Origin of the sequence: Exiguobacterium sp. J17977, assembly GCF_018616375.1 — a bacterium.
In the GTDB taxonomy this organism is placed as follows: domain Bacteria; phylum Bacillota; class Bacilli; order Exiguobacteriales; family Exiguobacteriaceae; genus Exiguobacterium; species Exiguobacterium mexicanum.
In genome coordinates this window covers 573,961-631,019 of record NZ_JAEQBB010000001.1, presented here as the reverse complement: position 1 = coordinate 631,019, position 57,059 = coordinate 573,961, and the positions used below count along the sequence as shown (strand labels likewise).

Below are 57,059 nucleotides of genomic sequence, written 5' to 3'. Positions count from 1 at the left end.
ATCCAGAAATTGAAGGCCGAGCACGCGTTCGTAAACGTTGGCGAGCGCGGTCGACGTCTCCGTGATGTAACTCGAGAGCTTGACGTTATCAATCATCATAATGACGAAAATCGGATAAATGAACACGAGCGTCCATGTTTTTTTAAGCAGCATGTTCAAAATGAAGCCGATGCTGAAGAAGATGACCAAATAAAGAATCGCCCCAATGACAGCCTGGATAATATGCATGCGATTGCCCCCTTTTCCCGTTGTCTATTATACCGAATCGTCTGCGCTTAGGTCAAAGGTGAACCGTAGGGCGCGTACAATAAAAAAGTGACCCGCTCATAGAAGCGGGCCACTCATATATATGGCTTAGAATTTACCTTTTTTGAGGACAAGACCGTACTTCTTCAATTCGAGGAAGTGTTTGTTGTCGATCACTTTCTTCATGAATGAAGCGTTGCGACCGAAAATCTTTTTGCCCATGACGATGCCGATGCCGTCGTTATGGCCAAGTGATGCGACTGTCCCTTTGCTCTCATACGTGAATTTCGAAGTCGATTTCCCGTTGATGAGGGCCGCGATGTTTTTCGCCACGTTGTGCGCTTGTTGTGTCGCGATTTGAGCAGTCGGCGGGTATGGACGGTTCGAGACCGGATCCATGACAGCCGAGCAGTCACCGATGATGAAGACGTTGTCGTGACCAGGGGCACGGTTGTCCGCCTCGACCATGACGCGGTTACGGACCGCTTCAAAGCCAGACTTCTCAACGATCGGGCTACCGCTGACGCCACCTGTCCAGAGAATCGTGTTCGCTTCAATCGTCTCCGTCGTGTCGCCTTGGAGTGGACCGAACGTGACGACACCAGGCTCAACGCCTTTGATGCCGTTTCCGAGTTTCATCTCGACGCCGTTGCGCTCGAGCCATTTTTGCGCGTACGTCGTGAGTTCTGGGTCGAAACCAGGAAGTACAGTCGGAGCCGCTTCGATGTTCACGATGCGAACCGCTTCACGTGGCACGTCATACTGTTTGCAAAGCTCAGGCACACGGTTGACGAGCTCACCGAGGAATTCGATTCCTGTGAAGCCGGCACCGCCGACAACGATCGTCACGTACGATCGGTCAGCTGAGCCGTTCGTTTTATATTGAGCGAACGAGTACTCGATATGTTCTTTGATTTTACGGACGCTGTTCAATGAACTGATTGTCATGGCATGCTCTTTAAGGCCAGGGATACCGAATGTTTCCGGTACGCCGCCAAGTGCGAACACGACATAATCATATTCAACTGCTGAACCGTCTACGAGCAAGACTTGTTTTGCCGTAGTATCGACGCGATCGACGATCCCTTTGACAAATTTCACACGTGACGGGTTCACGACGTCGTTGATGTAGATGCGAGCTTGATCCGGTTTCATCGTTCCGGCCGCTGGCTCATGAAGCCACGTCGTCTGGTAATGGTAATCATGCTTGTTGATGAGCGTGATGTTCGCGTCGCCAGCTGAGAGCGTCTTCTGGAGGTTGACCGCTGTGATGAGTCCACCGAAACCTGCGCCAAGAATAACAATGTTAGGTCGTTTCATGTTCATTTCCACCTTGTTTTGATAGTTTTGTTTTCTTGAACAATCATGTTGTGTGTTTTTTCACATGAGTGTTCACAATAAAGCCTAAACCTTGTTCAACCAATGTTCACAATTGCTTCTCGTTCATTGTACGCTGTTTGTTTTGTTTTCTCAATGGAAAAGCATATCTTCTTGAAATTTTTTTGAATGTGTAGCATGTTTGTACAGAATGGATTTAATTCACGATTGTCACTATAATAGATGTATACGTTTTGAGGAGGAATTCGATGAAATCGACGAAAGATGTGATCATCATCGGTGGCGGACCGGTCGGACTGTTCACCGCATTTTATGCAGGTATGCGCCAACTTGATACGGCGTTGATTGAAAGTTTGCCACAACTCGGCGGACAATTGTCGACACTGTATCCAGAAAAATATATTTACGACATCGCGGGCTTCCCGAAAGTGAAGGCCCAAGATTTGATTGACCAATTGAAAGCCCAGGCCGATCAGTTCGAACAGGACTACCGTCTCGGGGAGACCGTCGAAACGGTCGAGCGTCTTGAGGACGGCACGTTCCAGATTACGACGAATAAAGATGAGTACCATACGAAAGCCATCATCATCACGGCTGGGAACGGGGCATTCGCCGCACGACCGCTCGGCCTCGATGGTTGCGAAGACTATGCGAACCTTCATTACTTCGTCGATAACATGGAGAAGTTCCGTGACCGTCGCGTCATGATCGCCGGTGGCGGCGACTCTGCCGTCGACTGGGCACTCATGCTCGAAGGCATCGCCAAAGAAGTTCATATCGTCCATCGCCGTGACCGCTTCCGGGCCCACGAGCATACGGTCGAACAGATGAAAGCTTCGACGATTAACGTCTGGACGCCATATAACATCGAATCACTCTCAGGTGAGACGCACATCGAGTCGGTCGAATTGACGGACAAAGACGGTGAATCGAAATTCGTCGAAATCGATGACCTCATCTGTAACTACGGTTTCGTCTCGTCACTCGGCCCAATCAAAAACTGGGGCATGGAGTTCGAGAAGAACACAATCCGCGTCGACTCACGCATGGAGACGACGGTCGCCGGCATCTTCGCTTGCGGTGACATCGCCACGTATGAAGGAAAAGTGAAATTGATTGCGACCGGCTTCGGAGAAGCCCCAATCGCCATCAACCAAGTGAAGCAGCTCGTCGACCCGACAGCGCGTCACCCGCAACACTCAACTTCGGTATTTGCCGGGAAATAAAGATATGGCCCTCACCATCGCGATGAGGGCCATTTTCATTTACGGATGGTTTGGAGGATGACCCGATCGAGCCAGTCATCGAGTTGGGTAAAGACGAAGCCGGCCTTTTTCGCCTCGGCAATCGACATGTAATAGTCGACGTCCGTATCATATGGCGACGACTCGCCGTCTTTGATGATTTGGACCGGTTTATTTAAATGATGGCCAATCCGCTCCATGAGTGCACCGAGTGAGATGATGCCCTCACTCGCCGCATTGAACGGACCGGTCACATTGGCCCGACCGACCCATTCTAAAAACGACGCCGCCTCAAAACTTGAGATAAAGCCCATCTTTGCTTCGGGATGATGCAGGACGATCGGCTCTTCTCGACGGACGGCATCGATATAAAACTTGAGACGATCCGTATAGTCGTCTGGACCTAAGACGATCGGCAGACGGACGGTCGCGACCGGGAACGAGGCGCGGTGAAAGAAGTAGGACTCGGCTTCTCGTTTACCTTGTCCATAGTCGTGATCGGACTCGAGATGATAGTCATGATGAAGCGGATTGAAGTCACTTTCTTTCAAATCGGCGCCCGGTGCATAGACCGACATCGTCGACGTAAGCACATATTTGCCAACTTGATCCATGAACGCGTCCGATGCGATTTTCGCCTGATATGGATTGAAACAAATATTGTCATAGACGAGGTCGTAACGGTCGCGCGATAAATCTTTCATCGTCGCCACCGACTGTCGGTCCCCTTTGATGGAACGAATGCCTTCCGCCTCTGGCACTTGGAGCTGTCCACGCGTCACAATCGTCACATCATCACCGGCCTCCGCCAAGCGAAGCGCCAACCGCTTTCCAAAATAGCGTGACCCACCGAATATCAATACTTTTCTCATCGTCCCTACCCCTCCTACATAAAAATGACATCTCTTTTCATTTTCCCTTGGTTCCTCTCGACTAATCTTCCACATCCTTGAATTTTTTTGTTATTCTTATATATATGATAGAAGAAAGAGGCGAGACCCATGCATCAAATCATGTTAGAAAAAGGATGGACGTGTGAGTTACCGAAACAATACGCCATCTACCAAAGCTTATCCGATTTCAGCCGCTACTCAGTGCTTGACCAAGAGGAAGAGAGCATCTGTTCGTTCCAAATCACGACCGACACATGCAAAATCACGGCGTTCCGCCCTTGGCAACATCACATCGAATTGAATGCGACATCAAAAGTGATTCGCTTGATTTTGATGGAAGAAACCGACTGAATCGAAAAAAGGCCAATCGTCCACACGATTGGCCTTTCGTTTAGCAATCTCCAGGTGTCCCGGCGTTCGACGCCGTCCGGAAACTCGAACCGCATCCACACGTGGCGATGGCGTTCGGATTTTTAATCGTGAACCCTCCTCCGAGCATCGACTGCTTGTAGTCGATTTCGAGTCCGTCGACGACCCCATGGTCGGCTTCGGCGACGATGACGCGGACGCCGTGATGATCGAACTGGATATCTCGATCGGTCTTATCTTCATCGAACCCCATCCCGTACGAGAGACCGGTGCAGCCTCCGCCTTGCACCTTGATGCGCAAGTACTGATTCTCGGGGTGTTCTGTCTGTTTCATCATATCGATGACTTGTAATGCAGCTGACTCTGTCAAATGAATCATCTGAACTCCTCCTTCATTATCTTAACTTCAAGTCAACTGACTTGAGATTTTGTGAAATATCTTGTATAACTAAACTGTAACAAAAAAAATTAAATCGTTCCATCTTCGGGGCAGGGTGAAATTCCCGACCGGCGGTATTGAAGACATGATCTTCTCAGCCCGTGAGCGAGCAAGGCGTTGCTTGCTGATTTCGTGAGATTCGAAAGCCGACAGTAAAGTCTGGATGGGAGAAGATGGCGGCATCCGACCGATATCCGGATGTTTTCTTTGACGTGGTCTTTTCCGCGACGGAAAACATCTATTTCGTATGCGCGTAACCTCTCCCGATTGTATGATGCAATCGGGATTTTTTATGCGACGGGTGCCATTCATCAAGGAGCGACAAAAGGAGAGATTTTGATGAAAACAACGCGCAACAAACGATTGACAACACTGGTGACGCTATCGATGCTCGGGGCCATTTCTTTTGTCCTCATGCTCTTTAACTTCCCGCTGCCTTTCCTACCACCATTCCTAAAAGTGGACTTTAGTGACATTCCCGCGCTCGTCGCCGGAATCGTGTTCTCCCCACTCGCAGGCGTCGTGGTCGTCGCTCTAAAAAACGTCCTCTACTATGTCTTTAATGGTGGCGGCGTTCCGGTCGGTGAAGTCGCAAACTTCTTTGCAGGAGTCGCCTTCATGTATCCGGTCGCATGGTTCTACCATAAACGTAAAACGAATAAAGCGCTCGCTTCAGGTCTCGTGGCCGGTACGATCACGATGGCACTCAGCTTGGCGATTTTGAACTATTTACTCATCTTACCAGCCTACGCGTTCTTCTTCGGCATGACCGAGATGGCGCAACCGGCAGTTAAAACGGACCTCGTCCTCTACGGCATCTTGCCGTTCAACCTCATCAAAGCGTTGTTGATTAGCGCCTTGTTCGTCCCCCTCTTCCTCAAGTTGAAGCCGTGGATCGAACGCCAGCGGATGCAACTCCAGGCTTAATGCGAAAAGCACCTAGAAATAGGTGCTTTTTTGTATGGTTGCGTTATGCTTGAGGAAGAATAGGAGGGAATCACTTGAAAACGATTGAAGAGGTCACTCACTTTTTAGAGAATGATTCGGAATTGATGGGTCTCTTGAAAGACGTCGCTTCCCTCGAGCTACCCGACTGGTGGATCTGTGCCGGATACGTGCGGGCGAAGATATGGGATGACGTGCATGGCTATCCAACACCAACGCCGACCGAGGACGTCGATGTCATCTACTTTGACCGGTCTCAAATTGACGAGGCGATTGAAAAAGAATATGAGGCACAATTACACGTCCTGTCCCCGACCGTCCCGTGGTCGGTCAAAAATCAAGCGCGGATGCATCTGGTTAATCAATTGCCGCCCTATCAGTCGGCAGTCGACGCCTTGGCCCATTTCCCTGAGACCGTCACCGCCATCGGCGTCAGCCTCGATGCGAACGGACGCTTGAAGCTCTCCGCCCCTTACGGTGTTGAAGACATCGTCGGACTGAAGCTACGACCGACCCCAGCGTTCGCGGACGACTCTCCGCATCATCATATCTATCTCGCTCGAATCACTAAAAAGAATTGGCAAGCCACGTGGCCGAGAGTTCAGGAGTGAATGGCCCTCATCACCGACATGACCCGACCGTCTGTTTACGGTCGGGTTTTGCTGTGCGTTCATAAACGTCTTCACAAAAAAGAGTGACCACCGAAGTGATCACTCTGGGTATATCGGATTTGATTAGAGAAGCAGACCAGCAAGCGTGGCTGACATCAAGTTGGCAAGCGTACCTGCGAGAATCGCGAGGACACCCATACGTGCGATGTCGTTCCGACGGTTCGGTGCCATTCCACCGAGACCACCGAGAAGGATTGCAAGTGACGAGATGTTGGCGAATCCACAAAGTGCGAAGGCGATCATCGCTTCCGTACGTGCTGAAAGTTCACCCGTTCCAATTACAGGTGCGAACTCTGAGAACGCAACGAATTCGTTCAAGACGAGTTTTTGACCGAGGAAGCTACCGAACTGAACCGCATCTGCCCACGGTACACCAATCACGAATGCGAGTGGTGCGAACACATAACCAAGAATCAATTCAAGTGAGAGGCTGTCGAAACCGAACAAGCCACCGATCCCACCAAGAATCAAGTTGACGAGCGCAATCAATGAAACGAACGCGAGAAGCATCGCACCGACGTTCAATGCAAGGAAGAGACCGTCAGAGGCTCCGCGAGCGGCTGCATCGACGAAGTTCGCTGCTTTGTCCTCTTCATCTTCAGCAATTTCGATGTCATCATTATACTCTTCTGTTTCAGGAACGATGATTTTTGCGAACAAGAGACCAGCAGGTGCAGCCATGAAACTCGCTGCGAGCAAGTACTCGAGCGGTACACCAAGGGCAGCGTATCCAGCGAGAACCGAACCGGCAACCGATGCGAGACCACCGACCATAACGGCGAAGAGCTCCGATTGTGTCATCGTCGGAAGGTAAGGCTTGATGACAAGCGGCGCTTCCGTTTGACCGACGAAGATGTTCGCTGTCGCCGAGAGTGACTCTTTACGTGACGTCCCGAGTGCTTTCGCGAGGGCTGTCCCGAGAATACGGATGACCCATTGCATGACACCGAGGTAGTAAAGCAAAGCGATCAAAGAAGACATAAAGATGATAATCGGCAACACTTGGAACGCGAAGACAAAGTTGTCGCCTCCTACGGCTGTACCGAAAACGAAGGCGATTCCGTCATTCGCCGTGTTCAAGACGTTCTGAACGCCTCCTGAAATCCATTGTAACGCACTGCGTCCTGCTGATGTGAAGAGGACGAGGAAAGCGAACGTGAACTGTACCGCGAAAGCGGCAAGCACGGTACGCCATTTGATGGCTTTACGGTTGGTCGAGAAGATGTAAGCGATTCCAATTAGTGCCAAAATACCAACCACGCTCATGATATTCATTGGTGTTGTGCTCCTTTCATATTGGGAAAACCTGATATTGTGATATACCCGAATCGAGATGTGTCCTACCGTTTGAAACGCTTTCTTTTTATGTTGTTAAACGTCAGACAACCTACATTCGAACCTCTTTGAATATAACAGACCCTTTTTAAAAATGCAACGGGTCAAAACAGTCAAAATAAAAAAAGTTTGAAGTTGCTTCAAACTTTTTCACCACGCCATTTCTTCAATTTTTTCATATACATTCGTCACGAGTTGCTCTGGCGTATCTCCCGTCACGACCTCGCCGTCGACTAGACAAAACAAGTCGAGCGAACAGACGCCACAGTAGCCTGTACAGCCGTATTCAACGACATCTAGGTCTGGATCGGACTCTAGTTTGGCCCGGGCGATTTGCGAACCCATGGCCAAATTGGAGGCACAGAACTCAATGATTGGATTCATCATGTCATTCACCCTTCCCCTTTCCCACAAAACAGGAAAATGGTTCTTCTACGGCGTATTATAACATGATACAGTTGAAGTGTAACAAAGGGGGATTTTTATGCGCAAATTAGTCGTCTTGGGAGGCGGTTACGGGGGTATGCGTGTAATCGAACGCGTCCTCGGCCATCAGCTGAAGGATGTATCGATCACACTCATCGATCGTCTACCTTACCATGGGTTAAAAACAGAGTATTATGCACTTGCGGCGGGGACCGTATCGGATCGTGATATCCGTATCGATTTTCCAGAAGAGATCGATTACATATACGGTCAAGTCACCGATATCGATGCAGGCGACAAGATGGTTTTGCTTGCGAGCGGTGAAAAAGTTCCGTATGACGACCTTGTCATCGGACTCGGTTGCGAGGACAAGTATCACAACGTGCCCGGCGCCGCCGAGTTCACGTATAGCATCCAAACGCTTGAAGAATCACGCAAGACCCAACAAGCCATCAATGGCCTGTCACCGGGCTCAATCGTCTCAATCGTCGGTGCAGGGTTATCGGGCGTCGAACTCGCCAGTGAGTTACGTGAGAGCCGTCCCGATTTGACGGTCCGATTGTTCGACCGTGGCCCGTCCGTCTTATCGTTCCTCTCGAACCGCGTCTCGATGTACGTCCAGTCTTGGTTTGAAGAGCACGGCGTCGAGGTCATCAACCAGTCGAATATCGTCCGAGTCGACGCCGATGGCCTATGGAATCACGAGCAACACTTCCCGTCCGATTTGACGGTCTGGACGGCCGGGATTCAGCCGGTCGCCGTCGTCCGCAATCAAGGGTGGGAACTCGATGGCGGCGGCCGCGTCAAATTGACACCGCATCATTACGTCCCGGAACAGCCGGACATCTTCGTCGTCGGCGACAACGCCAGTCTTCCATATGCGCCTTCCGGCCAGCTCGCGGAAGCGCAGGCCGAACAGATCGTCCAAGTGCTGCTCTGTAAGTGGAAAGGTGTCAGTTATCCGGATCTGCCGGATATCAAACTCCGTGGGACGCTCGGCTCACTCGGCAAGAAGGCCGGATTCGGCGTCTTCATGGGCAAACAGTCGCTCACCGGTAAAGTCGCTCGATTGCTCAAGTCCGGGATTCTTTGGAAGCATAAAGTCATTAAATAACATGAACGGGTGACCATCACGGTCACCTGTTTTTTTGTGTAACGTGCTCGATTTGTCGTTCTGCCGCCATCTCCTTGAGACAAAAGTCTTGTATCTGAATCCCCTGTATCCTTATCTAAATATTCAGATTTTTAATTCCATTGACATATTCTACCCGATGGGAAAACTTGTTACTCTATGGGCACGGCAGTTCGACATCGCGTCACCTCGCCTACATACCCCAAAGGAGGAAACAAGTTGAAAAAAGTTTGCAGCACCGTCCTCGCTTCATTGCTCGTACTGTCAACCGTTCCAGGAGGCGCAGAAGCCGCCCCGAACAAAGAGAAAGAACGCGTCATCGTCGTCTTCAAAGAATCAGCGAAGAATATCCCGCTCTCGATTGAAGGCATGGAAGTTCGCCAACAGTACAAAAACATTCCTGCCGCTGCCCTCGAAGTACCGAAAGCTGCCTTGAATGGCTTGAAGAACAACCCGAACGTCGCCCACGTGGAAGTCGACCAAACGGTACAAATCGAAAACCAGACACAAGATTGGGGTATTCCGAAGTTGAAAGCTCCATCGGCTTGGCAGAGTGGATACACCGGGAAAGGCGTGAAAGTATCGGTCGTCGATACGGGAATCTCGGCGCACCCCGATTTGACGATCGCCGGTGGCGCCTCGTTCAGTACGGTCACGAGCTCATACGCGGATGACAACGGTCACGGGACGCACGTCGCCGGGATTATCGGTGCCCGCAACAATAGCATCGGTACCGTCGGGATTGCCCACGAAGCGAGCATTTACGCGGTCAAGGCACTCGAGGCAAACGGTAGCGGTAGCCTCTCGAGCATCATCGCCGGGATTGACTGGTCGATCACGAACCAAATGGACGTCATCAACTTGAGTCTCGGGACGACAAGTCCATCGACGACACTTCAACAAGTTGTCGATCGCGCCAATAACGCTGGTATCCTCGTCGTCGCGGCAGCCGGTAACAACGGACGCGCTGACGGTACGGGCGACCTCGTCAACTACCCGGCCCGTTACAGCTCGGCGATCGCCGTCGCAGCGACGGACATCAACAACAACCGCGCCTCGTTCTCGGCGACAGGTAGCACGGTCGAAGTCGCGGCACCAGGTGTGGGCATCAACTCGACGCTCTCAAATGGCGGCTACGGCCAAATGAGCGGGACATCGATGGCGACACCTTACGTCGCCGGTAACCTCGCGCTTATGAAACAAGCGTTCCCGACGTTGTCGAGCTCGCAACTCCGCACGAAACTGTCACAAGATTCAATCGACCTCGGAACGGCTGGCCGTGACACATGGTTCGGGAACGGACTCGTGCAGGCACCGACGTCTGGCGGCACGACGCAACCTGTCCAAGCGCTCTCGACGACGGTATCGACATCGAAGTCAACGTATTACGCTGGTGAAGTCGTCTCGATCTCATCGACGGTCCGGAACTCGAACGGCCAAGCGGTCGCGAACGCCGACGTCCGTGTGACGGTCACACAGCCGAATGGCGCGACGCTCGTCGGCACTGGCAAAACGAGTTCGACAGGTGCCATCACGTTCACACTCTCGACAACCTCTTCATCACAGCGTGGGACGTATCAAGTAAAATCTGATGCGACGCTCACTGGTTACACGGCAGGTTCGGCGACATCGTCGTTCCAGCTTCTCTAAACAAAAAGTCGAGCGATCACATCGCTCGACTTTTTTATGCTGTCGTCTGTTCGATGGCCGAATAGACTTTCCGAAGCTGGACGACCCCTTCGTCCACGACTTCCCCGTCAATCAGCACGAGCGGATAGAACCACTCGTCCTGCTTGATCGCTTCGGCGATGTCATCGTTCGCCGTCTCAAAATCGATATACTCAAACTCGAACGCCTGATTCGGATATTTCCGCGCCAATGCACTTTGTAGCCACTCATACGTCTCGATTGAACTCGGTGCCCCGACACAGCTCGCACACTGTACTTCGGCCCCATATACCGTGATTTTCATATCGATTCCCCCTCTTGTTTCCTATTATACAAAAATGAAGAAGCCGCATCGCCACAAAACGCTCAGCGTTAATGATTGAGAAACAATCTCAAACTTGCTAGAATGAAAGGGAACCAGAAAGGGGTAGATACCATGGAAATGTTTGATCAAGTCCAAGAAGTACTCGATAAATTACGCCCGTTCTTGCTTCGCGACGGCGGTGACGTCGAACTCGTTGATGTAGAAGAAGGCATCGTCAAACTTCGTTTGATGGGTGCATGCGGCAGCTGCCCATCTTCAACCATTACATTGAAAGCCGGGATTGAGCGCGCGCTCATCGAAGAAGTACCTGGCATCGTTGAAGTCGAACAAGTATTCTAAACAAAAAGGGAGACAATCATGTCATCCCTTTTTTTCATGCATGCGTCCATTCGTCCAAGCTCTCGACCATATAGGTTGGGAGCTTTTCTTGTTCCTGGATGAAAGCCGGACCGTGCACCCCTGAGTTGACGTGGAGCGTTCGAATCCCACCGTTGATGCCGAACAAGATGTCGGTATGATAGTTGTCCCCGACCATGACGACTTCCTCTTTTGTGAGGCCGATCATCTCAAGCGCGATGTCGACCATGACCGGTTCCGGTTTGCCGATAAAGAACGGATCTTTTTCCGTCGTCACCGTCAAGACGGACGTGAGCGCCCCGTTCCCCGGTAAAAAGCCGCGTTCGGTCGGAATGGCGATGTCGCCGTTCGTCGAGATGAAGCGAGCACCGGCCCGAATCGCGAGCGCACCTTTCGCCAACTTTTCGTACGTGATGTGGCGGTCGAGCCCGACGACGACGTAGTCTGCCTTCGCCTCTTCCGTCACATGGAAGCCCCGTTCTTCGAGCGCCAGGCGCAAGCCGTCTTCCCCGATCATGTAAATCGTCGCTCCCGGCGTCATCTTCTCGATGTAACGAGCCGTCGCCATCGCACTCGTCAAGACGTGCTCAGGCGTCACGTGCACCCCCATCGAGACAAGTTTATCCGCCACCTGTTCCGGCGTCATCGACGCGTTGTTCGTAACAAATAAGTACGGAAAGCCGGTTGCCTCGAGTCGATTCACGAAATCAACCGCTGCTTGAATCGGGGCCGTCCCCGCATACATCGTGCCATCTAAGTCAAATAAATATCCTTTAATCGGATTCATCCAATCACTCGCTTTCTGGTAAAAATGCTGATACAGGACCGAGCTCCACTTCGAGATAGCGTCGGACCTGCTCTGGGAATGCCTCGAACGTCGGTCGATTCCGCTCGACCCAGGCGTCGAACCGGGTTGAATCGGCCGTGACAAACTCCCTGACGTAATGGGCCCGTAGTCCGACGAGCGCTCTCGTCGCTTCCGCCGTTTCGGCATCGAGCACACGCTCGTCAAGCAAGATGTCGACAATATCCTCATAGCTGCCCGGGTCACGCATGATGAACCCGTCAATCATCGAGTTGCCGACGTCAATCACGCCTTCCATCAAATGAACGGCCAACCGTTGTTTCGCCAGCTCGATGGTGAACGCGTCCCCCTCCAATTGGTCGAGCCGACTGAGCATCGTCTCCATATGGACCAACGTCTCGTTAATCTTTTCTCTGTTCACAAAATACATCGCAATCCCCCCTGCCTCCTATAGTAATCCTTTTTCTCGTTCGAGAAAAGAATCTCTCCTATTTACATCATTTACGCAATTGTGATACACTAATCCACGGATTAACACAACTATTAGTATGTCACATTAAATAGATATCACGTGGAGGGTACAACACTATGGAACGAGAATTAGCGTTAGAGATCGTACGAGCAACCGAGGCAGCAGCACTGGCCTCATCGAAATGGATTGGTCGTGGTCAGAAGAACGAAGCGGATGACGCAGCGACATCGGCCATGCGTGAAGTGCTTGGCACCATCAATATGGATGCAACTGTCGTCATTGGTGAGGGTGAACTCGATGAGGCCCCGATGCTTTATATCGGGGAACGCCTCGGGACGACGTTCGGACCAGAAGTCGATATCGCCGTCGACCCGCTCGAAGGAACGTCCATCGTCGCCAAAGGTCTCGGGGACGCCATGGTCGTCATCGCGGTCGCGGATAAAGGCGCCCTCCTCCACGCACCAGATATGTATATGGATAAGCTCGTCGTCGGCCCGAACTTGAAAGGGAAAGTCTCACTCGACGAACCGCTCGAGTCGATTATCGAGAAGGCCGCCCTTTATAACGGCAAACGCATCGAGGAAGTGACCGTCATCATGCAAGACCGTGATCGTCATGAACATTTCCGTCAAGCGGCGATGAACATGGGCGCACGCGTCAAACTATTTGAAGACGGAGATGTCTCGGCCGGAATCGCGGCGGCCGTCAAGTCGAACCCGATCGATATCTTCATCAGTACGGGTGGCGCACCAGAAGGCGTCATCACGGCAGCGGCCGTCAAGGCGCTCGGCGGTGACATGCAGGCCCGCCTCCACCCGATGAACGAGGAAGAGACGGCACGCGTCATCTCGATGGGCATCGAGGACCCGCTTCAATTGCTCACGCTTGACGACCTCGTCAAGAGCGACGACTGCATCTTCGCAGCGACAGGCGTCACATCAGGTGAATTGCTCGATGGCGTCAAATTCTTGACGGACGATATCGTCGAGACGACGTCACTCGTCATGCGCTCGAAGACGAAGACGATTCGTAAAGTCGTCGCCGAGCACACGTTATCGCTCAAGCCATACCTTCAAAAACAAGAAGTCAACGCCTAAAAAAACCTCTGCTCATCGAGAGCGGAGGTTTTCGTTTAGAATCCTTGTTCAAAATCGGTGCCGACATGGTTCGTCTGCGGTTGTTCCGCTTTCCGAAGTGAATCGTAGAACGTCGCGTACGTCGTCGTGAAGTACGGGTAGACGTACAAGAAACCGATCCCGAGTGTAATGATTCCGAGAAGGAACCAACCGATGAACGAGAGGACGAGTTTGAACGCGTCCATCTTGTGCCCGTCCATCATCCGGCGTGATTCAGTAATCGCCTCGAGGGCCGATAGTTCCGGTTGGTCACGCAAGATGTAATACGTGAGCGAATACGAGAAACTTTTAATGATTCCCGGAATCACGAGGAGCAACGACCATAGGAAGATAAACAGTCCCATGAAGAACGGAGCGAGCACGTGCTTGACGTATCCCGTTTTGAAAGGCTCGAACAATGTCGAGACGGCCGGCTTATCGCCGCGTGACACGGACAAGACGAGCCAAGACCAACCGATTGCGAGCGGTGCGATCAATAACGTGAGGAGGAGCGACAAGAACGTAAGTCCCGTGTCCGCTGCCGTCGGAACCGCTTCCGGGTCTACCGTCGGTGCGAACGATTGTGGAATTCCGTTCAAGACGACGAACAAAATCAAAAGTCCGGCGAGTAACCAACGCTTTCCAGTTAACATTTGTTGTGCATGTTGCTTGAGTTGTGCAGTCATTTTCATCATCCTTTTTTGAGTTCTCTCCTAAGTGTACGTCATCACTTGATGAAAAGTTTCAAAAAAACACGAAAAAAGGGAAAAGGTTTTTCCCTTCCCTTCAATACATGACATTGCCCATGAAAAACTGGGACATCGATACAATAAATAAGAGCACACCTGTAGCCACTGCCGCCAATGAAATGATTTTAAAGAGACGGCCTCTCAAGAACGCCTGACGATATTCAAAGCGACGGATCAGCAAGACGTGGACAACCTCATAAATCAGGACTGCGGCGGTGAAGTAAAACGTCATGATACTCCCAAACGCGAAGAACAACATCGCCATTAGGCCCAAGCCGAAGTTATGAATTCGATTATGGACGTCATCGCGGTCACCGACGGTCGCCGTTTGTACGTGTTGCATACTTCCACCTCACTTCCAAAGCCCACAAAAACCCGAACAGAAACAATAGCCTTAAATATAAGTTATCACAATTTTCCTATGCCTAAACCTGTCACACCGTCTTTTCACCTAAAAGAAACATTTGGAAAATAAATGTAACAAAAAAGCGCTGATGTCATCAGCGCGTCATGTACCGGTCGAAGGCTCGGCTTCTTCCGATTTATTAAATTTGCGTTTCAGTTTGAGCGGTTGTTTCGTGCCACCGAAGACTGGACCGTCTTCCGCCTCATCGATTTCCGTCTCTTTTTTGAGTACAAAGAACGGGCATCCAAAGTTACAGTATTCATACACGTAATCCATCACGTGATCGATTCGATTATCATACGTCGCGAACTTGGACTTCGTCTCATAGAACCCTTTCAACCGAAGTTGTCCGTGGCCCCAATCCCCGACGATATAATCGTATTTATCGAGCACGTCGCTATAGCGTGCGATGAACGCTTCCTCGTCAAAACCGTCACGTTTCTCTTCGATGACGGTATAGCCGTGGCGATTCACTCTAATCATGTTTCACACCTCCACTGTTCTATCATAGCATGCCGACCGCTCCCGCCCCTATCCTTTTCGGATGGCGTTATGGCGGGTCACGATCGTCTCGCGTAACACGTCACGCAGCAGTTCCGGCATAAAGTAACGTTTCGGCTGATCGGCCAAATACGGAAGGAGCGGTCCGAACGTGAACATGTCGACCGTGGCGACACGATACGTCCCGTCTAGCCTGATGTCCTCACCTTTGATCGAATAGCGACCGCGTTGCGTGTCGATCCCATGGAGGATCGGGCTACCGAGCACCGTCCCGCGAAAACCGAGGCCACGGACATGCATCGTCGTGAACGCATCTTCTTGGACGTCGTTCAAAAATCGGACGAGGGTCGCTCCGTCAAGCGTCAAGACACAAGGGTTGATCGGATGCGGACAAATCCGATGCAACATATTGAGCGTGACGTGGCCCGGGTTCAAGCCTTCCAATAACACACCGGACGGAATGATGCTCAGTTCGGCGTCACACCAGTCCGCGAGTCCGCTCGCCAACAAGTCGCCGATTGCCGACGGACCAAACCAGTCACTCGCATAACCTGGCGTCTCGGCGATGGTCACATCGAGCAGACGCTCGGCCTGACCATACTCTTCCGCCAACACCGCGACCGTCGCCGCGTCCGGGTCACGCTCCGATAAATTGTGGAGACAAGCCCGTTTCTCGACGACTCGGGTCCCTTCGAACGTCAGCTCGACTTGCCCGACGTACTGCCCGTACTTGCCGGCCTGTGCGATGAGGACCCCGTTCGTGACGACCCCGTCATCGAGAACATGATGGGTATGAGCCCCGAGGATGACATCGATTTCCGGGAACGCCTCGGCGAGCCGCTCGTCGGCGTAAAACCCGAGATGGCTGAGCGCGATGATGACGTCGCAGTCTCGAAGTGTCTCAAGGGCACGCGTCGTTGTCGCATGCGGCGCTTCGATGGTCCAACCGAGTTCAGGGTAAAGCTCTTCATACGGTGCGGTCACCCCGAACAACCCGATTTTGATACCGTCTCGTTCGACGATGAGCGTTTCCGACGCCCAGTCCGGTCGTTCTCCGGACGCTTGATAGACATTGCCTAACAAAACCGGGAATGCGGCCACGTCATACAGATGGGCGAGCCAATCGTGCGGGAACGTGATGCCTTCGTTATTGCCGATGGTGACGGCGGTCGGTTGAATCCGATTGAGCAGGCGCACGTTCACTTGTCCGCGGGTCACTTCCGTCGCCGGATGGGTCCGGTCGGCATGGTCGCCGAGATCGAAAACGAGCGTATCGTCCGTTCGATGCTCATTCAAAAACGAGACGAGCCGCGGCCAGTTATGAAATTTAGAATGTAAGTCATTATAATGGAACATCGTAATCGTTCTCAAGACGATCCCCCTTCCTAGAACAGGCTGATTTGGCTCGGTGCGAGTTCATATTCGGCGCCGAGAATCTCAATCAACCGTTTGGCGTTCGGTACCGCGTCTCCGGCCGAGTTGTTGTTGAAGTAGACGTACACCGACTTCGCCTTCTCGTCGACTTGTTTGAGCGCCGCAGCGAGCTCCTGCAGTTCATCTTCACTATAACGGTACAGGCAGCGGACGTGCCGCCACTCTTGACTCGTCATGCCCGGCTTTCGGAGCCAGCCGGCGGTATTACGGCCGTGCAAGCGCACGACCGCCACGTCAGGATTGGTCACGACCGGGACGAACGGAATGCTGCTTTCCTTCGTTTGCGGTTCATCACAAATCGTATTGATGAAGCGATGCTCTGCTAAAAACGCGAGCGTCCGCTCCCGAAACGCCTCTGAGAACCACGTCGGGTTCCGGAACTCGATAGCGATGTCATAGTCGCGCAACTCGTCACGGATCGTCCGTAAATAATCGAGATGCGGCTTCGAGACATCGAACCAAGGCGGGAGCTGGACGAGTACGGCCCGCAGCTTCCCGGCCTGTTTCAGCGGTTCGACGGACGTCCTGTATCGCTCGAACAGCTCGGCGAGAGGCAGTTTCGGTTCCCGGTCATGCCCGCTCATTTCCCTGGAAACTTTGACGATGAATTGGAACGTTTCCGGCGTTTCCTGGTTCCATTTCTCGTAATTTTTTACCGGTTGAATCGCATAAAACGAGGAATCGATTTCAACGGTCGGGAAATGCCCCGCATAGGTCGACAGTTTATGTTTTCGTTCTTCGGGGGTCGTATACAATAAATCATGGTCCCCCCACCCCGTCACACCGACATAAATCATCACATTCCCTCCTCAACTTATTGTTCGAACGTGGCCGTCGCGTTCCGTTTCGACCAATTCAACGTCCCTGCGAACGTCACGAGCAATAGGACGAGACCCATCACGAACGGATAGCGCATATCGATATCGAACGCGATGCCGGCCAGTGTCGGTCCGACGATATTCCCGATGCTCATATAGGCATTGTTCATCCCCATGGCAAATCCTTGCTCTTTATCCGCCATTTTCGATACAAGCGTATTTAATACCGGACGTAAAATCGACGTCGACAAGAAGATAATCAACGTGACGACGAAGAAAATCGTATAAGACCCGGCGAACAGCGAGAACAAGAAGCCGAACGCGGCGAGCATGATAAAGATGAGCACGACTTTAATCTCACCGAACAGCGATACGAGACGGTCGACCGCGAACAATTGCACGATGACACTGACGATGCCCGTCCCGGTGATCATGACCGCAATCTGTTGTGGCGTCGCGCTGAACGTCTCACTGACGAACAGACCGAGGACCGACTCGTACGCCATCAAACCGAACGCCATGACCAAGTTGATGACGAGCACGAAGAAATACGGTTTCCGTGTCGACGACACGAGTTGACGCGGTAACGATTCGCTCTCACCCGTTTGGACATACGGCTCACGATCCGGTTCTTTCAATAGAATGATTGACGAGATGACGGCGACGAACGAGACGATCGCTGACAACAGGAGCGGTGCCTTCAATCCGAACTCGGCGAAGAAACCACCGATCCCCGGTCCGATGACAATCCCGAGCGACATTGCCGCGGAAATATAACTGTTCCCTTTCGCCCGTTGCTTGAGCGTCGTGATATCGGCCACATAAGCAAAGATGGCAGGAATCAATAGGGCGGCCCCGACGCCACCGATGGCTCTTGAGATGAGCAAAACCGTCAAGTTATCGGATAAGTAAAAGACGCCCATCGATACGGTGAAACCGATCAGTCCGAGGATAATCATGAGCCTGCGGCCGTAAACGTCCGCCCATTTCCCGGCAATCGGTGACATGAGCAACTGGGCCCCCGCGAAGACAGAAATCATGAGTCCGGCAGCGGTCCCACCTTCTCCAATCATCTTTAAATAATCCGGAATAATCGGAATGATAATCCCGAATCCTGCTACGGCGATGAACATGTTCAACATGAGAATCGCCAATTGTTTCTTTTGTTTAGTCGTCAATGTATGTCACTTCCTTTTCATCTCTCCATTTTACTTGTTGATGAACGGAATGAGCAAACGATAAGACAGCAAAAACACCCATCCTTGACCAGAGGATGGGTGTCATGTTCACTCGCTTATGAAATGCGTGATTGAGCGAGCGATTGATTTGAACGATGTTTCGGTAAGAACAGCGTGATTACATACACGATCAATGTTGGAACTGCCCAAGCGAGCCCGATCTCAGCCATCGGCAAGTTCGTGATCCATGCTGTTGCTGCTGATGGCGCCAATCCGTGTGTCGTCTCGAAGAGCGAGAGCACGAGGGCCGTATACACAGTCGCTTTCATGGCGACGTGCGGGTTGCGTTGAATCCGCTCCGTGATCGAGACGAGTACGAGTGCGATCATGACCGGATACAAGAGCGTGAGAAGCGGTACCGCGATTTGAATCAACGTACCGAGTCCGACGAGTGAAATCAAGTAGCCGAACAACGTCGTCGCGATGACGACTTGATAATACTTGAGCGATTCGAACGTGTTGCTGATGAAGCGTGAGAACTCAGTGATGAGTCCGACCGCCGTCGTCAAACAAGCGAGGAAGACCGCAGCCCCGAGCGCGAGCATTCCGACTTGTCCGAATGACGTACCAGCGAACGCTTGAAGCAAGCTGGCTCCGTCTGTCGTACCTGTTTGACCGGTCATATTCGCACCGATTGAACCGAGCGAGATATAGACGAGCATCAAACACGTGACAGCGAGCATGCCAGACGTGCGAAGAAGTGAAGATGCTTCTTTCTGGTCTGTCATCCCGTTCGCTTTAAGCGTAACGAGCACGATGGCACCGAAGACGAGAGCGCCGAAGACGTCCATCGTCAAGTAGCCTTGTTTGAAGCCTTCCCCGAGGGCACCGACCCACGTCTCATAGCCTTCTGCTGGTGCGGTTGGCTGCCCGAGTGGAGCCACGAGGTTCGTGATTCCGATTGCCGCAAGCAAGAGCAAGAGGATTGGCGTGATGATGCGTCCGATGACTTCAATCAATTTTTGTGCGCGTAACGTCAAGAAGAACGTCAAACCGAAGAAGACAGTTGAACTGATTGCGAGCGTGAGCGTCGATGGTGCACCGAGGAACGGTACGACTCCCATCTCATACGTGACGGCTGCCGTCCGAGGAATCCCGAAGAACGGCCCGATTGCCACGTACATTAATCCCGTCAAGACGAGCGCAAGTCGCTTCGGAATGTACCGAGCGATCTGGTCAGATCCACCGCCGACCCGCGCGACTGCGAAGAGCGCGAGTAATGGCAGCCCGACGCCGGTAATGACGAAGCCGACTAGGGCTGGGACGAGGTTCTCACCTGCCATCGCACCTAGCATCGGTGGGAACAGCAAGTTCCCGGCCCCGAAGAATAATGCGAAAATCGTGAATGCTAACGGGAATAATGTCGATTTTTTCATACAACTACCTCCACATACGTGTAATACCTTCCGTGTTACCAATGAATCAAATGACTAAATTTTCTGACAATAAACCGCTTGGTCTATTTCATTATACACACTTTCATTTTTTTGGCCACCCTATCGTCAAAAATGATGTTTATTTTTTTAAAATGTGGATTTATTGTATGGAACCGTTCCCTCACTTTACAAATTATCGGCGAGTTTCACTGATTGACTTGCTGTTTATGAAAAATATGGTCAATAACGGATATCAAACTTGTGGAACGATTCGACTGTCGTCTCTTCGGTTTCAATACGTTCGACCCCGACAAAACGATTGCCGTCGTAAAGGGCGCGCTTATAAGATTCCAATCGCTCTTCTCCCCCTTCCACGTGAAGTTCGACCGTCCCATCATTCAAGTTTCGGACCCAACCCGTGATGCCGTATTCAATGGCTGTAGCTTGCGCGAAATAACGGAACCCGACTCCTTGGACCCGGCCCGATACGATGAGATGTTGTGCTTGTTTCATGCGTGTCTCCTCCTCTAATTTGAAAGAATGAGTTTAGCTCCGGCCTCGTTAGGCAACAGTATATAAGTAAAATACTGGATAGGAGTGGTGATGTGGAACAACTTGTGACTGTGGTGACGACGATTTCAGACTGGCTATGGGGAGTGCCAATCATCTCGTTACTCGTGTTATCTGGACTCTATTTGACGGTTCGCTTAGGATTCTTTCAATTCCGATACCCCATCTACATACTGCAACAAACGTTAGGCAGTGTCTTTAAAAAACCAAAAGGCGAAGGTGACATCAGCCCACGCCAGGCGCTGACGTCGGCCTTATCTTCGACGATCGGCGCCGCCAATATCATCGGGGTCCCGGCCGCCATCATGTTCGGGGGACCGGGCGCCATCTTTTGGATGTGGGTCATCGCCGTCGTCGGCATGGCCATCAAGTTCTCAGAGAGCGTCCTCGCCGTCCGTTACCGCGAAAAGAACGAGGCCGGGGAATATGTCGGCGGACCCGTCTACTATATGGCGAAAGGATTGAAGTTCAAATGGCTCGCCTCTTGGTTCGCCTTCGCCCTCATGATCGAGCTCATCCCGAGCATCATGGTTCAAGGTAACGCTGTCAGCTCGGCCGTCAGGGAGACGTTCAACGGCAACACGCTCGTGACCGGCATCATCGTCGCCGGACTCGTCGCCCTCGTCGTCTTCGGCGGCATGAAACGGATCGCGAAAGTGACGGAAGTCATCGTCCCGGCGATGGCACTCGTCTATGTTGGTGCCGGCTTCGTCATCGTCTTGATGAACTTCTCGCAAATCCCGGAAGTGCTCGGGCTCATCTTCTCATACGCATTCCAACCGATGGCCGCGCTCGGTGGTTTCGCCGGTGCCGCGATTGCCGAGACGATTCGTTGGGGCTTCGCCCGTGGTCTGTATTCGAACGAGGCAGGACTCGGGACGGCCCCGATTGCCCACGCCGCTGCGCAGACCGATCATCCGGTCCGGCAAGGCTTTTGGGCCGTTATCGGCATTGTCATCGATACGCTCATTATCTGTAGCACGACGGCGTTCGTCGTCCTGTCGTCGGGTGTGTGGACACGGTCCGATGCGATGAACGATCCGGCTGCCTTGACGACGATCGCATTCCAAGAGTACTTCGGCTACACGGGTAGTCTGCTCGTCACAATCTCGCTCATCTTCTTCGTCTTGTCGACGATTATCGTCATCATCTTTTACGGGTCGCGTCAAGCCGAGTACTTGTTCGGCTTGAAGGCCGGCTTTCTGATGAAAGTCGTCTATATCGCCTCGATTGTCATCGGTGCGATCGGTGGAGCCCAGATGATTTGGAACTTCCTTGATTTGATGCTCGCGATGATTCTCATTCCGAACATGATTGCCGTCTTATTGCTCAGCGGTGAAGTGAAGCGCTTGACGACCGAGTTCTTCACGTCCGAGAAATACTATAAGAAAGACGTCGCCGAGAAGAAGGCGTCGTAACGACAAACCCGGCTGCATGAGCAGCCGGGTCCTTTTTCATGTTACTGATTCGATTTTGTCGATTGCTTGGCGAATCCGTCCGACCGAGGCATCGAACTGTCTTTGTTCCTCGTCCGTCAATTCGATTTCGACGATTTGGCGGATGCCGGTCCGGTCAATCAAGGCCGGCACACCGATATGGAGGCCAGATGCCCCGTATTCGCCGTCAAGATGGGCACCAATCGTCACGACCGAGTTCTCGTTCCGGACGATGGCGCGGACGATGCGAAGCAAACCGAGCCCGATGGCGTAATACGCGGCACTCTTATACTCGATGATTTGGTTGGCCGCATCACGGACACGTTGGTAAATCGCGTCCAAATCTTCTTGGCGATACGACTCATTCTCCGCGAGCAGCTGCTGGACCAATTTCCCATAAATCCGGGCGTTGTCCCAAGCGACGAATCCTCCGGCACCGTGTTCGCCCATATAGTAGACGTGGCAGTTCCGTGCCGACAAGTCGAAATACTCGCCGACCTTATAACGGAGACGGGCCGTGTCGAGCACCGTCCCCGATCCGATGACGCGATGCTTCGGCAAACCGGACGCCTTCCAGACGACGTGTGCCATGACGTTGACCGGGTTCGTCGCGACGACGAGGATGCCGTCGAATCCGCTCGCCATGATTTGCTCCGTCACATGTTTCATAACGACCGCATTTTGTTCAGCTAGATCCATCTGGGTCTGACCGAGCTTTTGCGCGGCACCGGCCGTGATGACGACGATATCGGCGTCGCGGCAGTCCGAGTAGTCGCCCGCCCAAATCCGGACCGGGCTCGGGGCGAACGAAATGCCGTGATTGAGGTCCATCGCCTCCCCTTCAGCCTTGGCGTGGTTCGAATCGATTAAAACGAGTTCTTCACAGAGCGCGGCCATCGACAGTTGATAGGCGAAACTGACACCGACCCATCCGGCGCCGACGACGGCGATGCGGATGATGTCTTCTGGGTCAATCGTGTTCAAGTGATCCATCTGCTTCATCCCTTTCTAAACGTGTTCTCTTTCTTAGCATACCCGACTCGTCTCCGTTTCACGACAAAAACTAAACGATCAGTGTTTACAAGATAAAAATAGAATTATGCTACACATCATGTTTCGGTTCAAATATCCCCGTATCTCGAACGTAGCCAAAAATTTGAAGCGTTGCGTTGTCCTGTACGAATGGGATTCGTTCCCTTGTTAAAATAGATATTAATTCATCGGTCAGATCATATACGTCTGGTTCGACGAGTGTTCCCTTGTAAACTAATACTTTTGGTCGCAATCGAATCCATTCGATTGATGAGGTAGGATAAGGAAAGCCATCTTCCCAATCACCTGACTGATCAGCTAAAAATTCAGGATTAGGAGTGTCTTCTAATACATATTTGATTTGATAAGGAAGTTCAAATGGAAACGTTGTCGCTACCGCTCGCCTCAGTTCCTCCCACTTTGTGTTGTTCATCACCGATGTCAATTGACGCCGCTCGATTTCATGCAGTTCTTTTCGTCGGTCCATTTTACTCACCCTCTCTCCCACACTAATTCTAATCGTTCAATCGCCCGTAACACTTCATCCCGATTCTGCTTTCGTTTCATCCATTCAGGCAATCGACTTTCGAGACTTCGATTTGTGCCTTTGCTCGTCCGAATCATCGCCTCGATGTAGCGCTTCATGTAGTCGAGATGTTCTCGATTGTAAGCCCACAATACATGGCCACAACAACTTATTTGTAAATAGAGCGGCAATCCGAAATGCACATCGAAAGCTCCACCGATATATTTTGTACCGGTCTGCTTCATTTGCAGATGACCGCATTTTAGACAACTTAGGCGCACTTCATCACCCTTCTCCATGACATCCGCTCGGCCCCCACAATGTGGACAAATCACGAACATCTGACCCATAAACGTCTCCAGTTCTCGGCTCTGTAATGCAAATCGATTGGTCACGTCATCGCCTCCTCATTTGATTATACAAAAAACCAGCAAAGTCGAGCTTCGCTGGTTGTCGAGAAATCCTTACTTATTGTTTTTTTGTAGCACTTTCAAGCCTGTGCCCATGTCAGACGCGAGCACATAGTTTTGATCGACGTAGACGCCCCAGATGTTCGCATCGGCCGGAACGTATTTTCCGATTTGTACCGGTTTACTCGGATTCGAAATATCAACCGCTCGCACCCCGCCCGCGTAGTGAGACAGGTACAACGTGTTCCCATGTACTTTTGGATCGTGTACCGTTTTTCCGAACGTGACTTGTTCAGCCGGATTCTCAGAGATATCTTCTGTCAAATCCGTCTTGAATTCGCTCAATAGTTTCGGATTCGTTTTGTTTTTAATGTCGAAGATTCGAGTGTATCCGTACGCTTGTTCGTAGCCTGATTTAACCGGCGCATACACTTCTCTCGTTTCGACGAGTACCGTGCCGCCTTTTGCAAGTGCCGCCGAGTGCGCCGATCCTTGTTGATCTGACGCGAATGTCGTCCGTCCTTCGTATGTCACGTTGTCTGGGTCTGAGATGTCCAGGATGATCGTCCCAAGATCCCAGAACGAGAGAAACGCTGTTTTCCCGTTCTCATCCGCATAGGCGCTATGGTTGAAGACTGGTCTCTTCTTGCCATCAGGCGCGTTCCACGTGTATCCGTCAAAGCTTTCATCCACTTCCGGCAAAGAACGTGGATCGAACTCGTATAGCTTCTTCGGTTCCGCTGGGTTGGTCACATCTACGAGTTGGAAGTCCTTCTCTTTCCCGTGCGAATAGTAGTCTGCATAAGGGTTCGAGGCAAGGACCAATACCCGGTCCCCTTGTGTCGTCAAGTAAAGCTCATGTGTCCCTCTCGTCTTTTTCGTGACCTCATAGAAGCCTAACTTCTTCGGCTCATACGGGTTGGTCACATCATAGATGAGGAACCCGCCTTTCGAATTCGGATTTTTAGAGTCGAGTTGCTGAACCGAGACAACGGCCAAATCACCTTTAAACGATTTGGTGTTCACCGTCTTCACGATGACTTTTTCCTGCCACGTACCAGGAATGTCTTGATCGGCAAATACTGCGACTTCTTTCGGGTTAGATGGGTCTTTCAAATCAAATACGCGAACCCCGCCGTTGCCTCCACCTGAAGTATGTGTCCCTGTATACGCGAATCCTTTATGAGCATACACATCAGCCGTACTGTTTTTCACGCCTTCTCTGATTTCTTTCAGTGGTACCGCTGCAGTCTCATGTAGATACTTGACGTTCTTGCTTCCTTCCGTCACGGAAACCGAACTGATTTCATCCGGGTTACGTTCCCCTTTCTCGATGTTGATGTCTCCTAGCTCGTCATGCGCATATGTAACCGGTAAAGCTGACGAGACCGTTAATCCTGTGACGAGCGCTGCACTTAATAAGAACTTTCCTTTCAAAATAAATTCCCCCTTTATGTTTTTGATAGAAACTCTGTTAGAGGCAGAATGCAAAAAATCCTCCTGCACTCATGAACGAGACAGAAGGATTCAGAAAATTCCGATTTCCTCTCATCTCTCAGCATTCGCTGTTAGATTTAGCACCGTTTCCATACTGGCGATTCAGTAAGGATGGTTGCCGGGCTTCATAGGGCTAATTCCCTCCACCTGCTCTTAATAAGAGTATTCATATCAAATTACTTTGTATTATGACGACGTTTCCATAGAATGTCAATATATTTTTTTGCATAATCTTTACAGGTGAAGTTGTGGTTCATTCTTGCTCCCGATAATAGTGCACTGGCCGAATCTCGAGCCTCCATCCTAACGATTCCGCTTCAGGGACTTGGGTCGTCGGATGGATGGAAGCGATTCTGACCGCATCTTCCATATCCAACGCTTCAATCACGAACGCACTTCCCATCACTTCCTTCGATTCGGTAACAGGCCCATCCGAAATCGAAATCTGATGTGACTCCCGCTTGAGCTGTTTCATGTTCGCTTCAAGCCCCATATCCATCAGCACTCGTTCACTTGCATACAGCTCCTGTAAGTGTGGTTCACACGTCGCCATAATTTGATCGATTTCTAGGTCGGTCTTTGCGTTCATTTTGTCAGCGTCGAAATATCCCGTTACTAAGAACATCATGTGATTTTCTCCTCTCGAATCTACAGGCACGCATCCTCTTGTCCCATTCCCTATTCCCTGTTTACAGGCATTGCCTACACAAAAAGACGGTCGACATGAAATCATGTCAACCGTCTTTCAGTATCTATGCAGGATTATCCGATCGATCCTTCCATCTCAAACTTGATGAGACGGTTCATTTCGACGGCATATTCCATTGGCAATTCTTTCGTGAACGGCTCGATGAAGCCCATGACGATCATTTCAGTCGCTTCTTCTTCCGAGATTCCGCGGCTCATGAGGTAGAAGAGTTGCTCTTCTGACACTTTAGAGACTTTCGCTTCGTGCTCGAGTGAGACTTGGTCGTTTAAGATCTCGTTGTACGGGATCGTGTCCGACGTCGACTGGTTATCCATGATGAGCGTGTCACATTCGATGTTCGAACGTGCGCCTTTCGCTTTACGACCGAAGTGGACGATTCCGCGATACGAGACTTTTCCGCCTTGTTTCGAGATCGACTTCGAGACGATTGACGACGACGTGTTCGGTGCGAGGTGAATCATTTTTGCCCCCGCGTCTTGGTGCTGCCCTTTACCGCCGAGAGCGATCGAGAGCGTCATACCGCGTGAACCTTCACCTTTCAAGATGACGGCCGGGTATTTCATCGTGAGTTTCGAACCGATGTTACCATCGATCCACTCCATCGATCCACCCGCTTCACAGACGGCACGCTTCGTGACCAAGTTGTAGACGTTGTTCGCCCAGTTCTGGATCGTCGTATAGCGGCAGTATGCGTCCTTGTTGACGAAAATCTCAACGACCGCTGAGTGGAGTGAGTTCGTCGTGTAGACCGGTGCTGTACACCCTTCGACGTAATGGACAGAAGCGCCCTCGTCGACGATGATGAGCGTCCGCTCGAACTGACCCATGTTCTCCGAGTTGATGCGGAAGTAAGCCTGGAGCGGTTGCTCGAGCTTCACGCCTTTTGGTACGTAGATGAACGAGCCACCTGACCAAACAGCCGAGTTGAGCGCCGAGAACTTGTTATCCGTCGGCGGAATCAATTTTCCGAAGTACTCACGGAAGAGGTCTTCGTTTTCTTTGAGCGCCGTGTCTGTATCTTTAAAGACGACACCTTTCGCTTCAAAGTCTTCTTGCATGCTGTGATAGACGACTTCTGACTCGTACTGAGCCGAGACGCCTGCCAAATATTTTTGCTCTGCTTCCGGGATTCCGAGCTTGTCAAACGTACGCTTGATTTCTTCAGGAACCTCGTCCCACGAGTGCTCTGTCTTTTCAGACGGTTTGACATAGTACGTGATCTCATCGAAATCGAGTGCCGTGAGATCGCCGCCCCATGTCGGCATCGGCATTTTGCGGAACTGTTCGAGTGATTTCAAACGGAACTCGAGCATCCATGCCGGTTCTTCTTTCATGCGCGAGATCGTCTCTACGATTTCATTCGTCAAGCCGCGGCCTGAACGGAAAATCGAGATGTCTCGGTCATGGAAGCCATATTTATAATCGCCAATGTCAGGCATGTTTTTCGCCATATCGGTCTCCTCCTTCTACTTACGCTTCCTCGTCGACTCCCTTTTCAAGCGCTTTCCACGCGAGCGTGGCGCACTTGATGCGAGCCGGAAACTTTGAGACGCCAGACAACGCTTCGATGTCGCCTAGGTCGAACGTGTCTGTATCGTAGTCTTTCCCTTGGACCATCTCCGAGAAGATAGTGGCCAACTGGAGTGCCTCGTCTACAGACTTGCCCTTCACGATTTGAGTCATCATCGATGCCGATGCGAGACTGATTGAACAGCCTTCACCTTCGAACTTGGCATCTTTCACGATTCCGTCCTCGACTTGGAGTTGGAGTCGGAGTGAATCCCCGCATGTCGGGTTGTTCAAGTCGACCGTCACGCCATCTTCGATGACGCCACGGTTTCTTGGGTTTTTATAATGATCCATGATGACCTGTCGGTACAACATGTCGAGATTGTTAAAACTCATAATTGAAATACTCCTTCGTTTGACGTAGCCCTTCGATGAAGCGGTCGACTTCTTCTTTCGTATTGTACAAGTAGAAGCTCGCGCGGGCTGTCGATGATTGCTTCAGGAGACGCATGAGCGGCTGGGCACAGTGGTGCCCGGCCCGGACCGCGATGCCTTGCATATCCAATACGGTCGCAAGGTCGTGGGCGTGTACGTCACCTAAGTTGAACGTGACGAGTCCGACACGTTCCTCTGGTCCGTAAATCTCAATGCCTTCAATCGTCCGCATCTGTTCGATGGCGTACGTCGCGAGCGCCCGTTCGTGGGCTTCGACGTTCTCGAGACCGAGGTCTTCTAAAAAGTCGATGGCCGCTGCCAAACCGACGGCGCCGGCGATAATCGGTGTCCCCGCTTCGAACCGGTACGGGATGTCTTTCCATGTCGACTCATACAAGTCGACGTAATCGATCATCTCGCCACCGAATTCGACCGGTTCCATGTGCTTGAGCAACTGCTTCTTCCCGTATAAGACGCCGATTCCGGTCGGACCGAGCATCTTATGGCCTGAGAAGGCGAGGAAGTCGCAATCGAGTGTTTGTACGTCAAGTTTCCGGTGCGGTGCGCTTTGCGCCGCATCGACGACCATGACCGCGCCTTTTTCATGGGCGAGCTTCGCCACATCGGCGATCGGGTTGATCGTGCCGAGTACGTTCGAGACGTGACTCATGGCGACGATTTTCGTCCGGTCCGACAAGACGGCACGGACCGCGTCGAGCGTGACCCGCCCGTCCGGCGTCAATTCGACGTAGCGGAGCGTGGCTCCTTTACGCTTGGCGAGCTGTTGCCACGGAATCAAGTTCGCGTGGTGCTCCATCGGCGTGAGGACGATTTCGTCCCCCGCTCCGACGTTGGCATCCCCGTAGCTTGACGCGACGAGGTTAATCGCCGTCGTCGTCCCGCGTGTGAAGATGATCTCTTCTGGGACGGCGGCGTTGATGAATGAACGGACGCGCTCCCGCGCCCCTTCATACGCATCCGTCGCGTGCGTGCCGAGCGTATGGACGCCCCGATGCACGTTCGAGTGGATGCGGCGATAGTAATCCTCGATCGCCTCGATGACAGCCAGCGGTTTTTGGGAGCTCGCCGCGCTGTCGAGATAGACGAGCGGATGACCGTTGATTTCCTGATCTAAAATCGGGAACTGTTTACGAATCGAGGCATCAATCATCTTAACGTACTTTCCCTTCGATGACTTCACGGAGACGGTCTTTGACCGACTCGATCGCAAGTTGCTCGACGACCGGGTTCAAGAATCCGTGAATGATCAACCGTTCAGCCTCTTTACGTGACAGACCGCGGCTCATCAAGTAGTAGAGCTGCACGTCGTCGACGCGACCGACTGAAGCGGCGTGACCTGCCATGACGTCGTCCTCGTCGATGAGGAGAATCGGGTTCGCATCCCCACGTGCCTTTTCAGACAACATGAGCACACGTTCCGTTTGAACGCCGTTCGATTTTGAAGCGCCATGGTGAATCATCGATGTCCCGCTGAAGATGGCCGTGGCCGAATCTTTTTGGACACCGTGAATCAAGATGAACCCTTCTGAAGACTTCCCGAAATGGTCCGTCCGGATGTTAAAGTTTTGTTTCTGTGCGCCACGACCGATCGTGACCGCTTTCGTGTCTGAGAACGTGTTGTCTCCGACGAGGTGCGTCTTCGTCTCGACGACCGAGTTGCCGTCGTTCATGTGACCGAGCGCCCATTCGAGGCGTGCGTTCTCATAGACGACACCGCGGCGGTTCATGAACGAGAGGGCCGATTCAGCGAGCTGATCGACACCACCGAAGACGACTTTCGCGTTCGCGCCAGCGAACACTTCTGTCACGGCGTTGACCGTGTGCGGCTCGTTCGTGTTCGAGAGGAAGCTCTCGACGTACGTCAATTCACTGCCTTCGTCTGCGACGATGATCGTGTGGTGATAGAGTGCGCCGTTCGCTTGTTCCATCGTGAAGATGGCTTGGAGCGGGTCTTTCAATTGGACGTTCTTCGGTACGTATAAGAACGCACCGCCGTTCATGAGGGCAGCGTTCAACGCAGACAAACGTTCTTCGTCCACGCGGACCCCTTCCGTCATGAAGTATTTCTCGACGAGGTCTGGATGTTGTTCCATCGCTTCGTTGATGCCCATGAAGAGGACACCTTCTGGCGTCGCAAGTTCGTTGTAGACGACATGACCGTTGCGTTCAACGAGCACGTTTGTACGATGGTCTCCAAGAAGTGCTTCGATTTCAGGCGTCAAGCCGTCGTGCTTCGTGAGCTCGACGTCTCCAGAGACGAAGTCCCATTTATCAATCTTGATCTTTTCAACTTTTGGCAAGGCGAGAGTCGGCGCAAGTTCTGCTGCTTCTTTGCGACGGTTGACCATCCATGAAGGTCCACCGAGCGCCTCTGCACGTGCCGCTACTGCTTGTGCATCCAATTCAAATTGTACGGTCATCGTACAGCCTCCTTACGCTTCTGTGTCTACTGTCATTCCAAGATCTTGCTTCACCCAGTCATAACCTTCTGCTTCGAGTCGTTGTGCAAGCTCTTTGCCACCTGACATGACGATTTTTCCGTCCATCATGATGTGAACAAAGTCTGGCTCGATATAGTTGAGGAGACGCTGATAGTGCGTGATAATCAAGCAACCGAACTCTTCTGAGCGCATTTCGTTGACGCCTTTGGCGACGACTTTGAGCGCATCGATGTCAAGACCTGAGTCAATCTCATCGAGGATGGCGATGTTCGGTTTGATCATCATCATCTGAAGAATCTCGTTACGTTTTTTCTCTCCGCCTGAGAAACCTTCGTTCAAATAACGGTGTGCCATTTCTGAAGGGATTTCGAGGACGTCCATCTTCGCATCAAGTTCACGGATGAACTTCATGAGTGAGATTTCTTGGCCTTCTTCACGGCGCGAGTTGATTGCTGAACGCAAGAAATCGGCATTTGTGACACCACTGATTTCAGCAGGATACTGCATTGCGAGGAACATTCCGGCTTGCGCGCGCTCGTCGACTTCCATGTCGAGTACGTCTTCGCCGTTCAAATCAACGCTTCCGCCTGTGACTTCATACAATGGATGACCCATAAGTGCCGATGCGAGTGTAGATTTACCCGTCCCGTTAGGACCCATGATGGCGTGAATTTCGCCACCTTTAATTTCAAGATTAAGACCTTTGACGATCTCTTTTCCTTCGATTGAGACGCGGAGGTCATCAATTTTCATGTGTGGTACGTTAGACATTCGGATACCCCTTCCGTTTTCTCGCCATTTTTGGCGTAGATTAGATATATTCTAATCTTAATCTAGGCAATTTTTTATTTCAAGCGACTCACCTTATTATTCATTCTCAATAAAACATAAATGTTGAGAATGAGAATATCGGGAAATCAAGACTTTATCCAACTTTTTCCTCGATTAAGGCTAAACTTGCTTTCCGTTCTTTCAAGGCGCCAGCGAAAAAGAAAGATCCACACGCCGTCAACACGGCCAAGCTTCCAAACACTGGCAACGCTGCATTGTCAAACCCATCGAGCAAGAGTCCACCGATGACGGGACCGATCGTCTGACCGAGCGCCGTCAATCCCATCGCCCCGAAGTACGTCCCGCGCAGATGGGCCGGTGCCAATTCGTCCGTCAACACGTCCGTCATCGTGAACATGAGCACTTCGCCGATCGTGAAGATGACCATCGCGATGAACAATACCCACGTCTCGGTCGCGAAACCGATGAGCAGGAGCCCGGTCGATAGGGTGCCGACTCCGAAAAAGAGCGACTTAATCGGTGACACGCGAATCCCGAACCGCATAATCGGATACTGGACGACGAGCACGGTGATCGCATTGACCGTCAACAGATAGGCGAACAAGCGCGAGCCGTCACTGAAGCCGTCATGGAAAGCGATGAACTGCGGCAACGTCGCATTGAACTGACTATAGCCGATGATGGCAAAAATCATCCCGATGATGACGTAGCGGAACGTCTTATCTTGTTGTAACACACGGAACGTCTCAGTCAAGCGCGGCCGGACTTTGACACCGTCGCCTTCCTCGAACGGATACTTCCGGAACAGCGTCGAGATGACGAGTCCGTATAGCACGTAGACGCCCGTCACAACGAAGAAGGCGCTCTTCGCACCGGTGAGCGACAAGACGACCGCGAGCAATGGCCCGATTGCCGCCGCGATATTGATTAAAAAGTAGCGGACGTTATAGACGATGACGCGCTGGTCCGGCTGCGTCGTATCACTGATGAGTGCGCGCGACGCCGGTTCGAGGAACGACCGCGACACGCCCATAAGTACCGAGAACATATAAAACCAAAATAATTCTGTCACGAGCGCGAAACCAGTGAACGTCATCGCGTTCAACGCGATACCGATCAGCATCAGCTGTTTGCGCCCGTAGCGGTCGGATAGCGTCCCCCCGAAAAAGCTCATGAACAATCCCGATAGCGCCGAGATGGCGAACACCGTCCCGATCACGCTCGCCGAGAAACCGAGCGTCGCGAGATAAATCGCAAAAAACGGCATCACAAAAAATGTCGACAGCCGGGCAAAAAACGTACCGAACAAGACGCCCAGCGTCAGCGGATGAATGTGTCGTATGTTCATCCGAATCCCCCCTTTTCCTACATATATGTAGTGTACTTCTATTGATGCGTCAAAACTACTCCAAACAAAAAAGGCCCGGGATAGCCCGGGCCTTGACGAAATTATTGTTTGACCGGTACGACTGCACCTTTGTACTCGTCCAAGATCCACTGTTGTGTCTCTTCTGACGTGAGTACTTCAAGGAGTGCCTTGACGCGCTCGTCATCTTCGTCGCCTTCACGTGTGACGATCAAGTTGACGTAAGGTGAATCTTCGCCTTCGAGAGCGATGGCGTCTTCGAGCGGGTTGAGGCCGGCATCGATCGCGTAGTTCGTGTTGATGAGGACCGCGTCCCCTTCGCCGTTGTTGAACGCTTGCGGGAGAAGTGCCGCTTCGACGTCCGTCTTGAACTCCAAGTTTTTCGGGTTGTCGACGATGTCTGACACCGTCGCGTCTACTGTCTTGCCTTCTGCGAGCGTGAGCAAGCCTTCTGATTGGAGCATCGTGAGGATCCGTCCGTGGTCAGCGACCGACGAGCTCATGATGATTTCCGCGCCGTCTGGAAGCTCATCGAGTGATGCGTAATCTTTCGAGTACACACCGATCGGCTCGATGTGAACGCCGCCGGCTGAGGCGAATTTGTAGTCTTTGTTTTCAGCCATTTGCGACTCGAGGTATGGCTCGTGTTGGAAGTAGTTCGCGTCCAACTCCCCGTCTGCGAGCGTTTTGTTCGGGAGGACGTAGTCTTGGAACTTCTTGATTTCGAGCGTATAGCCCTTCTCTTCGTACTCATCTTGGACGTGCTCTAAAATCTCAGCGTGCGGGACGTTCGACGCACCGACGACGAGCGTCTTGTCATCGCCTGAACCTGATTCTGAATCCCCGCCGCCGCAAGCCGCGAGAATTGTTAGTGCTGAAGCTGCCGTTAAACCGAGTACCGTTTTCCATGATTTCATTATAAAACCCCTCCAAATTTTCTATTTGATTAAGCGGAACGCTTATCGATTACAGATACGAGTCGATCGCCAATGAATTGGATGACGAAGACGATGACCAAGATTAAGACGGTCGCGACGAACGTGACGTCACTTTGTGAACGCTGGAACCCTTCGAGGAACGCCAAGTTCCCGAGTCCCCCACCGCCGACGACTCCTGCCATCGCCGTGTAACCGACGATCGCGACGATCGTGACCGTGATGCCTGACACGATGGCCGGCAACGCTTCAGGGAATAGTACTTTATAGACGATCTGCCATTTTGTCGCTCCCATCGATTCGGCCGCCTCGATGACACCGCGGTCGACTTCGCGAAGCGCGAGCTCGACCATCCGCGCATAGAACGGGGCCGCACCGATGATGAGCGCCGGCAGTGCTGCCGTTGACCCGAGCATCGTCCCGACGACGAGTAACGTGAACGGGATGAGCAAGATAATCAAAATGATGAACGGGATCGACCGGAAGATGTTGACGACCGCACTGATGACCGTATAAATCGGACGATTCTTCATCATGAGCGGCTCGTTCGTAACATATAACAGCATCCCGAGCGCGAGACCGATGACGAACGTCGCGGCTCCGGCGACGAGTGTCATATAAAGTGTCTGCCACGTCTGTTCGAGCATGACTTGCCAATCTACATTAGGAAACATCGCTTTCTACCTCCACTTCCACTGCCTGCGATCGGATTGAGGCGATGGCCCGCTCGACTTCAGCCGGCTCTCCGATCAATTGGATGAATAATGTCCCGAGGGCACCGACCTGTGACTGCGTCACCTTCCCGCCGATGATGTTGAAGCCGATGTCATGCTGCTTCAACACTTCCGACAGAATCGGTTGTTCGGCCGTCTCGTTCAAGAATTTGAGCTTGACGATTTGACCGCTCGGATAACGGGCTTTCAAGTGCTCGAACGTGAGCGACATGTCTTCGACCGCACCAATCTGTTTGACGAACTCTTTCGTGATCGGCTGTTCCGGGTGTTGGAACACGTCGGCGACTTGTCCGGTTTCGACGACCTTCCCGGCCTCCATGACGGCGACGCGGTGACAAATCTTTTGGATGACGTGCATCTCATGCGTGATGAGGACAATCGTCAAACCGAGCTTCTTATTGATGCTGACGAGCAATTCGAGAATCGAATCCGTCGTCTTCGGGTCGAGGGCGCTCGTCGCTTCATCGCAGAGGAGCACTTCTGGATTCGTAGCGAGCGCACGGGCTATCCCGACTCGCTGCTTTTGGCCGCCCGATAGTTGTGACGGATAGCTGTCTTCTCGTCCGGCGAGGCCGACGAGTTCGACGAGTTCTTGGACGCGGCGTTTGCGCTCACTCGCCGGTACCCCGATGAGTTCGAGCGGGAAGCTGATATTCTCAGCGACCGTGCGCGACCATAACAAGTTGAAGTGTTGGAACACCATCGAGACGTTTTTACGTACCCCGCGTAGTTCCTTCGGTGTAAGTTTCGTCAGCTCGCTGCCGGCGACCACGATTTCACCGCTTGACGGTGCCTCGAGTCGGTTGAGCAATCGGATGAGCGTTGACTTCCCTGCACCCGAATATCCGATTATTCCAAAAATTTCGCCGCTATCAATCGTAAGCGACACTTCATCGACCGCCTGGACCCGACCGTTTTTCGTGTCGAACCATTTGGCCACATTGCGTAATTGAATCAATCCATTTCCCTCCTGACAACAAAAAAAGTACGCACGTTTGAGCAAACGTGCGTACTTTATCGTACGGACAACGATTGCTCTCATCTTCCAAGGTAAATACCTTGCTGGAATTAGCACCATTTCGGATTGCTCCGCGGTTGCTGGGCGTCATAGGGCCAGTCCCTCAGCCTCTCTTGATAAGAGTGGTTGCGTATTCGATTAGCCTTATCATAGCGACATATTATTTTCATGTCAAACTATTTTATGCGAAAAAATAAAAAAAGGTGCCATCCGAGGATGGCACAGAACGTAGCACCTTGAGTCACTGAAGGACAACCCATAGATGAACCTCTTTTGCCCGATCAGAGCATTCATCCTTATATGGGGGATTTTGACCCAACCATCACTCGGTCTTCGAACGGACCATGCAATTACGCGACCGGTGCCCCGACGCTTGATTTTTTTGGGGGACAATCGAAGGGAAGGTCCACCTGAAATCGCGTAAGCTCATGCAGCGGTTGTTCGAAAACGTCTTGATGACGGGAAAATCTCGTCCTATGTTGTGTTCAAGTAAGATGTTGTAATGAATATATCATTCGTGAACTTTCTGTGTCAACTGATTATTTAAAATTTTCAGATTATTCTAATCATCCTATCTCATTTAACGAAAGATAGGACGTGCTGGACGTTTTGAAACGCGTACAACCGATCGCGGACTTGGCCATTCTCCAGCTTCAATAGCGCCGGGACGCTCATGACCTGATACGCCTCGAGCTCGTTCGGGATAAAGTTGGCATCGCGCTTTTCAATCTTCAATTCGGGGTCGACGGCCTCGACGACCGAGAGCATCCGCTCGGCCACGGCGCATGTACCACACATCGGAGCGTATATATATAAGAATCCGTCTGTCATCATTTTATTCACCTCTCTTCATAAGTATATGAATCCGGCTCGGTCGGTTCAAAAGTTGTGCTCATATGGAAAATTCTGAACATTTCAACATTTTGTATTGACGCTCGGCAGAAAGAGGCATAGTATGGTCTTTAACTTTATCGCTTTTGTACATAACAGCAAACCAGTAGAAAAGGACAGGTGAATCCCCAATGACGGAAGAGAAGCTTAGTGGAAAACAATTTTTAATGAACGTCTTGAACGGCCTCAGTCTTGCCATCCTCATCGCCCTCATCCCGAGCGCTTTGCTCGGTGAATTAACGAAAGCCATCTTGCCGTATTTTCCGTCCTTGCAGTTCATCTTAGATGCGACGACGATTGCGATGCGCCTCTTACCGGTCATCATCGGTGTCGCCGTCGCCATGCAGTTCGGACGCTCGGCGCTCGAGGCCGGGACGATCGGCATCGCGACCCAGGTCGGGAGCGGCGCCATCCGCATCGAGGAAGGCGCGTTCCTCATGGCCGGAATCGGTGACGTCATCACGGCCGGTGTGACGGCTGCTCTCGCGACGTTCCTCGTCATGCAGTTGTCGCCACGCTTGAAGACATACACCGTGCTCGTCTTGCCGATGACGGTCATCGTCGTGGCGGGAGGCATCGGCGCGTTCTTGCTCACATACATCTCACAGATCACGACGTACGTCGGAACGATCATCATGACGATGACAGAACTGCAGCCGATCGTGATGGGCATGTTGATTGCGATGGCGTTCTCGCTCATCATCGTCTCGCCAATCTCGACGGTCGGGATCGCCACAGCCATCAGCCTGTCTGGTGTCGCTGCCGGGGCCGCCAACCTTGGCGTCGTCGCTGCCGGCTTCGGTCTCGCCATCGCTGGCTGGCAGATGAACGCGACCGGAACGTCGATCGCCCACTTCCTCGGCTCACCGAAGATTCAAATGGCGAACTTCGTCCGTCGTCCGATCATGATGTTGCCGGTACTCGCCAATGCGGCCATCCTCGGAGCGCTCGCAGGCATCCTTCGCATCGAAGGCACACCAATCAGTGCCGGTTTCGGCGTCTCCGGTCTCATCGGCCCGGTCAACGCCTTGCACTTGATGCCGGGAGGCTTCGCACTCTGGAACGTCATGCTCGTCGTCGTCTTATTCGGACTCATCCCGATCGCACTCGGGATACTGTTCTATCGCTTGTTCAACCGGACGTCGCTCATCCAGCCTGATCATTACCGTCTCGACTTCGATTAATTAAAAAGACCCGGCTTCTCATGAAGAGAAACCGGGTTTTGTTTAGCCTTGAATCATCGCTTCGTATTCTTCGGCTGACATGAGCTTGTCGACGTCCGACGCGTCGTTCAACTCGACTTCGATCATCCAAGCGCCTTCGAACGGTGCTTCGTTGACGAGTTCTGGTGAATCGGCAAGTGATTCGTTCACCGCTGTGATTTTTCCAGAGATCGGTGCATAAAGCTCCGAAACCGTCTTGACCGATTCAACTGAGCCGAATGGCTCGTCGAGTAAAATCGTGCCACCGACTTCAGGAAGTTCGACAAAGACGATATCCCCTAGTTCGCTTTGTGCGAAATCCGTGATCCCGATGCGGGCCACGCTTCCATTCACTTCCACCCATTCGTGCTCTTTTGAATAACGTAGATTGGCAGGTACTTTGCTCATCTTAACTTCCCCCTCAAATGAATTAGACTCACACGAGTATTATAGCACTTCGCCCCAAACGTCTGTAAACGACTTTTCTGAAAATCCGACAGTTGATTTTTGACCATCTGTCACGATTGGGCGCTTCAAAAGCATACCATTGCTCGCGAGAAGCTCGAGTTGTTCGTCTTCTGATAGATGTGGCAGCTTGTCTTTAATACCTTCGTTCCGATACACTTGCCCGCTCGTATTGAAGAACTTTTTGAGCGGCAGGCCCGACTGTTTCCATAGCTCGGCCAACTCGTCTTGCGACGGGGTCGCCTCGACGATATGGACGTATGTATAGTCGACGCCGTTCTCTTTCAACCACTTCTCTGCTTTTTTACACGTACTGCATGGCGGATAGCCATATAGTGTCACCATGTTCATCACCTCTCCTGTTACTGTAGCATATTGCGATTCGTCGGTTCACGCTTCAAGCAAGCGCACAATCTCTCGCTTGAGCGTCGGATTGACCGGATGGTGCGCCTCGATGTGGCGGAGGATCGCTGCGGCCGCCTCGACCGATTTTCCGTATCCAGGGAGCCACTCCTCAAGACGTGCGATGAGCTCTGGATGCGTCCCTTCGACCCGTCGCGTCGGATTGAACGGGTCGCTCGTCTCCCCGTAGGCGATCAATACATTATTGACAGCCGCGACTTGAATCAGTTCGAAGCCGGCGAGCTGTTCGCCGCGCCGTTCTCGGAGCAGTCCGACGTATAGGTTCGTCAGCGCCTCCTCGTAGCGGTGTGCGGCGTCTGAAGGGCGTGTGACAACCTTTGGCGTCGCGAACGTGTCGAGCGCCTCGTCACGCTGCCAGACGACACGTCCCGGCGTATAGGCAATGCCAGGCATCTCTACGACCTCGAACACGGCAAACTCGGCGTAAATGCCGTCCGCATACATGACCTTGTGCCCGTCTTCCGTGTTTTGGAACTGGTACGCCAACGGCTCGACCGCGAGCCAATCCAACTTGTCGATAAAACGGGCCTTATGCCCGTCCTCGACGATCAAAAAGAAATCGAGGTCCGAATAGTCGTCGAGGCGCTCCATCTCGAGTCCAATCGAACCGAGTGCGAGCAGCATGAGCGTACCTTCCTGCTCGGCGACCGAGCGGCCAATCGCATCCATCCGTTCTAACAAATCATCTCGTCTCATATGTATCCCCTCCTTCGTCCATTGTATCGTCCGCAGACATCAAAAAGAAAGGGCCGACCGCGTCCGGCCACCCTTTCTTTCGTTTGCTTAGACGATGAACTTGTTCGCTTTGATGAGGCTCGCTGCGACTTCGCGCTTCGTGCCGATGACGTTGATTGGCTGATAGCGGCTGAACTTCTTCATCGCCGACAAGAGCATGCGCTGCTCGTCGCCCGATGCGGCCGCATACAACACTTCTTTCGCCATGAGTTCGACTTGCTTGAACACTTGCTCGGCGAAGATTTCGGTATAGCGGACTTTCTGCTGGTTCTTCTCAGCGCCGGTACGGGCGATGGCTTTCTCCGTCCGTGCGATGGCCGCTTCAAGCGCGTAGATGGCGCTGATGATGTCGGCAATCTTCGCGAGAATCTCTTGCTCGTTCTGGAGGGCCTGCTGATATTTCTGGACGGCCGTTCCGGCAATCATCAAGTTGATTTTCTTCATGTTCGACAGAAGCATCTTCTCACGTGCGAGCGGCGACCCGTCAAGTTCTTGTGGCATGTAGCTCATGAGCTCTTTTTGGAGCTTCTGTGCTTCGGCGAGGAGCGGCAAGTCGCCTTTCATCGCTTTCTTGAGGAGCGTGCTCGGTACGATCAAGCGGTTGATTTCATTCGTTCCTTCGAAGATGCGGTTGATGCGTGAGTCACGGTACAAGTTCTCGACTTCATATTCAGTCATGAAGCCGTAGCCGCCGTGGATTTGGACCGCTTCGTCGACGACGTAGTCGAACGTCTCCGAGGCGAACACTTTGTTGAGTGAACATTCAATCGCGTATTCGGCGATGGCTTGGGCAACCTTCGAACCGTCACGCATGTTGTCGTCGCCTAGCGCGTCGAGGCTGTCTTGGAACAGACCGCCTGTCCGGTAAACCGAGCTCTCCATCGCATAGATGTTCGCAGCCATCGTCGCGAGTTTCTCTTGGATGAGCGGGAACTGACTAATCGGTGTCTTGAACTGTTTGCGTTCGTTCGCGTACTGGACCGAGAGATCGAACGCACGTTTCGACGAACCGACCGCACCGACCGCAAGTTTATAACGACCGACGTTCAAGATGTTGAAGGCGATGACGTGGCCTTTGCCGATTTCTCCGAGGAGGTTGTCGACCGGGACTTCGACGTCTTCTAAGATGAGCGTCCGTGTCGATGAGCCTTTGATGCCCATCTTCTGTTCTTCGGCGCCTGTCGAGACACCGTTGAAGTCACGCTCGACGATGAAGGCGCTGAACTTGTCGCCGTCGATTTTCGCGTAGACGACGAACACGTTCGCGAAACCGGCGTTCGTGATCCATTGTTTTTCCCCGTTCAAGACGTAGTGCGTGCCGGCCTCGTTCAAGACGGCCGTCGCTTTCGCACCGAGCGCGTCCGACCCTGAGCCTGGCTCTGTGAGCGCGTATGCGGCGATCCATTCACCAGTCGCGAGCTTCGGCAAATACTTATGCTTTTGCTCTTCTGTCCCGAAGAAGACGATCGGGAGCGTCCCGATGCCGACGTGGGCGCCGTAGCTGAGGGCGAATGAACGCGCTTTGGCGAACCGTTCCGTGATGATCGATGACGAGATTTTATCGAGCTGATAACCGCCGTACTCTTCTGGCACGTCCGCGCCGAGGAGGCCGAGCTCGCCCGCTTCTTTCAACAGTTCGACCGAGAGATCGAACTCGTGTTTCTCGATGCGTCCAAGGACAGGCATGACACGGTCGTCGACGAAGCTCGCCGTCGTGTCGCCGATCATCTTGTGCTCATCTGAGAAGTCTTCCGGTGTGAACAAACGATCCGCGTCGAGTGCGTCGATGACGAAGCTACCGCCTTTAATCAATTCGTGTTCTGTACGTTCCATTGTCAATTCCCCCTTATAGTAATTCGAAGACGCCAGCAGCACCCATACCGCCACCGATGCACATCGTCACAACCCCATACTTTTCATTGCGTCGTTTCATCTCATGCAAAATCGAGACCGCGAGTTTCGCGCCCGTGCAACCGAGCGGATGTCCGAGGGCGATCGCGCCGCCGTTGACGTTCACTTTCGATGGGTCGATGCCGAGTTCACGGATGACGCCGAGCGATTGGCTCGCGAACGCCTCGTTCAATTCGAACAATCCGACTTCTTCGAGCTTCACGCCGGCCATCTCGAGTGCTTTCGGGATGGCAACGACTGGTCCGATGCCCATCACTTCCGGACGGACACCGCCGACCGCGAACGAGAGGAACTTCGCCATCGGTTTCAAGCCTTGACGTTCTGCTTCTTCGCGCTCCATGACGAGCACGGCCGCCGCGCCGTCTGACACTTGTGACGCGTTCCCCGCCGTCACTGAGCCTTTGATTTTGAACGCCGGGCGCAACTTACCGAGCGCCTCGAGCGTCGAGTCGGCACGGACGCCTTCGTCATGTTTGACGACGAATTCACGTTCCGCGACTTTCCCGTCTTCGCCGAGCACTTGCTCGACGACCGTGACCGGGACGATTTCTTCTTCAAACTTGCCGCCCGCAATCGCTGCCGCCGCTTTTTGGTGGCTGTCAATCGCGAACAAGTCTTGGTCTTCACGCGAGATGTTATATTCGGCCGCGACACGTTCTGCCGTGTGCCCCATGCTCATATAGTATTCCGGCGCCGTCTCCATGATCGTCGGGTTCGGACGGATGACGTGTCCGCCCATCGGGACGAGACTCATCGATTCCATACCACCGGCGATGACCGCCGTCGCTTGGCCAATCATGATTTTCGCTGCCGCGTCGGCGATGGCTTGCAAGCCTGACGAGCAATAACGGTTGATCGTGATGGCCGGTACTTCGTGGGACAAGCCGCCCCGGACGGCCGCGTAGCGGGCGATGTTCATCCCTTGCTCCGCTTCCGGCATGGCGCATCCCATGATGACGTCGTCGATTGGTCCCGTGTAGCCTGACCGCTCGAGCGTCGCTTTAATCGCATGACCCGCGAGTTCGTCCGAGCGAACGTTTCGGAACGAACCGCGTTTTGCTTTTCCGACCGGCGTTCGTGCGCCGGCCACGATGACTGCTTCTCTCATCTGTTAAGTCCCCCTTTTGTCAGTTCCGAAGTGGCTTGCCTTTGACGAGCATATGTTGCATCCGTTGCTGCGATTTCGGTTCCCCGATGAGGCTTAGGAACGCCTCGCGCTCGATGTCGAGGAAGTACTGCTCGTCGACCATCGTGCCGTATGCCAAATCGCCGCCACTGATAACGTGGGCAAGTTTTTTCGCAATCTTCAAATCGTGTTCAGAGATATAGCCACCGTAGAACATCTCGTACGCTGCGAGTTCGAGCGTCGCTTTCCCCGTTTGACCGACGACCGGCAACTTCTCACGAACCGGTGCCGTATAGCCGTCAGCGAGACCGAGTACCGTCTGTTTCGCATCGAACGTCAAGTGGTCGCGGTTCATCGAGATGTCGTCGACCGGGCGGTGATAGCCGAGCGCTTTCGCGTCATAGGCCGACTTCGATACTTTCGCCATGGCGATATTCTCGAACGTCTGTTGCGCCGCTTTCTCGATGTTTTGCATCGACTTCGGCGTTTGCTCGAGGAGTCGACGGTACGTGTTGACGTTCCCCCCCCCACCTGGGATGAGGCCGACACCGACTTCAACGAGACCCATGTATGTCTCAAGCGCCGCCTGCATGCGTGCGGCCGGCAAGCTGATTTCTGTCCCGCCGCCGAGCGTCATGCCGTAAGGCGCGACGACGACCGGGCGACCTGCGTAGCGAATCTTCTGGACGACTTGTTGGAACTTGTTGATGATCCAGTCGAGCTCGTACCAGTTCTCGTCTTCCGCTTCCATGAGCATCATCGCCAGGTTGGCGCCGACACAGAAGTTCTTGCCGTCGTTGGCGAGGACGAGTCCTTTGAAGTCGGTCTCGACGAGGTCGATTGACTGTTCAATCATCTGCATAATGTCGACACCAATCGCATTGTTCGGTGACGTGAACTCAAGGGCGACGACGTCGTCACCGATGTCGATGAGGCGGGCCCCGCCGTTCTCGAGCACGATTCCGTTCGATTTGGCGAGCGGTGCGAGTTTCACTTCTTTCGGGTTGACGGTCTTCTCAACGTACGTCTGTGACGCTTGGTCGTAATACTGGTCTCCCTTATAGAATGTCGTGTGTCCGGCAGCGAGCATCTCGTCGATCCACGCCGGGACGTCATACCCTTCCGCTTTCATACGGGCGACCGATTTCTCGACGCCGAGTGCGTCCCACGTCTCGAACGGTCCGAACTTCCAGCCGAAGCCCCACTTCATCGCGTCATCGATGGCGACGATTGAGTCACTGATTTCGCCTGTGAGACGCGCCGAGTAGACGAGCGTCTTCGCCGTGACCGGCCAGAGCAGTTGTCCGATGCGTCCTTTGTTCAAGATGGCGCCTTTCAACTTCGCCTTCGAGCCCGGGAGCGATTTGATTTGGTCGAGCTCTGGACCTGTAATCGCTTTCAATTGTTCGTACTCGAACGTGTGAAGGTTGAGCTCCTGGATGACTCTGCCGTCCTTCTTATAGAAGCCTTGTCCGGCCTTCTGGCCGATCCAGCCCTTCTCGACGAGCGTCTTCATTTCAGTCGGGACGTCGAACGTGTCCTTCTCTTCACCTGCGTCGAGCGTCTCATAGACGTTTCCGGCGACGTGGACGAACGTGTCGATGCCGACGACGTCGAGCGTACGGAATGTCGCCGATTTTGGCCGGCCGATGAGCGGTCCGGTGATCGAGTCCATCTCGCCGATCGAGGCGTTCTGTTTGAGCATCTCTTCGAACGTGACGAGGAGTCCGTACGTACCGATGCGGTTACCGATGAAGTTCGGTGTGTCTTTCGCTTCGACGACGCCTTTCCCGAGACGGTCCTCCGCGAAGCGGGCCATGAAGTCGATGACCGGGCGTGCCGTCTGCTCCGTCGGGATGAGTTCGAGCAGTTTCAAATAACGTGGCGGGTTGAAGAAGTGTGTCCCGAGGAAACGTGTCTTCAAGCCTTCCGGCAATACGCTCGCCATCGCCTCGATCGAGATGCCTGACGTGTTCGAGCTGAGAATCGCGTCTTCACGGATGTAAGGAGCGATTTTCTCGAACAGCTGTTGTTTCACGTCGAGCCGTTCGACGACGACCTCGATGACCCAGTCCGCTTCCTTCAAGCGCTCGAGATCATCTTCTAAGTTCCCCACGTCGATGAAGTTCAAATGATCCGCTGTCGCGAGCGGTGCCGGGTTCTGTTTCAATAGCTTCTGACGGTTCTCGGAAGCGATGCGGTTCCGCACTTCTGGTGACTCGAGCGTGAGCCCTTTCGCTTCTTCTTTCGACGTCAATTCACGTGGTACGATGTCGAGCATGAGCGAACGAATCCCCGCGTTCGCCAAGTGAGCCGCAATCCCCGCCCCCATTACTCCTGAACCGATGACGACCGCAAAACGGATGTTACTCGTCAAACGGAGGTCGGCTGATTGTTCGATGTGACTCGTCATATTGTTCCCCCCTCAATGAGAATGAATAGTGATTCATTTCAAGCGTAAAAAAAATCGCAATCACCATCGTGTTTACTCTTCTATCATAAATGAATGACAATTCATTCGCAAGCGTTCATTTTTCAAATTCGTTCCAATTTCGCTCAGGACGATTACATTTTGATGAGTGTGGTATAGACAGAAAGAGTCAATTTGAGAAAGGGGAATGTATACATGAGTGAGAATCGTTTAAACACAGTGGGGAACCGACACGATTTTGAGTCGTTCAAAAAGGACGGCCAAGAGCAGGCCCATCAACCGGGAATCGACTCGAAGATGGAGCCGTTCCCGATCTATGAGCGTGAAGGATATAAAGGAAGCGACAAACTGAAAGACAAAGTGGCCATCATCACAGGCGGCGACTCGGGAATCGGGAAATCGGTCGCCATCTTCTTCGCCCACGAAGGCGCGAACACGGTCATCGTCTATAAAGATCAAAACGAGCTCGAGGACGCCGAGGCGACGAAAGAGCGCATCGAGGAACTCGGGCAGGCCTGCCTCTTGTTGCAAGGAGACATCGGCGATTCGGACTTCTGCCAAGATGTCGTCAAACAGACGCTCGAGACGTTCGGCCACTTGGATATCCTCGTCAATAATGCCGCCGAGCAACATCCACAAGAGTCGCTCCTCGACATCTCGGATGAGCAACTCGAGCAGACGTTCCGCACGAACATCTTCAGCATGTTCTATTTGACGAAAGCCGCCCTTCCATATTTGAACGAAGGCGCGAGCATCATCAATACGACGTCCATCACAGCGTATCAAGGAAACGACCAGTTGATCGATTACTCGTCGACGAAAGGTGCAATCACATCGTTCACGCGTGCGCTCGCGAGCAACCTTGCCGAGAAGAAGATTCGCGTCAACGGTGTCGCACCAGGCCCAATTTGGACACCGCTCATTCCTTCGACGTTCCCGGCAGACAAAGTCGCCTCGTTCGGTGACTCAGCCGAGATGAAACGTCCGGGTCAGCCGGCGGAACTCGCACCGGCTTACGTGTATCTCGCAAGTGACGACTCGACGTACGTCAGCGGTCAAGTCATGCACGTCAATGGTGGGACGGTCGTAAACGGATAAACTTGTCAAAAGGCCCAGTGTTCAGTCACTGGGCCTTTTTGTTGGGAAATTCATCCATCCTATGTTAGCTTTATCTGCAGGAATTCGTCCGGTCACTTAGACCAATATACGACAGACAGGAGCTCACGTTTGATGATTCATTTTCACTTAACAAAAGATGATTTTTTCGCCGTACAAAAAAACTTCATCGAAAATTCCGATTACCATAAAAGAAGAGCGAGGCACATCACGATTATATTGATGTTGCTTACGGTGTCATGGGGATTCTTGCTCGCACTTCTTTTGTTACCTCAAACGATTTCTGCCCCTCTGTTCCTCGGACTCGCCATCGGTTCAAGTTTGTTCCTAGCGTTTCTATTGTTTCCCTTCTTAAAAAAAGCGTATGTAAACATCACACTTTGGCAATTCCGCTATCTACTGAAACAAGAGACGAAATGGCCACGTGACATCACCTTGTACATCAATGAGCACGGGATCGAGCGCAACTCGCTTCACAACAATGTGAATAAACGGCTTCAAGTCGCATGGGAAGCGATTGAACGAGTAAGTGGCGATGAGAAAAATCATTATCTATATGTGGAAGCAAGAGATACGATTGTTGTCCCGAAGCAACACCATATGCTGAGCGAGACGGAACAAATTAAGATTAATGACCTGTTACAAAAACACTTAAATATCACACTCTGATTTTCTATGTGATCTGAAGACAGACATGGTCCGATGTTTCTGAACGTACACGTATATGATTTAATCAGAAAGGAGTACCTTAAATGATCACCGCATATAAAATGACGCTTGAAGATGTTCTATCATTTCAACAGGACATGATTTCCCATTCAAATCAACATAAGAAGAGCCGTAAAATATGGTTGACTGTCATGAGTATCCCCGCATTCCTACTCGGATATTTCACGACAACCTTTATTCTACCCCGGTCCGAGTCAATCGTTTTATTTTTACTCACTGTAATCGGTGTAGGTATTTTGTTCGCGCTGTTGCTCAGACCCCTCCTTAAAGATTTATATGCACCATTCGTCCTTCGGCAATTTCGTCTAGTTAATAAAGACAGTGCCTGGCCAACAGATATCACGCTTCAACTTTCTGATACGCACGTCGAGATGCATGTCGTTCGTGGCAAAATTAATCGAACGACTCAAGTCCCTTGGACGTCTATTCTCAAAGTGAACGAGAACGAGACGCACCGCTTCCTCTATTATGAAGAAGATGAGGCGTTGATCATCCCGAAAGTGAAAGATGGGGTCACAGCAGTCGAACAGAGTGAAATCGAGCGGATCCTCGACAAACATATGAACACAGAAAAGCACACGAGTTCACATTGAACTCGTGTGCTTGTTTCATTTCTTGACCATTCCTTTTAACACGAACGCGACGTTCGCCGGACGTTCCGCAAGGCGGCGCATAAAGTAACCGTACCAGTCACGGCCGTATGGCACGTAGACGCGGACTTTGTAACCTTGGCGGACGAGCTCGAGTTGACGCTCGACCCGGATGCCGTACAGCATTTGGAACTCGAACTGGTCGAGTGGGATGTTGTTCAGTTTCACATGCTCGATGATTGCATCGATCATATGGTCGTCATGTGTCGCGATAGAGGCGTAGTTCCCGTTCGCAAGATGGAGTTTGACGAGCTTCAAGTAGTTGTGGTCGACGTCTTCCTTTTCGGGGAATGCGACCGTCGCCGGCTCTTTATATGCCCCTTTGACGATACGAAGGTTCGGCTTGAGCGGTGCGAGATGATTGATGTCATCTTCCGAGCGGTACAAGTACGACTGGATGACCGTCCCGAGTCCGTCAAAGTCGGCTTTCAACTTCTTGAACAAGTCGAGCGTCTTCTCGCAGCGCGTCTCGTCTTCCATATCGATGGCGACGAACACACCGACCGCTTGAGCCGCTGTCAAGATTTGACGCATGTTGTCTTCAATCAAATCATCCGAGATGTCGAATCCGAGTGACGTCAGTTTGAGTGACATATAGGCGTCGAGCTTCTCTTCTGCCATGATTTCAATCGCCCGGATGATTTCATCGCGGTTCTCGTTCGCTTCTGCGACCGTCGTGATGAACTCTCCTAGATGGTCGACCGTGACCGATAACCCTTTCGCGTTCAACTCGCGAATCGTCGGTACCGACGTCTTAAAATCTTCCCCCGCCACAAAGCGCGAAGCCCCGAACCGAAGCCCGTATTTTTTAGCCAAACTGTTGAGTGTTTTGTTTTGAGACATATAGATAAATCCATCGCGCAACACTTTTTCCATCTGATTTTCCCCCTTACGTTTCCACCCATCTATCTCTATGACGATGTCTGAAATTATTATGACATACAAACGTCAATTCGTCTGTAATTTTGTAATCGGTTTCAGGATTTCATTTCCCTCTATTCAGAAAAAACAGACGCCCCGCAGGACGTCCGTTTCAAAGGCCCGTATTCGGCGCCACGTAAAGCAAGATACTGAGGAAAACGAACACGCTTCCCGCTAGAACGAACAGGTGCCAAATCGCATGGTTGAACGGCAGCTTCTGCCATACGTAGAAGATGATCCCGACCGAATAGGCGATCCCGCCGGCCAAGAGCAACATGAAACCGTTATGACCGAGCGACTCGTACAGGGGGCGGATGGCGATGAGACAAATCCAACCGAGGCCGAGATACGTCACGTTCGACACCCACATATATTTCCCCGTCGAGAACAGTTTCCAGACGATCCCTAATATCGCGACGCCCCAGACAATCCCGAACAACGTCCAACCGAGCGTCCCTTTAAGCGACACGAGCGCGAACGGCGTATAACTCCCGGCAATGAGTAAGTAAATCCCGGCGTGATCGAACACTTGCAGTACACGCTTCGCCCGCGGATGAGGAATCGCATGCATGAGTGTCGAGAACAGGTACAGTAAAATCATTGATGCCCCGAACACGCTCACCGCGATGACGTTGCCGGTGCTGCCCGTCTCCGTTGCCGTCATGACAAGCAGTACGAGCGCGACGATGCTGAAGATGATGCCAAGCCCATGGGTGATGGCGCTCGCAATCTCTTCTCCAAGCGTATCCGCATGGAGCATGTCTTTTAACTTCTCTTGATCCATTCACGTCCCGCCTTCCCTATTTATTCCTCTAGTATGGTCATTTCCCGGTTTCAACGCAAACAAAAACATGGGCCGAAGCGACCCATGTCTGTGCATTATGCGACTTCCTTCACTGGAACGTCACATTCCATATTTTGTGCCCGCATCGCTTTGGCGCGCATGTGGAACAAGACGAGTAACGTGACCGTACCAATTGTAGCGATGACGTACGGGATGACCCCGTTCATCTTAAAGCCGATTGGTGCCGTCAAAATGTAGAACCATACGGCGTACAACATGAACGTCCCTGGGATGAGCGCGATATAGTGGTTGCGCCCTTTGATGTACAAGTACATCGCCCCGACGAACAAGGCGATGACCGCCGTCGTCTGGTTGGCCCAGTTGAAGTATTGCCAGAGCATCTGGAAGTCCATGTTCGTGAGCACGTATGAGATTGCGAACAACGGAAGTGCAATCCAAAGGCGTGACGAGAATTTCTTCTGCGCGATGCTCATGTAGTCGGCAATAATCATCCGCGCGCTACGGAACGCCGTGTCGCCTGACGTGATCGGCAAGACGATGACGCCGAGAATGGCGAGTGTACCGCCGATACTGCCAAGCATGAGCGTCGCCACTTCTTGAACGACGAGTGCCGGTGTACCCGTTTGAATCAATCCGAGCAATTCGCCTGGCTCAAAGATGGCCATGGCTGCCCCCGCCCAAATCATGGCGATGACCGCTTCGACGATCATCATGCCGTAGAAGATTTCACGGCCGTTGCTTTCTTTCATCGTCGTCCGCGAGATGATTGGCGACTGTGTGGCGTGGAACCCAGACAACGCCCCACATGAAATGGTGAAGAAGAGGAGCGGCCAAATCGGCAAGCCGTCCGGATGCATGTTTGTGAGTGTCATCTCTGGAATCTTGTAACCTTGTGCGAACAGGCTGACGGCGATCCCGACGGCACTGATCATGAGGAGTGCCCCGAAGAACGGATAGATGCGCCCGATGATTTTGTCGACCGGAAGCAGCGTCGCCAAGATGTAATACGCGAACACGGCGAAGATGACGATCGTGAGCGTCGTCGCGTTGCCGTCGAACAAGTTGTTGATCATGTTACTCGGTGACGTGACGAATACCGTCCCGACCAAGAGCAAGAGTAAGAGTGCGAACCCGTTGACGACGTGGCGGAGCGAGCGGCCGAGAAACTTCTCAGCGAGTTGCGGCAAGTGCGCCCCGTTGTTGCGAAGCGAGATCATCCCCGTCAAATAGTCGTGTACCGCTCCAGCGAAGATTGACCCGAAGACGATCCAGAGGAACGCGACCGGTCCGTAGAGCGCCCCCATGATCGGTCCGAAAATCGGTCCGACACCGGCGATGTTCAACAGTTGAATCATCGAGTTCCGTTTTTTCCCCATCGGCACGTAATCGATGCCGTCCTGTGATGCATAGGCAGGCGTCGTCCGTTCTTCCTTGATGCCGAACGTCTTCTCGACGTAGCTGCCGTACACTTTGTACCCGACGAATAAAATCGCCAAGGCAATAAAGAATGTAATCATGTGTGCTGTCCCCTTTTGTGCATATGTAGCCAATCCCCGTCGGCCCCGAAAAAAATGAATCCCGTTGTTTTACACGTATAATGTAAACGCTTACGTGACTGATTATACAGCAGTTCCCAAAATTTTGTAAGGGGTTTCGTTCACTTTTTTGACACTTTTTCGAGCACGAAAAAACGGCGCCCATATGGGGCGCCGTCTCGGTTGCATCGCTTATTTCAAGGCGAACTTCGCTTGCTTCGCCCCTGCGCCAGTGTAGTCGCTCGCGATGACCGCGTAGCTACCTTTGGCGAGACCTTTTTTGAATGTGAATGTATACGTACCGGCCCAGCTCGCTTTCACTTTGGCGACTTGTTTGCCTTTCGCGTCTTTCAAGACGACGAGGGCTCCCGGTGTCGTTGTCCCGATGAGCGCCTTCGTGCCGGCTTTCACGCCTTTCGTGTTCTTCGGTGTCGCGATGGTCGTTTTCTTGAGCGTGAACGCCTTCGCTTTGACGACCGTTCCCGTCACGTCTTTGGCAATCACTTCATAGTCGCCATAGATGAAGCCGGCCCGTTTCGTGAATTCGAACGATCCGTTCTTGTCAGCCGTCGCATAGGCGATCGTCTTGCTGTCACGCTTGAGCGTCAACTTTGTCTCCGGTGTCGCTTTTCCTGAAATGACGTTCGTGTTGGCGTACGTCAACTTCGAGGCGAGCACCGGCGTGCCGACGAAGCCAGCTCCAACAACTTTCGTTTCTGTCACGGTCGCGCCATCGAGTTCAGAGACGATGGTGAGTGATTGACGAAGTTTGAGCGGTTTCGTCACGAGTGTGTACTTCCCGGCTTCGTCCGCTTTCGCTGTCGCGAGCACTTTCGCGCCGTCTTTCAACGTGACGTTCGCGTTCGGTGTCGTCGTACCCGTCACGGCTTTCGCGCCTGGCTTGATTGTATTCACTGTAAGCGTGAGCACAACTTCCTCTTCCTCAACTACTTGATCGAGTTCGATCGTGTACGTGCGGAACAGACGATCCGCTGCGTCCGGACGTGTCGTCTCGGTCGCTTCGATACCTTCATACAAGTCGACATACTGTTTGCCGGCGTCGGCCGTCTCGAACTTGGCTGCCCGCTTCGCGTCGGCGACGATCTTCCAGTTGTCGTCCGCTTTGTATTCGAGCTTGCCTGAGACGATATAGTCCGAAATGACGTTCCGTGTCTCATACGCCGAACGATAGACGATGTTCTTCCCGCCACCGAGTCCTGGGAACGATGTCGAGCCGGCGCGGTAGTTGTTCGTCGCGACGAGGAACTCTTGATCGAGCGTGATTGGCTTGCCGTTATACTTCACGTTCTTGATGCGGTTTGCATCTTTGTTTGCCTCAATCAGTTTCCCGCCTGCATCGAACTTGGCAGGACCGGTCACGTCAATCTCATACGTGAGGCCGTCGAGGATATCGAAGTTGTAGCTGCGGAACTCCAAGTTGAGCAACTCATCGTTCGTGTCCGAGACTTGTTTGTACGCCCCGGCTGACATCTCGAGCCAATCCATCACGTCCGCACCCGTCACTTTGACGACTTCGAGCGTGTTCGGGAAGACGTACAGGTCGGCCACGTTCTTCAATGCGATTGAGCCTTTCGGGATGTTCGTGTAATAGCTGGCGTCCGTCAAGTTACGGTTCCCGGCTTTGAACGGAGCCCCGGCCGAGAGGAGCGGGAGCTCCTTATATGCCGCGAGCTCCGGGTTCGTCGCGAGTTCTTTCTCGACGTACCATTTCTGTGCGTTCGTCACGAACTGGACCGACGCGTCGTCACGGACGAGCGCGAAGTAGCTTTGGATGTCGTCTTGAATCTCACCGACCGGACGGTTGATGTATTCAATCGTCGCTTTATGGTCCGCATCGATGAGCGAGGCGATTGTCGGGTCGACCGGTGTGTCCGCCGTGACCGTATCGAGTTTCGCGTTCGCATCGAGCACTTGCCATTTGCCATCGACGAGCTCGAGGTCGAGGTCGATGACACCGAGGTCTTTCCCTTGGTTGTTCGCCATGACGACCGGCTTGCCGTTGATCGTGCCTTTCTCCATGTTCACGTTCGGGAACGTGGTGAACATCCCTTTCGCGTCAGGGAAACGACCGTGCTGGTGACCTGTCATGACCATGTCGAGCCCTTCGATTTTCGTGAGCGTGTAGCCGACGTTCTCTTCCCCGTCTGATTGCTCATCCGCGAGTGTCGCACTTTCCCCGATACCTGAGTGCGCGAGCGCGACGACGACGTCTGCGCCTTGCTCTTTCAATTTGGCGACGGCCGCTTTTGCTGCCGGTACCATATCATCTGCCGTCACCTTGCCTTGGAGGTTCCCTGAGTCCCACGACATGATTTTCGGCGGCACGACCCCGAACACACCGACTTTAATCGTATGTGTCTCGCCGTCCCCGTCGACGACTTGGCGTTCGATGATTTGGACTTCTTGTCCGTCCTCGTTATATTTCGAGACGATTGGCTCACCCGACAAGTCCTTCACGTTCGAGTTGACGAAGCGAAGCTTGCCTTTCGACCCTTGCATCGCGTCATACAAGAACTGGAGCCCAAAGTTGAACTCGTGGTTCCCGAGTGTGACCGCATCGAAATCGAGTGCCGACATCGCTTCATACATCGGATGCTCGAACGCGCCTGGTGCTTTCTGATGCTGTTCGCGGACGTAATCCCCGAACGGCGTCCCTTGAAGCGTATCCCCGTTATCGAACAGGAACGTGTTCGGTTTGCCGGCGTCCATGCGATGTTGCTGAATCAACGTCGCGACTTTCGTCAACCCGATCGTGTTATCGATTTTGTCCTGAAAGTAATCGTAGTTCGTGATGTTTGTATGTAGGTCGGTCGTCTCCAAGAAGCGCAGTTTGACGACGTCCTCGTCTTCCGCTGCCGCGTGTTGGAGCGGGATGAGTGTTGGGACGATGAGCGACGTAGCAATGGCCATCTTCGTAAATTTAGACATGATTTTTCTCCCCATTCATGTGGTGTGCATTGCGGACTAAATATACCATAGCGGCCTCTCCATTTTAATGAAGCCTATGTCCTATTTCCTTAAAAAATTGGTAAAGAAAGGTCTGGTCCTAGACGACTTTCCGAGAACATGGAAAAGGTCCGAATCCGTATGATTAGACCGAACAGACGACTTCGCGTTAAGCGATTTTTCGACCGAACTTGTTCAGAGGCTAGACCTCGCACGAGCAGTCCGTTAGACCTAAAAAAACCATCCCCGACGCGTATCAGGGATGGTCATATCGTCACGAACGGATGCGAATCGAGATCGTTCCGTCGCTCTCGCCTTCCGGCCGTGGGAAGCGGACGTGGAGCGGATAGTCATGTTTCGGTAAAATCGGTTCGGCGAGCACGGCATCGGCTCGGCCGATGACCTCGTCTCGCTGCATCAACTCGAGCGGAAGACGCGGGATTTGGAGCGCTTGCTCGGCATAGCCGTTCCGGACAAGAAGCGAGGCGCCGATCTCCGTGTCGGTCACGTCGAGATGGACGAGCAGCAAGTCGAACTGGCCTTCGGCGACCGGGCGGCTGAGGATATTCATCCGTTTCAGGCGATGCCATGCCACGTCCGGGAACGCATCCCGTTCGGCGTCGGTCACATCTTGGAGCGGCGCCGTCGGGTTCATTTGGAAGGCGAGCTGAATCGACTCGGTATCGAGGTCGTCGACATCGGTGAACAGTTCCTCTTCGAAAAAGTCGAGGTAGACGGGCTTGCTCGTCATCGCCTCGAACGACGGCAAGTCCATCCGGCTTAGCATCTTCTGGCCGAGCGGTTCACGCCGTTCGTTCAACAAGAGCACGGGAATCTCGTCGAGCGAGAACACGGTCGCGACCGTGTTGCGGAACAAGGCGACCACGGACAGACCGCCCGGGTTCTTCGTCGCACTGAGCAGTTCGATCGACAACTGGTTGTCCGCGAGCGGTGGCAACGTTGTCGCATGATAACGGAACACGTACTCATCTTCTTTCGAGATGTCCATCCCTTCATCGAACACGAGGCGGAGCGTCCGCTCGTCGTCTTGGCGGATGATCGTCTCGACTTTCTTTCGTTTCAACAGTCCGAACATGTCACAGCCCCTCCTCTTCCCGTTGCGCAAAGTATAGGTCTAACTGGCACAGCTGAATCGTCACGTCGCGGGCGATATCGAGATACGTCTCTTGGAAAATCTCGAGCCCTTCTTTGCCGAACTGACGGCTCGGGTCTTCCTGGCCGTAGCTGCGGAGCCCGATGCCTTCTTTCAAGGCGTTCATTGTCGTCAGATGATTCGTCCAGCGGATATCGAGATGGCTGAGCAGTTGTTGCCGCGCGAAGGCGATGACTTCCGGATAGCCCTCGATGCGCTGCTTCGCCGTCTCGACGATGCCGTCAATCCATGGTGCGAACGCTCGTTTCAACTCGTCTTTGTCCCCGACCTCGTCGTCCCACGTCGGCGCCTGTTGCGTCAAATACATATAGTCCTCGATGAGCGCGTCTTTCGCCCACTCTTCCGGGACGAGCTCCGCGTCGATATGACGGTCGAGCGTCTCTTCGAGCGCGAGGCGCATCATCGCGAGCACGTTGTTCATGATGGCCGTCGCGTTGGCGTCGACCGCCTCGTCGCGAATCGAGTAGATGATGCGACGTTGTTCGTTCAAAACGTCGTCGAGCTTGAACATGTAGTCGCGGACCGAGACGCCGACGCCTTCGATCGTCGTCTGGGCGTATTCAATGATGTCGCCGGCTTCCTTATGGCGAATCTCTCCATGTTCGTCTGGCTTCAGTTTGTGTTCGACACGTTTCAACCGCTCGGCGGCATACCGTTTGACGAGGTCGTCCTCGAGTGAGACGAAGAAACGTGACATGCCCGGGTCGCCTTGGCGTCCCGACCGTCCGCGCAGCTGATTGTCGACGCGGAGCGACTCGTGTCGTTCCGTTCCGATGACATACAAGCCGCCGCGTTCGCGCGCCGTCTCGTCTAAGACGATGTCGGTCCCGCGTCCGGCCATGTTCGTCGCAATCGTCACGTGTCCGAGCCGTCCCGCCTCGGCGATAATCTCGGCCTCTTGGGCGACCGTCTTCGCATTCAACAGTTCATGCTTGATGCCTTGTCGCTCGAGCTGTTCGCTCACCGCTTCGGATTGAGCGATTGAGGTCGTCCCAATCAAAATCGGTTGTCCCGTCGCGTGGATGGCCGCCACTTCTTGTCCGACCGCCGCATACTTGTGGACAATCGTGTCAAAGACGCGGTCCGGCAAATCTTCCCGCAGACGCGGCCGGTTCGTCGGCACTTGGACGACGTCCATTTGATACGTCTTCATGAACTCTTCGCGTGACGTCTGGGCTGTCCCGGTCATGCCACCGAGGAGCGGGTACATCCGGAAGTAGTGTTGAATCGTGATCTCGGCCGTCGTCTTGTTCTCTTCGGTGATGTCGAGCTGTTCTTTCGCCTCGAGCGCCTGATGGAGGCCTTCCGACAGGCTACGCCCTTCCATGACCCGGCCCGTGAACAAGTCGATTAACTCGATTTTGCCTTCTTGGACGATATAGTCGACGTCTCGCTCGAACAATACGTTCGCCCGGAGCGCCTGCATCATGTAGTGATAGAGGACGTGGTGCTCGGCAGAGAACAAGTTGTCGACCGAGAACAACGCTTCAATCTTCTCGATACCCTTGTCCGAGAACATGACGGCGCGCGCCTCGAGGTCGACCGTATAGTCGTCTTCCGTCAATTGACCGAACACGGTTTGGGCGAGCCGCTTCAGGCGGACGTGCGACTCGTCCTTCTGGGCGATGATGAGCGGTGTCTTCGCCTCGTCAATCAAGACGCTGTCGACTTCATCGAGCAAGGCGAAATGGAACGGACGTTGCACGCGTTCTTGCGGTGAGCCGACCAAGTGGTCCCGCAGATAGTCAAACCCGAACTCGGTCCCGACCCCGTATGTAATGTCGGCCGCATACGCCGCTTGTTTGTCAGCGAGCTCCATTTCCGGCACGTTCAACCCGACCGTGAGCCCGAGGAACGTATGAATCTTCCCGATCTGCTCGGCGTCACGTTGCGCCAAATAATCGTTCACCGTGATGACGTGGACGCCCTTCCCTTCGAGTGCTTTGACGAACGCCGGCAATGCCGCGACGAGCGTCTTCCCTTCCCCGGTCGGCATCTCGGCGATGTTCCCTTCGAGCAGGGCGAGGCCGCCGATGAGCTGGACGTCATAATGACGGAGCCCGATCGTCCGGACGGATGCCTCGCGAACGAGGGCGAACCCTTCTTCCGTGATGGCGCGGACGTCCGCACCGTCCGTGAGCCGCTGTTTCAGTTCGAGCGCGTACTGGCGAAGCGCTGCATCGTCTAACGCTTGCATCGTCTCCTCGTACGCGTTGATGCGTTCGACTTGTTTCTTATAGGTTTT

The 57,059-nt window shown here is 52.8% G+C and carries 57 protein-coding genes and 3 riboswitches (2 of these 60 only partly in view); of the genes, 13 read left to right on the top strand and 44 right to left on the bottom strand.

From position 1 onward, the window contains the following. Positions 1-228, bottom strand: partial view of a YuiB family protein gene (locus tag KNO58_RS03150; protein ID WP_021065526.1) — the 5' portion only. 90 nt of this gene lie to the left of the window's left edge; the window shows 228 of its 318 coding nt (coding positions 1-228); its start codon is at positions 226-228; its stop codon lies beyond the left edge, outside the window. A gap of 126 nt (positions 229-354) precedes the next feature. Continuing rightward, positions 355-1,566 (bottom strand): NAD(P)/FAD-dependent oxidoreductase, encoded by a 1,212-nt coding sequence (locus KNO58_RS03145; RefSeq protein ID WP_214717628.1) that lies wholly within the window; start codon positions 1,564-1,566, stop codon positions 355-357. A 266-nt stretch (positions 1,567-1,832) separates the two neighbouring features. Between KNO58_RS03145 and KNO58_RS03140 the strand changes: the two genes are divergently transcribed. Continuing rightward, positions 1,833-2,810 (top strand): NAD(P)/FAD-dependent oxidoreductase, encoded by a 978-nt coding sequence (locus KNO58_RS03140; RefSeq protein ID WP_034778371.1) that lies wholly within the window; start codon positions 1,833-1,835, stop codon positions 2,808-2,810. A 35-nt stretch (positions 2,811-2,845) separates the two neighbouring features. Here KNO58_RS03140 and KNO58_RS03135 read toward each other — a convergent pair whose 3' ends face one another. After that, the gene (locus tag KNO58_RS03135; protein WP_214751817.1) at positions 2,846-3,700 is read right to left on the bottom strand and encodes an NAD-dependent epimerase/dehydratase family protein; all 855 of its coding nucleotides are present in this window, start codon (positions 3,698-3,700) and stop codon (positions 2,846-2,848) included. Between the two features lie 129 nt (positions 3,701-3,829). Here KNO58_RS03135 and KNO58_RS03130 point away from each other — a divergent pair, with 129 nt between their 5' ends. After that, positions 3,830-4,072: a hypothetical protein gene (locus KNO58_RS03130; protein ID WP_214751816.1), complete on the top strand. Its 243-nt coding sequence runs from the start codon at positions 3,830-3,832 to the stop codon at positions 4,070-4,072. Between the two features lie 40 nt (positions 4,073-4,112). Here the strand turns inward: KNO58_RS03130 and KNO58_RS03125 are convergent, their stop codons facing one another. Continuing rightward, positions 4,113-4,469 (bottom strand): HesB/IscA family protein, encoded by a 357-nt coding sequence (locus KNO58_RS03125; protein ID WP_021065521.1) that lies wholly within the window; start codon positions 4,467-4,469, stop codon positions 4,113-4,115. 97 nt (positions 4,470-4,566) lie between these two features. Then, a riboswitch (FMN riboswitch) is annotated at positions 4,567-4,708 on the top strand. A gap of 160 nt (positions 4,709-4,868) precedes the next feature. Here KNO58_RS03125 and KNO58_RS03120 point away from each other — a divergent pair. Beyond that, positions 4,869-5,456 carry an ECF transporter S component gene (locus KNO58_RS03120; RefSeq protein WP_031199812.1) on the top strand — a complete coding sequence of 196 codons (588 nt, stop codon included), beginning with the start codon at positions 4,869-4,871 and terminating at the stop codon, positions 5,454-5,456. A 125-nt stretch (positions 5,457-5,581) separates the two neighbouring features. Further along, complete coding sequence (locus KNO58_RS03115; RefSeq protein ID WP_214751901.1) at positions 5,582-6,085, top strand: nucleotidyltransferase family protein; 504 nt, start codon at positions 5,582-5,584, stop codon at positions 6,083-6,085. A gap of 123 nt (positions 6,086-6,208) precedes the next feature. On the opposite strand, the gene KNO58_RS03110 is transcribed toward KNO58_RS03115, so the two are convergent. Beyond that, positions 6,209-7,420 (bottom strand): NupC/NupG family nucleoside CNT transporter, encoded by a 1,212-nt coding sequence (locus tag KNO58_RS03110; protein ID WP_214751815.1) that lies wholly within the window; start codon positions 7,418-7,420, stop codon positions 6,209-6,211. 210 nt (positions 7,421-7,630) lie between these two features. Then, positions 7,631-7,867 (bottom strand): YuzB family protein, encoded by a 237-nt coding sequence (locus KNO58_RS03105; RefSeq protein ID WP_021065517.1) that lies wholly within the window; start codon positions 7,865-7,867, stop codon positions 7,631-7,633. A 97-nt stretch (positions 7,868-7,964) separates the two neighbouring features. Between KNO58_RS03105 and KNO58_RS03100 the strand changes: the two genes are divergently transcribed. Together KNO58_RS03100 and KNO58_RS03095 are read left to right on the top strand one after the other, a co-directional pair. Next, positions 7,965-9,020, top strand: a complete 1,056-nt coding sequence (locus tag KNO58_RS03100) for an NAD(P)/FAD-dependent oxidoreductase (protein ID WP_214751814.1) — start codon at positions 7,965-7,967, stop codon at positions 9,018-9,020. 237 nt (positions 9,021-9,257) lie between these two features. Beyond that, positions 9,258-10,688: a S8 family serine peptidase gene (locus KNO58_RS03095; protein ID WP_214751813.1), complete on the top strand. Its 1,431-nt coding sequence runs from the start codon at positions 9,258-9,260 to the stop codon at positions 10,686-10,688. A gap of 34 nt (positions 10,689-10,722) precedes the next feature. Here KNO58_RS03095 and KNO58_RS03090 read toward each other — a convergent pair whose 3' ends face one another. Beyond that, the gene (locus KNO58_RS03090) at positions 10,723-11,010 is read right to left on the bottom strand and encodes a DUF1462 family protein (RefSeq protein WP_214751812.1); all 288 of its coding nucleotides are present in this window, start codon (positions 11,008-11,010) and stop codon (positions 10,723-10,725) included. A 102-nt stretch (positions 11,011-11,112) separates the two neighbouring features. Here KNO58_RS03090 and KNO58_RS03085 point away from each other — a divergent pair, with 102 nt between their 5' ends. Continuing rightward, the gene (locus KNO58_RS03085; RefSeq protein ID WP_232819607.1) at positions 11,113-11,370 is read left to right on the top strand and encodes a NifU family protein; all 258 of its coding nucleotides are present in this window, start codon (positions 11,113-11,115) and stop codon (positions 11,368-11,370) included. A gap of 34 nt (positions 11,371-11,404) precedes the next feature. Here the strand turns inward: KNO58_RS03085 and KNO58_RS03080 are convergent, their stop codons facing one another. Further along, positions 11,405-12,175 (bottom strand): TIGR01457 family HAD-type hydrolase, encoded by a 771-nt coding sequence (locus tag KNO58_RS03080; protein ID WP_131436991.1) that lies wholly within the window; start codon positions 12,173-12,175, stop codon positions 11,405-11,407. A 4-nt stretch (positions 12,176-12,179) separates the two neighbouring features. After that, complete coding sequence (locus KNO58_RS03075) at positions 12,180-12,623, bottom strand: DUF86 domain-containing protein (RefSeq protein WP_214751811.1); 444 nt, start codon at positions 12,621-12,623, stop codon at positions 12,180-12,182. Between the two features lie 158 nt (positions 12,624-12,781). Between KNO58_RS03075 and glpX the strand changes: the two genes are divergently transcribed. After that, positions 12,782-13,762, top strand: coding sequence for a class II fructose-bisphosphatase (gene glpX, locus KNO58_RS03070; RefSeq protein ID WP_021065511.1), 981 nt, complete (start codon positions 12,782-12,784; stop codon positions 13,760-13,762). Positions 13,763-13,797: 35 nt separating this feature from the next. On the opposite strand, the gene KNO58_RS03065 is transcribed toward glpX, so the two are convergent. The 8 genes from KNO58_RS03065 to KNO58_RS03030 all read right to left on the bottom strand — a co-directional run bounded on the left by KNO58_RS03065 (position 13,798) and on the right by KNO58_RS03030 (position 20,815). Continuing rightward, complete coding sequence (locus KNO58_RS03065) at positions 13,798-14,466, bottom strand: DUF975 family protein (protein WP_214751810.1); 669 nt, start codon at positions 14,464-14,466, stop codon at positions 13,798-13,800. Between the two features lie 100 nt (positions 14,467-14,566). Then, complete coding sequence (locus tag KNO58_RS03060) at positions 14,567-14,872, bottom strand: hypothetical protein (RefSeq protein ID WP_214751809.1); 306 nt, start codon at positions 14,870-14,872, stop codon at positions 14,567-14,569. 165 nt (positions 14,873-15,037) lie between these two features. Further along, positions 15,038-15,418: a YutD family protein gene (locus tag KNO58_RS03055; RefSeq protein WP_021065508.1), complete on the bottom strand. Its 381-nt coding sequence runs from the start codon at positions 15,416-15,418 to the stop codon at positions 15,038-15,040. A 48-nt stretch (positions 15,419-15,466) separates the two neighbouring features. Continuing rightward, on the bottom strand, positions 15,467-16,807 hold the full coding sequence (locus KNO58_RS03050) for a bifunctional metallophosphatase/5'-nucleotidase (protein WP_251026028.1): 1,341 nt from the start codon (positions 16,805-16,807) through the stop codon (positions 15,467-15,469). Positions 16,808-16,821: 14 nt separating this feature from the next. Continuing rightward, positions 16,822-17,667 (bottom strand): DUF72 domain-containing protein, encoded by an 846-nt coding sequence (locus tag KNO58_RS03045; protein ID WP_214751808.1) that lies wholly within the window; start codon positions 17,665-17,667, stop codon positions 16,822-16,824. Positions 17,668-17,684: 17 nt separating this feature from the next. After that, positions 17,685-18,866, bottom strand: a complete 1,182-nt coding sequence (locus KNO58_RS03040) for an MFS transporter (RefSeq protein ID WP_214751807.1) — start codon at positions 18,864-18,866, stop codon at positions 17,685-17,687. A 116-nt stretch (positions 18,867-18,982) separates the two neighbouring features. Then, entirely contained in the window at positions 18,983-20,302 is a 1,320-nt protein-coding gene (brnQ, locus tag KNO58_RS03035) for a branched-chain amino acid transport system II carrier protein (RefSeq protein WP_214751806.1), read from the bottom strand. A gap of 240 nt (positions 20,303-20,542) precedes the next feature. Beyond that, complete coding sequence (locus KNO58_RS03030) at positions 20,543-20,815, bottom strand: acylphosphatase (RefSeq protein WP_214751805.1); 273 nt, start codon at positions 20,813-20,815, stop codon at positions 20,543-20,545. Between the two features lie 92 nt (positions 20,816-20,907). On the opposite strand from KNO58_RS03030, the gene KNO58_RS03025 reads away from it, so the two are divergent. Next, the gene (locus tag KNO58_RS03025) at positions 20,908-22,290 is read left to right on the top strand and encodes an alanine/glycine:cation symporter family protein (RefSeq protein ID WP_214751804.1); all 1,383 of its coding nucleotides are present in this window, start codon (positions 20,908-20,910) and stop codon (positions 22,288-22,290) included. A 36-nt stretch (positions 22,291-22,326) separates the two neighbouring features. Here KNO58_RS03025 and KNO58_RS03020 read toward each other — a convergent pair whose 3' ends face one another. From KNO58_RS03020 to KNO58_RS02950, 15 genes are all read right to left on the bottom strand, one after another. Next, positions 22,327-23,301 (bottom strand): L-lactate dehydrogenase, encoded by a 975-nt coding sequence (locus tag KNO58_RS03020; RefSeq protein ID WP_376778134.1) that lies wholly within the window; start codon positions 23,299-23,301, stop codon positions 22,327-22,329. A gap of 109 nt (positions 23,302-23,410) precedes the next feature. Then, on the bottom strand, positions 23,411-23,827 hold the full coding sequence (locus KNO58_RS03015; protein WP_214751802.1) for a DUF6678 family protein: 417 nt from the start codon (positions 23,825-23,827) through the stop codon (positions 23,411-23,413). A gap of 5 nt (positions 23,828-23,832) precedes the next feature. After that, a complete protein-coding gene (locus KNO58_RS03010; protein WP_214751801.1) occupies positions 23,833-24,261 on the bottom strand; it encodes a hypothetical protein in 429 nt (142 codons plus the stop codon). 69 nt (positions 24,262-24,330) lie between these two features. Further along, positions 24,331-25,713: an LVIVD repeat-containing protein gene (locus KNO58_RS03005; protein WP_214751800.1), complete on the bottom strand. Its 1,383-nt coding sequence runs from the start codon at positions 25,711-25,713 to the stop codon at positions 24,331-24,333. 108 nt (positions 25,714-25,821) lie between these two features. Further along, positions 25,822-25,936, bottom strand: a riboswitch (SAM riboswitch). 90 nt (positions 25,937-26,026) lie between these two features. Beyond that, the gene (locus KNO58_RS03000; RefSeq protein ID WP_214751799.1) at positions 26,027-26,401 is read right to left on the bottom strand and encodes a YciI family protein; all 375 of its coding nucleotides are present in this window, start codon (positions 26,399-26,401) and stop codon (positions 26,027-26,029) included. A gap of 134 nt (positions 26,402-26,535) precedes the next feature. Beyond that, entirely contained in the window at positions 26,536-27,933 is a 1,398-nt protein-coding gene (sufB, locus tag KNO58_RS02995; protein ID WP_214751798.1) for a Fe-S cluster assembly protein SufB, read from the bottom strand. Positions 27,934-27,952: 19 nt separating this feature from the next. Beyond that, positions 27,953-28,387: a Fe-S cluster assembly sulfur transfer protein SufU gene (gene sufU, locus KNO58_RS02990; RefSeq protein ID WP_024372279.1), complete on the bottom strand. Its 435-nt coding sequence runs from the start codon at positions 28,385-28,387 to the stop codon at positions 27,953-27,955. Continuing rightward, the gene (locus tag KNO58_RS02985) at positions 28,377-29,597 is read right to left on the bottom strand and encodes a cysteine desulfurase (protein ID WP_214751797.1); all 1,221 of its coding nucleotides are present in this window, start codon (positions 29,595-29,597) and stop codon (positions 28,377-28,379) included. Before KNO58_RS02985 ends, sufU begins: the two co-directional genes overlap by 11 nt. 1 nt (position 29,598) lies before the next feature. Next, positions 29,599-30,867 (bottom strand): Fe-S cluster assembly protein SufD, encoded by a 1,269-nt coding sequence (sufD, locus tag KNO58_RS02980; RefSeq protein ID WP_021065496.1) that lies wholly within the window; start codon positions 30,865-30,867, stop codon positions 29,599-29,601. Between the two features lie 12 nt (positions 30,868-30,879). Then, entirely contained in the window at positions 30,880-31,641 is a 762-nt protein-coding gene (gene sufC, locus KNO58_RS02975) for a Fe-S cluster assembly ATPase SufC (RefSeq protein WP_114166887.1), read from the bottom strand. A 172-nt stretch (positions 31,642-31,813) separates the two neighbouring features. Then, a complete protein-coding gene (locus KNO58_RS02970; protein WP_214751796.1) occupies positions 31,814-33,028 on the bottom strand; it encodes an MDR family MFS transporter in 1,215 nt (404 codons plus the stop codon). Between the two features lie 101 nt (positions 33,029-33,129). Then, entirely contained in the window at positions 33,130-33,963 is an 834-nt protein-coding gene (locus KNO58_RS02965) for a MetQ/NlpA family ABC transporter substrate-binding protein (protein WP_214751795.1), read from the bottom strand. A 29-nt stretch (positions 33,964-33,992) separates the two neighbouring features. Further along, the gene (locus KNO58_RS02960; RefSeq protein WP_214751794.1) at positions 33,993-34,655 is read right to left on the bottom strand and encodes a methionine ABC transporter permease; all 663 of its coding nucleotides are present in this window, start codon (positions 34,653-34,655) and stop codon (positions 33,993-33,995) included. Next, positions 34,645-35,673: a methionine ABC transporter ATP-binding protein gene (locus KNO58_RS02955; RefSeq protein ID WP_214751793.1), complete on the bottom strand. Its 1,029-nt coding sequence runs from the start codon at positions 35,671-35,673 to the stop codon at positions 34,645-34,647. Before KNO58_RS02955 ends, KNO58_RS02960 begins: the two co-directional genes overlap by 11 nt. Before the next feature lie 77 nt (positions 35,674-35,750). Continuing rightward, positions 35,751-35,856, bottom strand: a riboswitch (SAM riboswitch). A gap of 453 nt (positions 35,857-36,309) precedes the next feature. Beyond that, on the bottom strand, positions 36,310-36,564 hold the full coding sequence (locus KNO58_RS02950; RefSeq protein WP_235045156.1) for a thioredoxin family protein: 255 nt from the start codon (positions 36,562-36,564) through the stop codon (positions 36,310-36,312). Positions 36,565-36,755: 191 nt separating this feature from the next. Here KNO58_RS02950 and KNO58_RS02945 point away from each other — a divergent pair, with 191 nt between their 5' ends. Beyond that, positions 36,756-37,808 (top strand): PTS sugar transporter subunit IIC, encoded by a 1,053-nt coding sequence (locus KNO58_RS02945; RefSeq protein WP_128122085.1) that lies wholly within the window; start codon positions 36,756-36,758, stop codon positions 37,806-37,808. A 42-nt stretch (positions 37,809-37,850) separates the two neighbouring features. Here the strand turns inward: KNO58_RS02945 and gcvH are convergent, their stop codons facing one another. The 6 genes from gcvH to KNO58_RS02915 form a co-directional block, all read right to left on the bottom strand. Further along, positions 37,851-38,234 (bottom strand): glycine cleavage system protein GcvH, encoded by a 384-nt coding sequence (gene gcvH, locus KNO58_RS02940; RefSeq protein ID WP_021065488.1) that lies wholly within the window; start codon positions 38,232-38,234, stop codon positions 37,851-37,853. 39 nt (positions 38,235-38,273) lie between these two features. Further along, a complete protein-coding gene (locus tag KNO58_RS02935) occupies positions 38,274-38,636 on the bottom strand; it encodes an arsenate reductase family protein (RefSeq protein ID WP_214751792.1) in 363 nt (120 codons plus the stop codon). Positions 38,637-38,681: 45 nt separating this feature from the next. Next, on the bottom strand, positions 38,682-39,410 hold the full coding sequence (locus KNO58_RS02930; protein WP_251026027.1) for a hypothetical protein: 729 nt from the start codon (positions 39,408-39,410) through the stop codon (positions 38,682-38,684). 87 nt (positions 39,411-39,497) lie between these two features. Further along, the gene (locus KNO58_RS02925; protein ID WP_214751791.1) at positions 39,498-41,282 is read right to left on the bottom strand and encodes an acyl-CoA dehydrogenase family protein; all 1,785 of its coding nucleotides are present in this window, start codon (positions 41,280-41,282) and stop codon (positions 39,498-39,500) included. 13 nt (positions 41,283-41,295) lie between these two features. Next, complete coding sequence (locus tag KNO58_RS02920; protein WP_021065484.1) at positions 41,296-42,468, bottom strand: acetyl-CoA C-acetyltransferase; 1,173 nt, start codon at positions 42,466-42,468, stop codon at positions 41,296-41,298. 19 nt (positions 42,469-42,487) lie between these two features. Further along, positions 42,488-44,899, bottom strand: coding sequence for a 3-hydroxyacyl-CoA dehydrogenase/enoyl-CoA hydratase family protein (locus tag KNO58_RS02915; protein ID WP_214751790.1), 2,412 nt, complete (start codon positions 44,897-44,899; stop codon positions 42,488-42,490). A gap of 213 nt (positions 44,900-45,112) precedes the next feature. On the opposite strand from KNO58_RS02915, the gene KNO58_RS02910 reads away from it, so the two are divergent. The 3 genes from KNO58_RS02910 (at position 45,113) to KNO58_RS02900 (ending at position 47,355) form a co-directional block, all read left to right on the top strand. Beyond that, the gene (locus tag KNO58_RS02910; RefSeq protein ID WP_214751789.1) at positions 45,113-46,015 is read left to right on the top strand and encodes an SDR family oxidoreductase; all 903 of its coding nucleotides are present in this window, start codon (positions 45,113-45,115) and stop codon (positions 46,013-46,015) included. Positions 46,016-46,255: 240 nt separating this feature from the next. Next, complete coding sequence (locus KNO58_RS02905; protein ID WP_214751788.1) at positions 46,256-46,702, top strand: hypothetical protein; 447 nt, start codon at positions 46,256-46,258, stop codon at positions 46,700-46,702. Between the two features lie 83 nt (positions 46,703-46,785). Next, positions 46,786-47,355, top strand: coding sequence for a YcxB family protein (locus KNO58_RS02900; protein ID WP_214751787.1), 570 nt, complete (start codon positions 46,786-46,788; stop codon positions 47,353-47,355). 15 nt (positions 47,356-47,370) lie between these two features. Here the strand turns inward: KNO58_RS02900 and KNO58_RS02895 are convergent, their stop codons facing one another. The 6 genes from KNO58_RS02895 to secA2 form a co-directional block, all read right to left on the bottom strand. Then, complete coding sequence (locus KNO58_RS02895; protein WP_214751786.1) at positions 47,371-48,288, bottom strand: proline dehydrogenase family protein; 918 nt, start codon at positions 48,286-48,288, stop codon at positions 47,371-47,373. Positions 48,289-48,445: 157 nt separating this feature from the next. Next, positions 48,446-49,117, bottom strand: a complete 672-nt coding sequence (gene trhA, locus KNO58_RS02890; protein WP_214751785.1) for a PAQR family membrane homeostasis protein TrhA — start codon at positions 49,115-49,117, stop codon at positions 48,446-48,448. Positions 49,118-49,212: 95 nt separating this feature from the next. Continuing rightward, the gene (locus tag KNO58_RS02885; RefSeq protein WP_214751784.1) at positions 49,213-50,655 is read right to left on the bottom strand and encodes a carbon starvation CstA family protein; all 1,443 of its coding nucleotides are present in this window, start codon (positions 50,653-50,655) and stop codon (positions 49,213-49,215) included. Positions 50,656-50,865: 210 nt separating this feature from the next. Continuing rightward, positions 50,866-53,622: a bifunctional 2',3'-cyclic-nucleotide 2'-phosphodiesterase/3'-nucleotidase gene (locus KNO58_RS02880; RefSeq protein ID WP_214751783.1), complete on the bottom strand. Its 2,757-nt coding sequence runs from the start codon at positions 53,620-53,622 to the stop codon at positions 50,866-50,868. A gap of 292 nt (positions 53,623-53,914) precedes the next feature. Further along, entirely contained in the window at positions 53,915-54,736 is an 822-nt protein-coding gene (locus tag KNO58_RS02875; RefSeq protein WP_214751782.1) for an SLAP domain-containing protein, read from the bottom strand. A gap of 1 nt (position 54,737) precedes the next feature. After that, on the bottom strand, positions 54,738-57,059 hold the 3' portion of the coding sequence (gene secA2, locus KNO58_RS02870) for an accessory Sec system translocase SecA2 (RefSeq protein WP_214751781.1). Its footprint extends 48 nt past the window's final position; only the last 2,322 of its 2,370 coding nucleotides appear in the window; the start codon falls outside the window, past its right edge; it ends in the stop codon at positions 54,738-54,740.

What these genes read in the sequence shown, in the direction of transcription:
- sufC (WP_114166887.1), bottom strand. Translation starts at nt 31,641, where the DNA reads ATGAAAATTGATGACCTCCGCGTCTCAATCGAAGGAAAAGAGATCGTC.
- KNO58_RS03000 (WP_214751799.1), bottom strand. Translation starts at nt 26,401, where the DNA reads ATGATGTTCTTAGTAACGGGATATTTCGACGCTGACAAAATGAACGCA.
- KNO58_RS02910 (WP_214751789.1), top strand. Translation starts at nt 45,113, where the DNA reads ATGAGTGAGAATCGTTTAAACACAGTGGGGAACCGACACGATTTTGAG.
- KNO58_RS03075 (WP_214751811.1), bottom strand. Translation starts at nt 12,623, where the DNA reads ATGTATTTTGTGAACAGAGAAAAGATTAACGAGACGTTGGTCCATATG.
- KNO58_RS02900 (WP_214751787.1), top strand. Translation starts at nt 46,786, where the DNA reads ATGATCACCGCATATAAAATGACGCTTGAAGATGTTCTATCATTTCAA.
- KNO58_RS02935 (WP_214751792.1), bottom strand. Translation starts at nt 38,636, where the DNA reads ATGGTGACACTATATGGCTATCCGCCATGCAGTACGTGTAAAAAAGCA.
- KNO58_RS02885 (WP_214751784.1), bottom strand. Translation starts at nt 50,655, where the DNA reads ATGATTACATTCTTTATTGCCTTGGCGATTTTATTCGTCGGGTACAAA.
- KNO58_RS03090 (WP_214751812.1), bottom strand. Translation starts at nt 11,010, where the DNA reads ATGAAAATCACGGTATATGGGGCCGAAGTACAGTGTGCGAGCTGTGTC.
- KNO58_RS02880 (WP_214751783.1), bottom strand. Translation starts at nt 53,622, where the DNA reads ATGTCTAAATTTACGAAGATGGCCATTGCTACGTCGCTCATCGTCCCA.
- KNO58_RS03085 (WP_232819607.1), top strand. Translation starts at nt 11,113, where the DNA reads ATGAAAGGGAACCAGAAAGGGGTAGATACCATGGAAATGTTTGATCAA.
- KNO58_RS02905 (WP_214751788.1), top strand. Translation starts at nt 46,256, where the DNA reads ATGTTGCTTACGGTGTCATGGGGATTCTTGCTCGCACTTCTTTTGTTA.
- KNO58_RS03110 (WP_214751815.1), bottom strand. Translation starts at nt 7,420, where the DNA reads ATGAATATCATGAGCGTGGTTGGTATTTTGGCACTAATTGGAATCGCT.
- brnQ (WP_214751806.1), bottom strand. Translation starts at nt 20,302, where the DNA reads ATGAAAAAATCGACATTATTCCCGTTAGCATTCACGATTTTCGCATTA.
- KNO58_RS03130 (WP_214751816.1), top strand. Translation starts at nt 3,830, where the DNA reads ATGCATCAAATCATGTTAGAAAAAGGATGGACGTGTGAGTTACCGAAA.
- KNO58_RS03065 (WP_214751810.1), bottom strand. Translation starts at nt 14,466, where the DNA reads ATGACTGCACAACTCAAGCAACATGCACAACAAATGTTAACTGGAAAG.
- KNO58_RS03080 (WP_131436991.1), bottom strand. Translation starts at nt 12,175, where the DNA reads ATGAATCCGATTAAAGGATATTTATTTGACTTAGATGGCACGATGTAT.
- KNO58_RS03060 (WP_214751809.1), bottom strand. Translation starts at nt 14,872, where the DNA reads ATGCAACACGTACAAACGGCGACCGTCGGTGACCGCGATGACGTCCAT.
- KNO58_RS02945 (WP_128122085.1), top strand. Translation starts at nt 36,756, where the DNA reads ATGACGGAAGAGAAGCTTAGTGGAAAACAATTTTTAATGAACGTCTTG.
- KNO58_RS03105 (WP_021065517.1), bottom strand. Translation starts at nt 7,867, where the DNA reads ATGATGAATCCAATCATTGAGTTCTGTGCCTCCAATTTGGCCATGGGT.
- KNO58_RS02895 (WP_214751786.1), bottom strand. Translation starts at nt 48,288, where the DNA reads ATGGAAAAAGTGTTGCGCGATGGATTTATCTATATGTCTCAAAACAAA.
- KNO58_RS02970 (WP_214751796.1), bottom strand. Translation starts at nt 33,028, where the DNA reads ATGAACATACGACACATTCATCCGCTGACGCTGGGCGTCTTGTTCGGT.
- gcvH (WP_021065488.1), bottom strand. Translation starts at nt 38,234, where the DNA reads ATGAGCAAAGTACCTGCCAATCTACGTTATTCAAAAGAGCACGAATGG.
- KNO58_RS03120 (WP_031199812.1), top strand. Translation starts at nt 4,869, where the DNA reads ATGAAAACAACGCGCAACAAACGATTGACAACACTGGTGACGCTATCG.
- KNO58_RS02915 (WP_214751790.1), bottom strand. Translation starts at nt 44,899, where the DNA reads ATGACGAGTCACATCGAACAATCAGCCGACCTCCGTTTGACGAGTAAC.
- KNO58_RS02930 (WP_251026027.1), bottom strand. Translation starts at nt 39,410, where the DNA reads ATGAGACGAGATGATTTGTTAGAACGGATGGATGCGATTGGCCGCTCG.
- KNO58_RS02920 (WP_021065484.1), bottom strand. Translation starts at nt 42,468, where the DNA reads ATGAGAGAAGCAGTCATCGTGGCCGGCGCACGAACGCCGGTCGGAAAA.
- KNO58_RS02950 (WP_235045156.1), bottom strand. Translation starts at nt 36,564, where the DNA reads ATGACAGACGGATTCTTATATATATACGCTCCGATGTGTGGTACATGC.
- KNO58_RS03055 (WP_021065508.1), bottom strand. Translation starts at nt 15,418, where the DNA reads ATGATTAGAGTGAATCGCCACGGCTATACCGTCATCGAAGAGAAACGT.
- KNO58_RS02965 (WP_214751795.1), bottom strand. Translation starts at nt 33,963, where the DNA reads ATGAAATCATGGAAAACGGTACTCGGTTTAACGGCAGCTTCAGCACTA.
- KNO58_RS03045 (WP_214751808.1), bottom strand. Translation starts at nt 17,667, where the DNA reads ATGATTTATGTCGGTGTGACGGGGTGGGGGGACCATGATTTATTGTAT.
- glpX (WP_021065511.1), top strand. Translation starts at nt 12,782, where the DNA reads ATGGAACGAGAATTAGCGTTAGAGATCGTACGAGCAACCGAGGCAGCA.
- KNO58_RS03030 (WP_214751805.1), bottom strand. Translation starts at nt 20,815, where the DNA reads ATGAAACAAGCACAACATCTCATCGTATCGGGCCGGGTCCAAGGAGTC.
- KNO58_RS03115 (WP_214751901.1), top strand. Translation starts at nt 5,582, where the DNA reads ATGGGTCTCTTGAAAGACGTCGCTTCCCTCGAGCTACCCGACTGGTGG.
- KNO58_RS03135 (WP_214751817.1), bottom strand. Translation starts at nt 3,700, where the DNA reads ATGAGAAAAGTATTGATATTCGGTGGGTCACGCTATTTTGGAAAGCGG.
- KNO58_RS03140 (WP_034778371.1), top strand. Translation starts at nt 1,833, where the DNA reads ATGAAATCGACGAAAGATGTGATCATCATCGGTGGCGGACCGGTCGGA.
- KNO58_RS02875 (WP_214751782.1), bottom strand. Translation starts at nt 54,736, where the DNA reads ATGTTCGGACTGTTGAAACGAAAGAAAGTCGAGACGATCATCCGCCAA.
- KNO58_RS03125 (WP_021065521.1), bottom strand. Translation starts at nt 4,469, where the DNA reads ATGATTCATTTGACAGAGTCAGCTGCATTACAAGTCATCGATATGATG.
- sufU (WP_024372279.1), bottom strand. Translation starts at nt 28,387, where the DNA reads ATGAGTTTTAACAATCTCGACATGTTGTACCGACAGGTCATCATGGAT.
- KNO58_RS03100 (WP_214751814.1), top strand. Translation starts at nt 7,965, where the DNA reads ATGCGCAAATTAGTCGTCTTGGGAGGCGGTTACGGGGGTATGCGTGTA.
- KNO58_RS03020 (WP_376778134.1), bottom strand. Translation starts at nt 23,301, where the DNA reads ATGGATCACTTGAACACGATTGACCCAGAAGACATCATCCGCATCGCC.
- KNO58_RS02925 (WP_214751791.1), bottom strand. Translation starts at nt 41,282, where the DNA reads ATGGAACGTACAGAACACGAATTGATTAAAGGCGGTAGCTTCGTCATC.
- KNO58_RS02960 (WP_214751794.1), bottom strand. Translation starts at nt 34,655, where the DNA reads ATGTTTCCTAATGTAGATTGGCAAGTCATGCTCGAACAGACGTGGCAG.
- KNO58_RS02985 (WP_214751797.1), bottom strand. Translation starts at nt 29,597, where the DNA reads ATGATTGATGCCTCGATTCGTAAACAGTTCCCGATTTTAGATCAGGAA.
- sufB (WP_214751798.1), bottom strand. Translation starts at nt 27,933, where the DNA reads ATGGCGAAAAACATGCCTGACATTGGCGATTATAAATATGGCTTCCAT.
- KNO58_RS03015 (WP_214751802.1), bottom strand. Translation starts at nt 23,827, where the DNA reads ATGGACCGACGAAAAGAACTGCATGAAATCGAGCGGCGTCAATTGACA.
- KNO58_RS03145 (WP_214717628.1), bottom strand. Translation starts at nt 1,566, where the DNA reads ATGAAACGACCTAACATTGTTATTCTTGGCGCAGGTTTCGGTGGACTC.
- sufD (WP_021065496.1), bottom strand. Translation starts at nt 30,867, where the DNA reads ATGACCGTACAATTTGAATTGGATGCACAAGCAGTAGCGGCACGTGCA.
- trhA (WP_214751785.1), bottom strand. Translation starts at nt 49,117, where the DNA reads ATGGATCAAGAGAAGTTAAAAGACATGCTCCATGCGGATACGCTTGGA.